The organism is Streptomyces sp. CA-251387, assembly GCF_050936625.1.
Taxonomy (GTDB): Bacteria; Actinomycetota; Actinomycetes; order Streptomycetales; family Streptomycetaceae; genus Streptomyces.
This window is the reverse complement of sequence record NZ_JBNJMJ010000001.1, coordinates 2562654-2619402: the sequence shown is the minus strand read 5'-3', so window position 1 is coordinate 2619402 and position 56749 is coordinate 2562654. Positions and strand designations below refer to the sequence as shown.

At 71.8% G+C, this 56749-nt stretch carries 48 protein-coding genes and 2 pseudogenes (1 of these 50 running past the window's edge); 12 read left to right on the top strand and 38 right to left on the bottom strand.

Annotated features, from left to right (window positions below; translation table 11 throughout):
• From pulA to ACQEV2_RS11660, 3 genes are all read left to right on the top strand, one after another.
• On the top strand, positions 1 to 745 hold the 3' end of the coding sequence (gene pulA / locus ACQEV2_RS11670; RefSeq protein WP_433039269.1) for a pullulanase-type alpha-1,6-glucosidase. The gene continues 4673 nt to the left of window position 1, outside the view; 745 of the gene's 5418 nt are visible here — the last part of the coding sequence; its start codon lies beyond the left edge, outside the window; the stop codon is at positions 743 to 745.
• 76 nt (positions 746 to 821) lie between these two features.
• The gene (locus tag ACQEV2_RS11665) at positions 822 to 2564 is read left to right on the top strand and encodes a SpoIIE family protein phosphatase (RefSeq protein WP_433054376.1); all 1743 of its coding nucleotides are present in this window, start codon (positions 822 to 824) and stop codon (positions 2562 to 2564) included.
• Positions 2565 to 2591: 27 nt separating this feature from the next.
• Positions 2592 to 2948, top strand: a complete 357-nt coding sequence (locus ACQEV2_RS11660) for a 5-carboxymethyl-2-hydroxymuconate Delta-isomerase (protein ID WP_433039268.1) — start codon at positions 2592 to 2594, stop codon at positions 2946 to 2948.
• Positions 2949 to 2951: 3 nt separating this feature from the next.
• On the opposite strand, the gene ACQEV2_RS11655 is transcribed toward ACQEV2_RS11660, so the two are convergent.
• The 5 genes from ACQEV2_RS11655 to ACQEV2_RS11635 form a co-directional block, all read right to left on the bottom strand.
• Positions 2952 to 3641 (bottom strand): TetR/AcrR family transcriptional regulator, encoded by a 690-nt coding sequence (locus ACQEV2_RS11655; protein WP_433039267.1) that lies wholly within the window; start codon positions 3639 to 3641, stop codon positions 2952 to 2954.
• Positions 3642 to 3697: 56 nt separating this feature from the next.
• Positions 3698 to 4720, bottom strand: a complete 1023-nt coding sequence (locus ACQEV2_RS11650; protein WP_433039266.1) for a PDR/VanB family oxidoreductase — start codon at positions 4718 to 4720, stop codon at positions 3698 to 3700.
• Entirely contained in the window at positions 4720 to 5616 is an 897-nt protein-coding gene (locus tag ACQEV2_RS11645) for a metal-dependent hydrolase (RefSeq protein ID WP_433039265.1), read from the bottom strand. The genes ACQEV2_RS11650 and ACQEV2_RS11645 overlap by 1 nt, the downstream gene beginning before the upstream one ends.
• Before the next feature lie 75 nt (positions 5617 to 5691).
• Entirely contained in the window at positions 5692 to 7617 is a 1926-nt protein-coding gene (locus ACQEV2_RS11640; RefSeq protein ID WP_433039264.1) for a hypothetical protein, read from the bottom strand.
• A 71-nt stretch (positions 7618 to 7688) separates the two neighbouring features.
• Positions 7689 to 8189 carry a tetratricopeptide repeat protein gene (locus tag ACQEV2_RS11635; protein ID WP_433039263.1) on the bottom strand — a complete coding sequence of 167 codons (501 nt, stop codon included), beginning with the start codon at positions 8187 to 8189 and terminating at the stop codon, positions 7689 to 7691.
• A gap of 135 nt (positions 8190 to 8324) precedes the next feature.
• Here ACQEV2_RS11635 and ACQEV2_RS11630 point away from each other — a divergent pair, with 135 nt between their 5' ends.
• Positions 8325 to 8756, top strand: a complete 432-nt coding sequence (locus ACQEV2_RS11630) for a hypothetical protein (RefSeq protein WP_433039262.1) — start codon at positions 8325 to 8327, stop codon at positions 8754 to 8756.
• Positions 8757 to 8861: 105 nt separating this feature from the next.
• Here ACQEV2_RS11630 and ACQEV2_RS11625 read toward each other — a convergent pair whose 3' ends face one another.
• The 10 genes and pseudogenes from ACQEV2_RS11625 to ACQEV2_RS11580 form a co-directional block, all read right to left on the bottom strand.
• Positions 8862 to 10439 (bottom strand): DUF1996 domain-containing protein, encoded by a 1578-nt coding sequence (locus ACQEV2_RS11625; RefSeq protein WP_433039261.1) that lies wholly within the window; start codon positions 10437 to 10439, stop codon positions 8862 to 8864.
• A gap of 201 nt (positions 10440 to 10640) precedes the next feature.
• A complete protein-coding gene (locus tag ACQEV2_RS11620; protein ID WP_433039260.1) occupies positions 10641 to 11294 on the bottom strand; it encodes a LuxR C-terminal-related transcriptional regulator in 654 nt (217 codons plus the stop codon).
• Complete coding sequence (locus tag ACQEV2_RS11615; RefSeq protein WP_433039259.1) at positions 11279 to 12559, bottom strand: sensor histidine kinase; 1281 nt, start codon at positions 12557 to 12559, stop codon at positions 11279 to 11281. Before ACQEV2_RS11615 ends, ACQEV2_RS11620 begins: the two co-directional genes overlap by 16 nt.
• Positions 12560 to 12612: 53 nt before the next feature.
• On the bottom strand, positions 12613 to 13641 hold the full coding sequence (locus ACQEV2_RS11610) for an SDR family oxidoreductase (RefSeq protein ID WP_433039258.1): 1029 nt from the start codon (positions 13639 to 13641) through the stop codon (positions 12613 to 12615).
• 84 nt (positions 13642 to 13725) lie between these two features.
• A complete protein-coding gene (locus ACQEV2_RS11605; protein ID WP_433039257.1) occupies positions 13726 to 14283 on the bottom strand; it encodes a winged helix-turn-helix domain-containing protein in 558 nt (185 codons plus the stop codon).
• Positions 14284 to 14547: 264 nt separating this feature from the next.
• A pseudogene (locus tag ACQEV2_RS11600) lies at positions 14548 to 15470 on the bottom strand (DUF6891 domain-containing protein).
• Between the two features lie 100 nt (positions 15471 to 15570).
• A complete protein-coding gene (gene glnII / locus ACQEV2_RS11595) occupies positions 15571 to 16602 on the bottom strand; it encodes a glutamine synthetase (RefSeq protein WP_433039256.1) in 1032 nt (343 codons plus the stop codon).
• A gap of 317 nt (positions 16603 to 16919) precedes the next feature.
• Positions 16920 to 17642 (bottom strand): hypothetical protein, encoded by a 723-nt coding sequence (locus ACQEV2_RS11590; protein WP_433039255.1) that lies wholly within the window; start codon positions 17640 to 17642, stop codon positions 16920 to 16922.
• Positions 17643 to 17738: 96 nt separating this feature from the next.
• Entirely contained in the window at positions 17739 to 18578 is an 840-nt protein-coding gene (locus ACQEV2_RS11585; RefSeq protein ID WP_433039254.1) for a hypothetical protein, read from the bottom strand.
• Positions 18579 to 18636: 58 nt separating this feature from the next.
• Positions 18637 to 18996: an arsenate reductase family protein gene (locus tag ACQEV2_RS11580; RefSeq protein ID WP_433039253.1), complete on the bottom strand. Its 360-nt coding sequence runs from the start codon at positions 18994 to 18996 to the stop codon at positions 18637 to 18639.
• Positions 18997 to 19227: 231 nt separating this feature from the next.
• On the opposite strand from ACQEV2_RS11580, the gene ACQEV2_RS11575 reads away from it, so the two are divergent.
• Complete coding sequence (locus ACQEV2_RS11575) at positions 19228 to 19554, top strand: hypothetical protein (RefSeq protein ID WP_398818265.1); 327 nt, start codon at positions 19228 to 19230, stop codon at positions 19552 to 19554.
• A gap of 95 nt (positions 19555 to 19649) precedes the next feature.
• Here the strand turns inward: ACQEV2_RS11575 and ACQEV2_RS11570 are convergent, their stop codons facing one another.
• On the bottom strand, positions 19650 to 20840 hold the full coding sequence (locus tag ACQEV2_RS11570) for a winged helix DNA-binding domain-containing protein (RefSeq protein WP_433039252.1): 1191 nt from the start codon (positions 20838 to 20840) through the stop codon (positions 19650 to 19652).
• 447 nt (positions 20841 to 21287) lie between these two features.
• Between ACQEV2_RS11570 and ACQEV2_RS11565 the strand changes: the two genes are divergently transcribed.
• Positions 21288 to 22655, top strand: a complete 1368-nt coding sequence (locus tag ACQEV2_RS11565) for a DUF2252 domain-containing protein (RefSeq protein ID WP_433039251.1) — start codon at positions 21288 to 21290, stop codon at positions 22653 to 22655.
• 219 nt (positions 22656 to 22874) lie between these two features.
• Here the strand turns inward: ACQEV2_RS11565 and ACQEV2_RS11560 are convergent.
• Positions 22875 to 24520: pseudogene (locus tag ACQEV2_RS11560) on the bottom strand (alpha/beta fold hydrolase).
• Positions 24521 to 24777: 257 nt separating this feature from the next.
• Between ACQEV2_RS11560 and ACQEV2_RS11555 the strand changes: the two are divergent.
• A complete protein-coding gene (locus ACQEV2_RS11555; protein ID WP_433039250.1) occupies positions 24778 to 25065 on the top strand; it encodes a hypothetical protein in 288 nt (95 codons plus the stop codon).
• 33 nt (positions 25066 to 25098) lie between these two features.
• Here ACQEV2_RS11555 and pspAB read toward each other — a convergent pair whose 3' ends face one another.
• The 4 genes from pspAB to glnA form a co-directional block, all read right to left on the bottom strand.
• On the bottom strand, positions 25099 to 25683 hold the full coding sequence (pspAB, locus tag ACQEV2_RS11550; protein WP_433039249.1) for a PspA-associated protein PspAB: 585 nt from the start codon (positions 25681 to 25683) through the stop codon (positions 25099 to 25101).
• A 2-nt stretch (positions 25684 to 25685) separates the two neighbouring features.
• The gene (gene htpX, locus ACQEV2_RS11545) at positions 25686 to 26603 is read right to left on the bottom strand and encodes a zinc metalloprotease HtpX (protein WP_433039248.1); all 918 of its coding nucleotides are present in this window, start codon (positions 26601 to 26603) and stop codon (positions 25686 to 25688) included.
• 120 nt (positions 26604 to 26723) lie between these two features.
• Positions 26724 to 26990 (bottom strand): hypothetical protein, encoded by a 267-nt coding sequence (locus ACQEV2_RS11540; RefSeq protein WP_433039247.1) that lies wholly within the window; start codon positions 26988 to 26990, stop codon positions 26724 to 26726.
• Positions 26991 to 27113: 123 nt separating this feature from the next.
• Entirely contained in the window at positions 27114 to 28523 is a 1410-nt protein-coding gene (glnA, locus tag ACQEV2_RS11535) for a type I glutamate--ammonia ligase (protein WP_433039246.1), read from the bottom strand.
• A 198-nt stretch (positions 28524 to 28721) separates the two neighbouring features.
• Between glnA and ACQEV2_RS11530 the strand changes: the two genes are divergently transcribed.
• A complete protein-coding gene (locus tag ACQEV2_RS11530; protein WP_433039245.1) occupies positions 28722 to 29189 on the top strand; it encodes an RDD family protein in 468 nt (155 codons plus the stop codon).
• A 117-nt stretch (positions 29190 to 29306) separates the two neighbouring features.
• On the opposite strand, the gene ACQEV2_RS11525 is transcribed toward ACQEV2_RS11530, so the two are convergent.
• The 4 genes from ACQEV2_RS11525 to lipB all read right to left on the bottom strand — a co-directional run bounded on the left by ACQEV2_RS11525 (position 29307) and on the right by lipB (position 32478).
• Complete coding sequence (locus tag ACQEV2_RS11525) at positions 29307 to 30008, bottom strand: DUF4191 domain-containing protein (RefSeq protein WP_433039244.1); 702 nt, start codon at positions 30006 to 30008, stop codon at positions 29307 to 29309.
• A 46-nt stretch (positions 30009 to 30054) separates the two neighbouring features.
• Entirely contained in the window at positions 30055 to 30255 is a 201-nt protein-coding gene (locus ACQEV2_RS11520) for an SCO2195 family GlnR-regulated protein (RefSeq protein ID WP_433039243.1), read from the bottom strand.
• Positions 30256 to 30538: 283 nt separating this feature from the next.
• The gene (gene lipA, locus ACQEV2_RS11515) at positions 30539 to 31504 is read right to left on the bottom strand and encodes a lipoyl synthase (protein WP_433039242.1); all 966 of its coding nucleotides are present in this window, start codon (positions 31502 to 31504) and stop codon (positions 30539 to 30541) included.
• Positions 31505 to 31677: 173 nt separating this feature from the next.
• On the bottom strand, positions 31678 to 32478 hold the full coding sequence (lipB, locus tag ACQEV2_RS11510) for a lipoyl(octanoyl) transferase LipB (protein ID WP_433039241.1): 801 nt from the start codon (positions 32476 to 32478) through the stop codon (positions 31678 to 31680).
• A 279-nt stretch (positions 32479 to 32757) separates the two neighbouring features.
• Here lipB and ACQEV2_RS11505 point away from each other — a divergent pair, with 279 nt between their 5' ends.
• Entirely contained in the window at positions 32758 to 34197 is a 1440-nt protein-coding gene (locus ACQEV2_RS11505; protein ID WP_433039240.1) for a regulator, read from the top strand.
• A gap of 87 nt (positions 34198 to 34284) precedes the next feature.
• Here ACQEV2_RS11505 and ACQEV2_RS11500 read toward each other — a convergent pair whose 3' ends face one another.
• Together ACQEV2_RS11500 and ACQEV2_RS11495 are read right to left on the bottom strand one after the other, a co-directional pair.
• Entirely contained in the window at positions 34285 to 35667 is a 1383-nt protein-coding gene (locus tag ACQEV2_RS11500) for an NAD(P)/FAD-dependent oxidoreductase (protein WP_433039239.1), read from the bottom strand.
• 191 nt (positions 35668 to 35858) lie between these two features.
• Entirely contained in the window at positions 35859 to 36764 is a 906-nt protein-coding gene (locus ACQEV2_RS11495; protein ID WP_433039238.1) for a TIGR01777 family oxidoreductase, read from the bottom strand.
• A 69-nt stretch (positions 36765 to 36833) separates the two neighbouring features.
• On the opposite strand from ACQEV2_RS11495, the gene ACQEV2_RS11490 reads away from it, so the two are divergent.
• The gene (locus ACQEV2_RS11490) at positions 36834 to 37334 is read left to right on the top strand and encodes an N-acetyltransferase family protein (RefSeq protein WP_433039237.1); all 501 of its coding nucleotides are present in this window, start codon (positions 36834 to 36836) and stop codon (positions 37332 to 37334) included.
• Between the two features lie 46 nt (positions 37335 to 37380).
• Here ACQEV2_RS11490 and ACQEV2_RS11485 read toward each other — a convergent pair whose 3' ends face one another.
• The gene (locus tag ACQEV2_RS11485) at positions 37381 to 38565 is read right to left on the bottom strand and encodes a MarP family serine protease (RefSeq protein WP_433039236.1); all 1185 of its coding nucleotides are present in this window, start codon (positions 38563 to 38565) and stop codon (positions 37381 to 37383) included.
• 877 nt (positions 38566 to 39442) lie between these two features.
• Between ACQEV2_RS11485 and ACQEV2_RS11480 the strand changes: the two genes are divergently transcribed.
• Positions 39443 to 40147, top strand: a complete 705-nt coding sequence (locus ACQEV2_RS11480; RefSeq protein ID WP_433054372.1) for a peptidoglycan recognition protein family protein — start codon at positions 39443 to 39445, stop codon at positions 40145 to 40147.
• Positions 40148 to 40187: 40 nt separating this feature from the next.
• Here ACQEV2_RS11480 and ACQEV2_RS11475 read toward each other — a convergent pair whose 3' ends face one another.
• Positions 40188 to 41315: a lipid II:glycine glycyltransferase FemX gene (locus ACQEV2_RS11475; RefSeq protein WP_433039235.1), complete on the bottom strand. Its 1128-nt coding sequence runs from the start codon at positions 41313 to 41315 to the stop codon at positions 40188 to 40190.
• Positions 41316 to 41549: 234 nt separating this feature from the next.
• Here ACQEV2_RS11475 and ACQEV2_RS11470 point away from each other — a divergent pair, with 234 nt between their 5' ends.
• Positions 41550 to 41771 carry a hypothetical protein gene (locus ACQEV2_RS11470; RefSeq protein WP_433039234.1) on the top strand — a complete coding sequence of 74 codons (222 nt, stop codon included), beginning with the start codon at positions 41550 to 41552 and terminating at the stop codon, positions 41769 to 41771.
• Positions 41772 to 41789: 18 nt separating this feature from the next.
• On the opposite strand, the gene ACQEV2_RS11465 is transcribed toward ACQEV2_RS11470, so the two are convergent.
• The 9 genes from ACQEV2_RS11465 to lpdA form a co-directional block, all read right to left on the bottom strand.
• Positions 41790 to 42308 carry a DUF4240 domain-containing protein gene (locus tag ACQEV2_RS11465; protein ID WP_433054369.1) on the bottom strand — a complete coding sequence of 173 codons (519 nt, stop codon included), beginning with the start codon at positions 42306 to 42308 and terminating at the stop codon, positions 41790 to 41792.
• A 227-nt stretch (positions 42309 to 42535) separates the two neighbouring features.
• Positions 42536 to 43522 carry a helix-turn-helix transcriptional regulator gene (locus tag ACQEV2_RS11460; protein WP_433039233.1) on the bottom strand — a complete coding sequence of 329 codons (987 nt, stop codon included), beginning with the start codon at positions 43520 to 43522 and terminating at the stop codon, positions 42536 to 42538.
• A gap of 93 nt (positions 43523 to 43615) precedes the next feature.
• A complete protein-coding gene (gene aceE / locus ACQEV2_RS11455; RefSeq protein WP_433039232.1) occupies positions 43616 to 46318 on the bottom strand; it encodes a pyruvate dehydrogenase (acetyl-transferring), homodimeric type in 2703 nt (900 codons plus the stop codon).
• Between the two features lie 373 nt (positions 46319 to 46691).
• Positions 46692 to 47171: a hypothetical protein gene (locus ACQEV2_RS11450; RefSeq protein ID WP_433039231.1), complete on the bottom strand. Its 480-nt coding sequence runs from the start codon at positions 47169 to 47171 to the stop codon at positions 46692 to 46694.
• Between the two features lie 135 nt (positions 47172 to 47306).
• Positions 47307 to 47438: a hypothetical protein gene (locus ACQEV2_RS11445; RefSeq protein WP_433039230.1), complete on the bottom strand. Its 132-nt coding sequence runs from the start codon at positions 47436 to 47438 to the stop codon at positions 47307 to 47309.
• A 57-nt stretch (positions 47439 to 47495) separates the two neighbouring features.
• The gene (locus tag ACQEV2_RS11440; protein ID WP_433039229.1) at positions 47496 to 52343 is read right to left on the bottom strand and encodes an HAD-IC family P-type ATPase; all 4848 of its coding nucleotides are present in this window, start codon (positions 52341 to 52343) and stop codon (positions 47496 to 47498) included.
• An 80-nt stretch (positions 52344 to 52423) separates the two neighbouring features.
• Positions 52424 to 53056 (bottom strand): GntR family transcriptional regulator, encoded by a 633-nt coding sequence (locus tag ACQEV2_RS11435; RefSeq protein ID WP_433039228.1) that lies wholly within the window; start codon positions 53054 to 53056, stop codon positions 52424 to 52426.
• Between the two features lie 220 nt (positions 53057 to 53276).
• Positions 53277 to 55055: a 2-oxoglutarate dehydrogenase, E2 component, dihydrolipoamide succinyltransferase gene (sucB, locus tag ACQEV2_RS11430; RefSeq protein WP_433039227.1), complete on the bottom strand. Its 1779-nt coding sequence runs from the start codon at positions 55053 to 55055 to the stop codon at positions 53277 to 53279.
• Between the two features lie 59 nt (positions 55056 to 55114).
• Positions 55115 to 56503 carry a dihydrolipoyl dehydrogenase gene (lpdA, locus tag ACQEV2_RS11425; protein ID WP_433039226.1) on the bottom strand — a complete coding sequence of 463 codons (1389 nt, stop codon included), beginning with the start codon at positions 56501 to 56503 and terminating at the stop codon, positions 55115 to 55117.
• Positions 56504 to 56749: the final 246 nt, after the last annotated feature.

The following is a 56749-nucleotide window of genomic DNA, read 5'->3' as shown; positions in this document are numbered from 1 at the left end:
CTACAACGGTCAGCCCGCCGGTTACGCGGACGCACCCGGCGACGCCCTCGCCTACGCCGACGCGCACGACAACGAGTCGCTGTTCGACGCCCTCGCCTTCAAGCTGCCCGCTTCGGTGAGCGCCGCCGACCGCGCCCGTATGCAGGTCCTCGCCATGGCCACGGCCGCCCTCTCGCAGGGCCCGGCCCTCTCCCAGGCCGGGACCGACCTGCTGCGCTCCAAGTCGCTGGACCGCAACTCCTACGACAGCGGCGACTGGTTCAACGCCATCCACTGGAACTGCGCCGACGGCAACGGCTTCGGGCGGGGGGTGCCGATGGCGGCCGACAACGCGTCCAAGTGGCCGTACGCCAAGCCGCTGCTCGGCAGCGTCAAGGTCGGCTGCGAGCAGATCGAGGGCGCCTCGGCGGCGTACCGGGACCTGCTGCGGATCCGTACGGCGGAGGGCGCCTTCTCCCTCGGCACGGCGGACCAGGTGCAGTCGAAGCTCTCCTTCCCGCTGTCCGGGAAGGACGAGACGCCCGGCGTGATCACCATGCGCCTCGGTGACCTCGTCGTCGTCTTCAACGCGACGCCCCAGAAGCAGGAGCAGCGGATCGTTTCGCCGGCCGGCCAGGACTATCGGCTGCATCCGGTGCAGGCCTCGGGTGCGGACCCTATCGTCAAGTCGTCGTCCTATCAGCAGGATTCCGGAACGTTCGCCGTTCCGGGGCGTACTGTCGCCGTCTTCTCACTGATCCGCTGATACGGCTACTACCTTGAGTGGGGCGGACCCGGTCACCGGGCCCGCCCCACTCGTGCATATCCAGGGGCTCCCGACGATGGACGGTTACGGCATGCAGTCCAGCGCGACCGTGATGGTCGTCGACGACGTCTCGGCCAACCGCTTCGCCATGGGCGCCGTGCTGCGCCGCGCGGGGCACGGCGTCGTACCGGTGGCGAGCGCGGGCGAGGCGCTGATCGAGCTCGACGCACGGCTGCGCGCGGGCGCCCTGCCCGACGTGGCCCTCGTCGACGTCGGGCTGCCGGACATGAGCGGCTTCGAACTGTGCCGCCGGGTCAAGGCCCGGCCGTCCACGGCCGCGCTGCCCGTCGTCCACTTCTCCGCCATGTCAGTGGACGCGGGGGACCGGTGCCGGGGGCTCGACGCGGGCGCCGACGCCTATCTGACCGTGCCGGCCGAGCCGGGCGAGATCGAGGCCGTCGTACGGGCCGCCGTCCGCGGGGCACGCCGACGCACCGCCGCCGAGGCACTCGCCCACCGGCTGACGGTGCTGTCCGAGGCGATCGTCAGCGTGCAGGCCGCGCGCTGCCTGGAGGAGCTGGCCGACGCGGCGGCCGTGGGTGCCGCCCGGCTCACCGGCACCCCCGCCGTCGTCTTCGTCGTCGGCCCGGACGGCCAATTGCACCTGGGCAGCTCCCGCAGGCGGCTCCTGCTCCCCGATGCCGTGGCGCACGAGGAGGCGGCCCGGCTGATCGTCCTGCTCGCCGAAGGCCGGGGACCGGGGCGCCTGGGCGTGCACACCTCCGTCGTCCCCGCCTCCCTGTGGCCCACCGGTTTCTTCCGCCCCGGCGTCCAAGAGGACGCCCGCCTGGTCCTGGCGTCGGCCGAGGAGGGCCGGACCCAGGTGTGCATCGCCACGCCGAACCTGAGCACCCCTGGCGAATTCAGCTGCGGATCGGCAGTGCCCCCGAGGGGCGCGGGGCTGTATCAATATGCGGCTCCGCCGGGGGGCGCGACCAGCCACGACGAACCCGCAGACGACCACCAGCACGACGCGGCACTTCCTGTCACGGCACTGCCCGCGGAGCGCCTCGCTCAGGCCACCGCCCTCGCCGCCGAACCCCTGCTCATGTACCAGGCGGAGCGGGACATCGCCCTCACCCTCCAGCACAGCTTCCTGCCCCAGCCGCACCGGCTGCCCGACCTGCCGGGCGTCGACCTCGTCGTGCGGTACGTGCCCGCCTCCCGGCAGACCGAGATCGGCGGCGACTTCTACGCCGCCCTGCGCACGGGCGAGGGGGTGCTCACCGCGGTCGGGGACGTCGTCGGGCACTCGCTGGACGCGGCCACCGTCATGGTCGAGATGCGGCACGCGCTGCGCGCCCACTGCGTCGAGGAGAGCGACCCGCGGGTGCTGGCCGGACGGCTCGACCGGATGCTGCAGCACTATCACCCCGATGTCACCGCCACGGTCTGCCTGGCCCTCGTCGACCCCGGCACCGGGCGGGTGCGGATCGCCAACGCGGGCCACATTCCGCCGCTGATCGTGCGCGAAGGGGGCGCCGCCGAGTACGCCCCCGTGTCCGGTCCGCTGCTCGGGCTGGGCCTCGACCGGCCCGAGCCGAGCGAACTGCTCCTGTCCGGCAAGGACCGGCTCCTCATGGTCACCGACGGTCTCATCGAGACCCGCGGAGTCGACCTCGCCACCTCCATGGAGCAACTGCGCACGGCCGCCGCCGACGCCCCGTCCAGCCTCGACGCGTTCTGCGACACCCTCCTGGGCTGCTTCGGGCGGGGCCGGGAGGACGACATCGCGATGCTGGCGCTGAGGTTAGGGTGAGCGCGTCGCCGTAGAACAGGAGTGCCCATGCCGCAGATCACCGTCGACTACTCCGCGCCGCTCGCCGACGGCTTCGACCGGAACGGCTTCGCGCTGGCCCTGCACGATGCGGTGGTCGAGATCGCGGCCGCGAAGTACGAGGCGTGCAAGACGCAGTTCCGGGCCACCGAGGACACGACCGTGGGCCGGGACGCGGACGGTCACGCGGTCGTCCACGTCACCCTGGGCCTGCTGGCGGGGCGTACCGACGAGACGAAGGTGCAGCTCACGGAAGCCGTACTGGAGCTGCTGCGCGCCTATGTGAAGCCCGCCGAGGGCACCGCGCTGCACGCGTCCGCCGAGGTGCGCGACCTCGATCCGTCGTACCGGAAGTTCGACAGCTGAGCCTCAGGACGTCAGCGAGATCAGCCGGCCGACCAGGTCGCTGAACGGGCCGTCGGCCGGCTCGTCCTTGAACATGCGGCGCAGCAGGTCGCCCATCTCGTCGTCGTAGGCGGCGCTGACGGCGGCCAGCGCGGCGAAGTCGTGCACGAGCTGGACCTCCAGCTCGGCGCGCGGGATGCGCCGGCCGTCCAGCCAGATCAGTGCCGTCGACTCGGCGAGCGAGATCCAGGAGCGGACGACGAGTTCCAGCCGCGCGGGTGGGTTCTCCACCCGCAGATGCGAAAGGATCTGGACATACGCGGCCTGCCGTACGGAGTCGATGAGCGCGTTCGTCGCCGTCGAGCCGACGGCCGGGCCGCCGCGCATCAGCGCCGAGAAACCGGGGCCGTGCTCGTCGACGAAGTCGAAGAACCGGCGCATCACCCGCAGCAGCCGCGCCCCCAGCGGCCCCTCCCGCGGCTCGACGAACCGGCCCGCCAGTTCCTCCGACGCGCGCTTCAACGCCGCCTCGTACAGGCTGAGTTTGCCGGGGAAGTAGTGATAGACCAGCGGACGCGAGATGCCCGCGGCCGACGCTATCTCGTCGATGGAGACCTCGTCGGGCGAGCGCTGACTGAACAGTTCGAGGGCGACGCCGATCAACTGCTGCCGCCGCTCCTCGACTCCCATTCTTCGCCGTACCCCGGTAGTCATGCGAACACCTTACCGATCGAATCCGGCCCCGAACGGACCGGACCGACCACAGGTGTTCACATATCCAGTACGAGTCGATCACTCCGCGCCCGCGACACACAGATCAGCATGGAGTCGGCCCGCTCGGCGTCCGTCAGCAGCTCGTCCCGGTGGTCCACCTCGCCCTCCAGCACCCGCTGTTGGCACGTCCCGCAGAAGCCCTGCTCGCAGGAGTACGCCGTATCGGGCAACTCGGCGCGGACGGCGGCCAGTACGGTCGAGTCGGCGGGGACGGTCAACGTCCGCCCGCTGCGCCGGAGTTCGACCTCGAAGGCATCGCCGCCCGAGGTGCGCGGCGTGAACCGCTCCAGGTGGACCCCCGGGAACCGCTCCTCCAGCGCGGCCATCAGCCCCTCCGGCCCACAGCAGTAGACGGCGGCCTCCTCGGGTACGCCCGCGAGGAGTACGTCGAGTTCGGGAATCCCCTCCACGACGGTCACCCGATCCCCGCCGAGCTTCTCGACCTCCTCCAGGAACGGCATCGAGGCGCGGCTGCGCCCGCAGTACACCAGCCGCCACTCGGCATCCTCGGGCAGCGCCCGCAGCATCGGCAGGATCGGGGTGATGCCGATGCCGCCCGCCACGAACACGTACGACCCGGCCTCGACCAGCGGGAACCGGTTCCGCGGTCCCCGCACCTCCAGCTCCGTCCCCTCCCGCACCTGCTCGTGCACCTCACGCGAGCCGCCCCGCCCGTCCGGGACCAGCCGGGTCGCCACGGTGTACGACGAGCCGTCCTCCGGATCGCCGCACAGCGAGTACTGCCGCACCAGCCCCGAGGGCAGCACGAGGTCGAGATGCGCGCCGGGCTCCCAGCGCGGCAAGTCGTGCCCCTCCAGGCGGAGTTGCACGACCCCTTCGGCGACCTCCTCGCGCGAGGTCACCAGCAGACGCAGCGCCCGTGACCGGGGCCGCCCGGAGACCGGCTCCTCCAGGGCGGGCATCGGCCACAGTGGCGAGGCCTGGATACGGCGCCGCATCGCCCGCCGGGCGAGCAGGGCGGCACCGGCGACGACGGCGACGGTCCGGAGCTTGGGCATCAGGCAGCACCCTTCGCGGACTTCTCGGCCGTCTCGGCGGCCCGGGCGGCGGGGGAGGAGGCCAGGTAGGCGACGGCCTGGGCGGTGGAGCCCTCCTGGGAGGGGTGATACGTCCGGCTCAGATACCGGGGGATCGACTTGACCATGTCACCGGTGGCAGGGAGCAGACCCCGGCGGCCACGGACGTACAGGCCGTTGAAGCTCGCCTTTCCGTTGATGAGCGTCGGATCGTTCTCCATGAAGAAGCGCGCCCCGCGCTGCCACAGGAAGACAATGGCCGTGAACGCGGTCGCCCACGTCCGCACGCGCCGCCGGTAACTTCCGTCGACGTGCATGAACAGGTCGAAGGCGACCGACCGGTGCTCGACCTCCTCGGCCCCGTGCCAGCGCAGCAGGTCCAGCATGGTCGGGTCGGCGCCGCGGCGGTCCAGCTCCTCGGCGTTGAGCACCCAGTCGCCGAGGAAGGCGGTGTAGTGCTCGATCGCCGCGATGAGCGCGACCCGCTCCATCAGCCACCACCGCCGCGCCCGGCCCGGCGGGAGCGTGCGGTCGCCGAGCAGCTTCTCGAAGAACCAGTCGACCTGGGCGGTGTACGGCGTCGGATCGAGCCCCTGCTCCCGCAGATGCGGCAGCACCTCGTCATGGGCCTGCGAGTGCATCGCCTCCTGCCCGATGAACCCGATGACGTCCTCGCGCAGCCGCTCGTCGCGGATGTACGGCAGCACCTGCTTGTAGACGTGCACGAACCACCGCTCGCCGGCCGGCAGGAGCAGATGCAGCACGTTGATGGTGTGCGTGGTGAGGGGATCACCGGGCACCCAGTGCAACGGGGTGTCGTCCCAGGAGAAGGACACCTTGCGGGGCTTGAGGGGCACCCGGTCCTGCGTATTAGACATGGCGTCAATGTACTGACGGGTAGGTCGTCGGTGAACCCCCGTGCACGACCTTGTTTACGCGACTGTCAGCAAGGCTCACTGAAGCCCGTTGATCGACCGACCGCTCTCCAGCGTGCCCTTCAGCTCCGCCTGCGCGCCCTGCTTGGCGCGCTCGGCCAGCAGGCTGCCCTCGGAGGTGCCCTGAACGCCGCCCGTGGCCCGGATCGACTCCGTGTCCCGGGTGCCCGCTGCCAGCAGATACCAGCCGCCCGTCTGCGCCTTCCACAGCACCCCGGCCAGCACATGCGGATCCCGCGCCCCGCACGCCGCCACGTTCTGCGCCTTGGCCACCACCGCCGCGTGCGTCGCGCCCGGCGTCCGGAACTGGGCCAGCACCCGCTCTCCGCCGCCCCGCCAGGTCTCGGCACGCGTGCACACCCACTCCGCCGAGCCGGTCCCGTCGGGCAGCGCCTGCTGGGCATAGGCCCAGGCGTTGACCGTCCGCACACCCGCGGAGCGCATCGCGCCCAGCCAGCAGGAGTACGGCGCCCAGGTGCGCAGCGCCTCCGGACCGGCCGCGTCCTTGACCGACCCGGGACGGCCGGTGGTGAGGCGGGCCGGGACCAGTTCGGCGAGGTCGGTCACCAGACGGGTGCCGGTGCTGTCGGACAGCTGCAGGGCGTTCCACGAGGTGCAGGTGCCGGTCTGCTGGGCCGCGGGGCTCGCCATCGGTGCGGTGACACCGTCGGTCACGGTGAGGTTCATCGGTCCGGTGCGCGGCTTCAGCAGGTCCCGCTCCGCCGCCGACTTCACCCAGGGCGCCAGCAGATAGCGGACGTTGCCGTCGACCCGGCTCACCACCACCGCACCGGCCTCCGCCCTGGTCGCGCCGTCCACCCGGGAGAAGTCCAGGGCGGCGCCGGCCGTGCCGTCCTGCGGTTCGGCGTAGCGGGCGATGCGCAGGCCGTCGTAGAGGATCACCACGCGCGCGTTGTCGATGCTCCCCGCGTACAGCAGCTGCGGCGCGCCGGGCGGGCCGCCCGCCGGGGTGCCGGGCGTCGCCGAGACCTGGACCTTCTCGCCGGGGCGGGCCCATACGGCGAGCGCGCGGCGCAGCAGGGCCGAGTCGTCCGTGAGGTCGCCGCGCGCGGGCCACACGGAGAAGTCGGTGCGGGCGGAGGACTGCCAGGCCAGCGCGGGAACCTTGGTCAGCTGGGCCGGATCGAGGGCGGCCTCGGCCGCCGGGTTCTGCGCGTACGGGGGAGCGGCGGGACCGTCCGGGCTCCAGCCCTCGCCGGGCAGGCCGAGCAGGGCCCCGGACACCAGGAGGGCGGCTGCGGCGGCCAGCGCGGCCTTCGTGTGCTGCCTGCGCCGCATCAGGTCGGTGGGCCGGGCATGGAGGGAGCACGGGTCGAACTCCGCGGAGTCGAGCAGCGCGTACTGCGCCTCGACCGTGTCCGCCTCCTCCAGCGCCTCGTCCACGTCGTCGACACCGGCCGCCGTCAGCACCTCGGCCACGTCGTCGTCGGTGAGCTTCTCCAGGCCGCGCAGGACGTAGGCGGCCCGCGCCGGGCCGGACAGCGCCGACAGCCCTTGGTCCAGGGCGAGTTCATCGGCGCCGCCCGACCTGGGGAAGAGGCGCAGGCCCCACACCTGGGGCAGCAGCGGCGGCAGTTGGGAACGCTTGGGCCAGGCCAGGCGCTTCAGCGGCCGGCCCGCCTCCAGCGCCGTCCGCAGCACGCGCAGGCGGAGCAGCGCGTACCCGGGGTCGCCTTCCCGGCCGGTCGACTGGGCCGGGATCACGGGCGTCGCCGCCGCCCGGCCCCGGGGCAGCGCGCGCTGGGTGAGGGAGTGCGCGGTCACCACGCGCCGGTTGCGGCCGAGGCTCGGCGGCAGCACCAGGTAGGCGAGCCGGACGAGGCGCGGATAGTGCTCGACGAGCGCGGCCTCGGCCCGCTCGACGTCGACGACCGGGTCGTCCGAGGCGGGAGCGGGGCGCGGGGCGACATCCTGTGACTGCACGTTCAGCAGAACGAGCGAATCGGCGGTAGGTCACCGCCGGATGGACCACCCGGACCCGGTCCCGAGCCCAGTCAGCTCTCGTCCTCCAGCAGGAGACGGGCGTAGTTCGCCATCGAGCGCTGGTAGCGCGGGAGATGAGGTGCGAGGGCGCCCAGCACGAGGGACAACCCCTCACGGTCCCGCCCGAGGCTCGACAGGCACAGCGCCAGCGTGGCTCGTACCGCGTCGTCCAGCTCGTCGGAGGGCGCATCCAGTTCGGGCGTCAGGAGCTTGACGCCCTCCTCGGTCTGCCCGATGTTCCGCAGGGAGCTGGACAGCTGGATCTTGGCCCGCCGTCCCTTGTAGCCGGTCAGCCCCCGGGCGAGCGCCTCCCGGTACAGCGGCACCGCCTTGTCCGAGTGCCCCGTGGAGTCCCAGGCGCAGGCCTGCTCGAAGGGGCCCAGGGGGCTGTCGTCGGGCAGTTCGGCGACGAGGGAGTCGATCACCGCCCGGAAGTCGGCCGCCTCGGTCTCGGCGTAGTCGTCGAAGGTGGCCCACGCGGCGGTGACGCGATCTTCCCAGTCCTGGTTCACCGGCTCACCCTCGCACACGCGTATGGGGGACCGCACCGGTATTTTGAGCGCTCCGGGCGCCGGAGCCGTATCGAACATGAGGGCCCCTCGCCGGGGCTCCGTACGGCATGTCGCCGGAAGGGACCGGAGGAACAGATGAGGTTGACCCGACCGAGGCTCGCGCTGGCCGGCGCGGCGGCGATACTGGCGGTGGCGGGCTGCGGATCCGACGGGGGCAGTGAGGCCGCCGTGCCCGAGACCGCCACCGGCAGCCTGGAGCACCTGGCCGCCGAGGTGAAGTGCAAGCCGAACATGCAGACCGACGCCGACGAAATCCGGCAGGCCCTCTGCAAGAACACCGACGGCAAGTTCGTCCTCGCCACCTTCGCCACCGACCGCGGCCAGCGCGAGTGGCTGAACGGCGCGAAGGACTACGGCGGCTACTACCTCGTGGGCCGCAAGTGGGTCGCCGTCGGCCAGGAGAAGACGGTCACGGCGCTGCAGAGCACGCTCGGCGGGACCATGGAAGAGGGGTCGGAGCACATGAACCCCGGCGGCAGTCACAACAGCGGCAGCCACCACGGCTGACCGGCCCGAAAGGCAGCAGAAACCGAAGGGCAGCAGAAAGGGCAGCGGAAAGCCGGCGGTGGGAAATCCCACCGCCGGCTTTCCGCTGTTCCTACCGGCTCACGACTACTGGCAGTCCTGGCCGCTGTTGATGCAGTTGACCACCTCGTTCATCGTGTTCTCGTCGAAGAAGTTGATGAAGTCGTTGTGGTCGGTGATCGGCTTGTGCAGCTGGTCCGGGAAGGAGTCCACCGCGAACGCGTTCTGGACCTGTCCGTTCTCGATGGTCGGGGCCGGAACGTCGTAGACCAGACGCACCTGGAGCTGGGGGATCGCCTGGAAGCCGTTGGCGCAGGTGCCGTCGGCCTGGACGAACGCCACGTGGGTGCGGTGGTTGGCGCTGTCGATGTTCTGGCCGTCCCAGCAGCTCTGGAAGTTGCTCGTCCGGACCACCGAGCTGCCCTCGGGGCAGATCGGGTACTTGTCGTGCAGCTGCACCTTGTCCTCGAAGCCGGTGCAGCTCCAGTTCGCGTTGGCGTTGTTGTTGCCGTTGACGAAGGACTTGGCGTCACCGGTGATGATGCGCAGGGCCTCCGGCATCGCGACGACATCGCTCGTCTTGTTGCCGACGAACTTCAGCTCCGCCTCGCTGGCCTGGATGATCGTGCCGACGTTGCCGTCCTGACCGCCACCGGGGGCGTTGGCGTCGATGTCGTTCTGACCGTCCTGCACGCGCAGCACCGGCCAGAAGTACGACGACCTGTCACCCTGGTTCTGGCATGTGGTGTCGCCGTTGGCCAGGTCCTCGTCGCTCGCGAACGCGTTGTTGGCCTGGTTGCCGACGTAGTCGTGCTGGTGCTGGGCACCGTTGCTGACACCGGGGGCGACGATCACGTTGTCCGAGTTGCGGTTCTCGTTCTCGTTGGTACCGCAGTTCGTGGTGAAGCTGCCCGTCGAACCGGAGTCCCCGTTCGCGGGGAGCCCGTTCGCCCCCACGCCCAGCTGGGCGTTGCCCTGGACCTGGGTGATGTCCACGAAGTCGTCCGCCGACGGGCCGTTGCCGGCCTGGCCGCCGTTGCCCTGGTCCTGACCCTGGTCCTGGCCGTCCTGGCCGTCCTGGTTCTGGTCCTGGCCGTCCTGGTTCTGGTCCTGACCGTCCTGGCCGTCCTGGTTCTGGTCCTGGCCGTCCTGGTTCTGACCGTCGCCGGCGTTGCCGTCGTTGGTCTCCGGCTGGTCGGCCGGGACGCCCTTGCACTCGGCCAGCTGGTCGAGCCCACCCGGCGCGGTTCCGCCCACGCGCCGGATGTTGATGCCGATCCGGTCGAGCGTGGCCGTCCGCTTGGACTTCAGCGGACCGAGGATCGCGTTGTTGACGAAGCCGGCGTCCCCCGCCTGGGCCTGGCGCGTGTCCGCGAGACGCTTGTAGGCCTCCGTGATCTGCTGGTCGAGCAGCGCCAGCTCCTTGGCGACGCCCTTGCGCGCGCTTCGCGGCACGTTCGTCAGCTGCTGGCCGACGTCCGGGCAGTCGATCGTGGCGACCTGGGCGCCCGCGGACTTGGTCCGGTTCCACCCGGACTGGTCCTCGTGTGCCGAAGCATAGAAGTTGGCCCAGACAAGCCCGCCCCCACCGAGCGCTAGGGCCGCCGATGCGGCTATGGCCTTGGTGGCCAGCGGCGTACGGCGTTTTCGTGTGTTGCGTCCCATGGAACTCCTCTGACTTCCTTTTTCGGGGCATCGAGGCGCCCGACAGGAGTGAAGCGGCTCCCTCTCATACGGAGGGCGTCCCAGGGGTGTTCAGCCGTCTCGGAAATTGTTGAGAGATTCGTGAGAACGCTGTGTTCTCAACCGCCTCTGAAATACCTGGAGTTGTTGATCCCGCACGGCGGGTGAAAGGCGGGTCCGGTTTCACCGGCCGTGGTCGAGATACGCGAGAACCGCCAGCACGCGACGGTTGTCGTCGTCCGATACCTCCAGGCCCAGTTTGGCGAAGATATTGGCGGTGTGTTTCGCGATCGCCCGTTCCGTGACGACGAGCCGCTCCGCGATCGCCACATTCGACCGTCCCTGAGCCATCAGCTCCAGCACCTCCCTCTCGCGGGGGGTGAGCCGCGCCAGCGGCTGGTCGTCGGCCGCGCGCCGGCTCAGCAGCTGCTGGATCACCTGCGGGTCCATCGCGGTGCCGCCCGCCGCGACCCGCCGTACGGCGTCCACGAACTGGTCCGCGTCGAACACCCGGTCCTTCAGCAGATACCCCACCCCGCCGCTGCCGTCGGCGAGCAACTCCCGTGCGTACAGCTGCTCCACGTGCTGCGAGAGCACCAGCACCGGCAGACCGGGCTTCTTCCGGCGGGCTTCCAGCGCGCACTGCAGCCCCTCGTCGGTGTGCGTCGGCGGCAGGCGTACGTCGACCACGGCGACGTCCGGCTCCAGCTCGGCCAGCGCGCGGGACAGCTCGGGGCCGGTCTCGACAGCCGCGGCGATCTCGAAGTCGTAGGCCTGAAGGAGCCGGACGAGTCCGTCGCGCAGCAGGAACAGGTCTTCGGCTAGGACAACGCGCAAGGGAGCTCCATGGTGACCATGGTGGGACCGCCCGCGGGGCTGCTGACGGCCAGGACGCCGTCGAATGTACCCAGTCGCCGCTCGACTCCGGCCAGGCCCGAACCGGCTCCGATCACCGCGCCGCCCCTGCCGTTGTCGGTGACGGTGATGCGCAGCATGCCGTGGCCTTCCCCTTCCGCCGTGTGGTGCAGGTCGATCCAGATCCGGTCGGCGTCCGCGTGCTTGACGGCGTTGGTGAGCACCTCGCTGACCGCGAAGTACGCCGCCGACTCCACGGGTGCCTCCGCCCGCCCGGTCAGCTCCACGCTCACCTCGGTCGCGACCGGCAGCCGCAGCGCCAACGCCCGCACGGCGTCGCCCAGTCCGCGCTCGGCGAGCACGGGCGGATGGATGCCGCGCACGAGGTCGCGCAGCTCGGCGAGGGCGTCGGCGGAGGACTTGCGGGCCTGGGCGAGCAGCAGCCTGGCCTGCTCGGGGTCCTTGTCGAGCAGCATCTCGACGGTGCCCAGGTCCATGCCCATCGCGACCAGGCGGGCCTGCGCCCCGTCGTGCAGGTCGCGCTCGATACGGCGCAGTTCGGCGGCGGAGGTGTCGACGGCGTCGCGCCGGGTCTCGGTCAACACCCGTACCCGCTCGGCCAGTTCGCCCTGGTCGGAGGCGAGGACGGCGCGGGTGAGGCGGAAGTGGGCCTGGAGCAGGCGCGGGGTGAAGAAGTGGGCGAAGAAGAGCAGGACGAGGGCCAGGGCGGCGGCACCGAGCGCGGACGCCTGCCCGGTGACCGGCACGAACCCGTACCAGTACCCGTCGGGGAAGACCCGCCACAGTCCGGCCGCGATCGCGAAGCCCTCCAGCGGATAGAAGAGCAGGACCGCCGGCAGCAGCGCGGTGACGAAGCCCGCCGTCATGTCGACGGGCAGCCACAGCACGTCCCGCCAGGTCTGCGGGTCGCGGAGCATCCCGAAGGTGCGCGCCCACGGGTTGGCGTCCGGGGGCATCGGCTGGTAGGCCGACGGGATCCGCACACTGCACCACTCGGCCGCCAGCCTCCGGCGCACATCCGCGAAGTCCCGCACCCCGCCCAGGATCCAGGGAGTCGTGACGATGCCGACGCCGATCGGAATGAGCGCGATGGAGACGAGGGCCAGCGTGAAGCACAGCACCGAGACGGGCAGCATCGCCACGGCCAGCACGAGCCCCCGTACGGCGGCGAGGACGACGCCCTTCGGCCGTGAACTCTTCCTGCCCGTCTTCGTGTTGGTGTCCATGCCGTCAGTCTCGTCGAGGAGACCGACGGCGGTCACGGGGCCGAGCCCCCGGATCAGAGGGTGGTGTCAGGTACACCCCGCTCGGTTGCCGCGAGGACCTTCGCCTCCACCTCCGGGTCGAGCCCCTTCGGCGTCCGGTCCGGCCGCATGGGTGCCGTACCGCCGATGTCCTGGAGCCACCGCCAGGTGTCGGCGACGGTCTCCCCGACCGGCCGGCAGCGCAGCCCGGTCGCGACGGCCCTGGAGACGTCCGCGCTGTGCAGGGCGTCGTGCAGGTCGCTGCCCGGCGGCACCCACACCGGCAGCTGGGTCCATGGCTCGATGCCCGCGTCCAGGATCACCTCGGGTTCGGTCCAGCGCAGCTCGGCGGTTCCGCCGACGGTGGCCACGCAGGCGTCCAGCAACTCGCCCATGGTGGCGTGCCCTTGCGGACTCATCAGGTTGTACGGCCCGCTCAGCTCCCGCTCCACCGCGCCCAGGATCCACTCCGCGAGGTCGCGGATGTCGACGTACTGGAGGGGGAGGTCCCGCGGGCCCGGCGCCAGCACCGGCCCGCCGCGCGCGATCCGGGTCAGCCACCAGGGCAGCCGGCCCACGTTCTCGTACGGACCGAGGAGCAGCCCCGCCCGCACGAGCACCGACTGGTCCGCCCCGAACTCCTCGACCGCGGCCAGCTCGCCGCCCCGCTTGTCGCGCGGGTAATCGGTGTGCTCCGCGCCGGACTCGGCGCCCTCGACCAGCGGCGCGTCCTCGGTGTACCCGGCGGGCGGCGCCCACGCGTACACCGAGCAGCTCGACACATACACATACCGTCCGGCGCGGCCCCGCAGCAGCCGCGCCGTGTCCCGCACCGCGCGGGGCGCCGCCGACCAGGTGTCGACGACGGCGTCCCACGCGCCGGTGTCCTCGGCGAGGGCGGCGAGCCCGTCGGCCGCGGTGCGGTCACCCCGCAGCAACCGCACCCCGGCGGGGGGCTCGTGCCGACCCCGGTTGAAGACGGTCACGTCCCAGCCGCGCCCGAGCGCCGCCTCCACGACGGCCCGCCCCGCGAACTCCGTACCACCCAGCACCAGAAGTCTCATACCGCCGACTCTGCCCGGTGCGGGCGCGGGACGGAACAGGACTCTGCCGTCAGCAGAAGGGTTCCGAGGGGGCGGCCGGGCAGGTCAGCGCCCGCTCGGCGGGGTGTACTTGTACCCCACGCGCCGCACGGTCCGGATCGCGTCCCGGTGCTCTGCGCCCAGCTTGCGGCGCAGCCGGGCGATGTGGACGTCGACGGTACGGCCGTCGCCCACATGCCCGTACCCCCACACCGTGGTGACCAGCTGGTCGCGGGTGTGCACCCGGTGGGGGTTGGCCACCAGATGGGCGAGCAGCTCGAACTCCAGGTAGGTGAGGTTGAGTTCACGCCCGTCGACCGCGGCGGTGCGCCGCACGGCGTCGACGGTGACGAGCGGGTCGCCGTCGGCGTCACGGGCCGCCGGGCCCGGGACCGGCGGCTGCTGGTCGGCGGGGACGAGCACCAGGTAGCCGATCATCGGCGGCTGCCCCGGCAGGGTGGGCAGGGAGTGCGGGGGAGCGGGCAGCCAGGTGGCACCCGGCGGCAGGAGGTCCGCGACGTCGATCACCTCGTCCCGGTCCACGGCACGCAGATGATGCCGTGGAGCGTTCGGGGCAGGGGAGTTGAGCGTGGCGGCGGTGGAGAGAGAACGAGTGGTCGCCATGAGAGGTCAGCTCTTTCGCGCGAGAAGTCCGTCGGACGTGGGACGTTGAGAGACGTACGTCGTTTTCGCGCTGGCCGGAGGCCGGGAGGGTACGGCTTTACAGGGCCCGCGCGTTCACCGCGCGGCAACACACCCGGTCGAAGTCGTGGTGCTGACGGGAAGGCCAGAAGGGCTCGAGGTCATGGCGACCTGTCGCGGAGTACTTCTGGAAGCTGGCCATGCCCCCATTGAAGCAGACGCCCGCCTGCGGCGGGACCCTTCGTCTCATCCTTCCAGCCGTTTCTCCCAGGTCAACGGCGTGACGTTGATCGCTCTGCCGGGGGAGCCGTCCCACTCCGTGGACAGGCCCACCTCGGCGAGCGCGGAGACGACCTCGTGCCCGACGGCGGTGGTGGTCTCCTCGGAGCCGTCGAACCCGCCGTAGTAGAGGCTGAGTCCGTATCCGTCGGCGGCGTGCTCCGTGCCCTGCTGGTGGAAGAAGACGAACCCCCGCGCGTCCTCGCGTTCCGCACCTATCTCCGCCATGCCGCAGCCCCGGCAACAGGTGAAGTTCTCCCGGGCGGTGATGCCACCGGCTTCCAGCACCTCGAAGGCGCTGGTGAGCCGCTCCGGATCGGTGACGCCCTCCCACACCTCCTGCTCGGCGAGCCGCTCCACCCACAGCCGGTCCACCAGGTGCCAGGCCTGGGCGTTGGACACCGGCCGCTCATCACCGTCGACAAGGTGGTCCTCGGCGATCTCGACAAGCTCACTCCGGCTGTCGTACCCGCAGCGCAGCCGCGCCCGCACCCGCTCCTCGACCTTCTCCCGCACCTCGTCCGGCAGCGCGGCCACCTCCTCCCGAGGCCCCGGATCGACCGGCTCCCACACCACGCCCGCGTCCCAGCCGGCCTCCTGCCGTGCCCAGCCGGTCAGCAGGTCCGCCACCCGGCCGACGTCGGTGAGGTTCGTGCCGTGGAAGTCGTCCGGGCCACCGCGGTGCTCCAGCCGGTGTCCCCGCCCTCCTCGTGCCACACCTGCGCGAACACATCGGGCAGGTCCGGTATCCGCTGGACGATCAGGAACCGGTCCCCGGATCCCCCGATCCGCCGGACCAGCTTCCGCAGCCGCCCCGCCGAAATCCGCGCGTGCGTCTGCCAGTTCTCCGTCTCGACCCTGATGGGCAGGCCGTCCCCGTCGATCACCATGTCCCCCACCATGGCACGCACCACTGACAACCGGTCACCGCACGGCGAAGGGGGCGCCCACCTCGACGGTGGACGCCCCCTCAAGGAGCCCTGGGTGGGATCAGACCTGGCCGGCCTTCTCCAGCGCGGAGCAGCAGGTGTCGACGAGCAGACGCGTCACGACGTACGGGTCGACGTTGGCGTTCGGACGGCGGTCCTCGATGTAGCCCTTGCCGTCCTTCTCGACCTGCCACGGGATACGGACCGAGGCGCCACGGTTGGAGACACCGTAGGAGTACTCGTTCCACGGGGCGGTCTCGTGCAGACCGGTCAGACGGTCGTCGATGCCGGCGCCGTAGTTCTTGACGTGGTCGAGCGGCTTGGAGCCCTCACCGAGCGACTCGCACGCGGTGATGATCGCGTCGTAGCCCTCGCGCATCGCCTTGGTGGAGAAGTTGGTGTGCGCGCCCGCGCCGTTCCAGTCGCCCTTGACCGGCTTCGGGTCCAGCGTCGCGGAGACACCGAAGTCCTCGGCGGTGCGGTACAGCAGCCAGCGGGCGATCCACAGCTGGTCCGAGACCTCGAGCGGGGCGAGCGGGCCGACCTGGAACTCCCACTGGCCGGGCATGACCTCGGCGTTGATGCCGGAGATGCCGAGACCGGCGGCCAGGCAGTTCTCCAGGTGGGCCTCGACGACCTCACGGCCGAAGATCTCGTCGGCGCCGACACCGCAGTAGTAGCCGCCCTGCGGGGCCGGGAAGCCGCCCTTGGGGAAGCCGAGCGGGTAGCCGTCCTGGAAGAAGGTGTACTCCTGCTCGATGCCGAAGATCGGCTCCTGGGCGGCGAACTTCTCCTCCACCTCGGCGAGCGCGGCACGGGTGTTGGTCGCGTGCGGGGTGAAGTCGATGTTCAGGACCTCACAGAGCACGAGCACGTCGTCGCCGCCGCGGATCGGGTCCGGGCAGGTGAAGACCGGCTTGAGCACACAGTCCGAGGCGTGGCCCTCGGCCTGGTTGGTGGAGGACCCGTCGAAGCCCCAGATCGGCAGCGCGTCCAGACCCGCGGGCTCACCCGCGATGATCTTCGTCTTGGAACGGAGCTTGGCCGTCGGCTCGGTGCCGTCGATCCAGATGTACTCAGCCTTGAAGGTCACGGGCCACATCCTTCGGGGGTGGGTCTAGGCGCACTTGCGGGTGCTGCGGCGCTGCGGCACTGAGGCGCCGCTCTTGATGCCCGCGAGCCTGTCAACAGGCGATTTCCCGGTCATTGCTCGAATGTGAACCCCGTGTTACCTGGTGGTGGTGTGGCGCGACTCACGCTGTGAGCGGCCGTACAAAGTCGATACGGCGACATCCGGCGCTGTGGGGGCGTGCCGTCCTGCGGCTCGTATGCGATGGGAATGCGTAGGTCCTGCCGCCCGTGGCCGCGGGCGGCAGGACCAGTGACACGTACGGCGTGGTTACCCGGCCATCACCCCACCTTCTCGATCACCGCGCGGCGGATCAGGAACTTGCCGGGCTCCCGCACCTGCTCGAAGGCGGCGTTGTTGAGCAGCACACAGCTGCCGGAGACGGACGTGACCTCCACCGTCGTGGACTTGTTGTTGTCCAGGTTGGTGACCTTCAGCTTCGTGCCGGCCGGGAACTGGTTGCTGGACGCGGCAGGAGCCCCGCCCTCACCGGACAGCGTCACGGTGGACCCGTTGCAGACCTGCTGGCCGGACGCCGCGGCACCGCCGCCGGTCCCGTTTCCCGCGGATGCGCTCTGCGACGGCGCGGCACCCCCGGCCTGCTCGCCCGCCTGCTCACCGGCTTGCTCACCGGCCTGCTGTCCCGCCTGCTGACCGCCCTGCGCCGGCTGCGAAGCCTGGGAGCCCTGAGCCGACTCCCCAACCGCGCACCCGGACGCTTCCTGCTGGACCTTGATCTGCTTGATGACGGCCTCGCGGTTGGCGATCCGCGCCTCCGACTGTGCGTCGGGATTGGCCCGTTGACCGTCGATGAACTTCTGGTTGTTGCCGAGAGCGGTGGCGAGCCCCTGGCAGACGTTCGAGTCCGCGGCCGACAGAGTCTTGGGACTCTGCGAGGCGTTCGAGGTGCTCGCCATGGCGAAGGCACCACCTCCTGCCACCGCCGCCGCGCTCACGAACAGCGCGATCTTCTTCTTCGTGCCGAGAGTTCTCCTGCGCGACATGCGCGCCTCCTGAGAGGTAGGGGAGCGTACGTCGCTATGTACGAGATACCGAACGAAGTTACTCAGCGGTTACAGGAGTCACTGAAGTAACCTGCGTCACACATTCTTTCCCTCCTCGTACGCCGCCACCGTGTCGTTGACGTACGACAGAAGGCCCTCCGTCTGCTGGGTGATCGCGGCCTCCTCGGTCTCCGCGCCATCGCCCCACTGTCCGCTGGCGAACACCACCGAGCGGACGGTCATCACCCGGCGGAAGACCCCCGCCGAGCCGGGCGGCACGGTCGGCAGCCCCGCCTCCGGCGGTGGATCGAGCGCGACCACCTGATACGTCACCGGGTCCATCGAGGCCATCATGAACACCCGGGAGGCGTCCTCGACGCGCGCAAAGCTCAGCACGGTGACCGTCACCTGCGAACGCCGGTCGGCGTCCGTGAAGAGGGCGGCGGTCAGCCTGGAGCAGGGCTCGCCCTGTTCGATCAGCTCGGCCAGCTGTGGCGACATTCCGCGGGCGCAGTCGGTGGTCGTCGCCAGGTCCACGCGCGTGTAACGGGAGCCGTCCTTCAGCCGCACGCTCTTCTCCGGAAACGCCTGCCCCGGGCGGATCACGGGCCGTGCCAGCAGGGAGGGCAGAGCGGTCGGCGCGTCGGAGGGCAGGGTGGCGTCGACGGTGGGAACGGGCGTATCCGATACGGCCGTCGGGGCCGGTGAGCCCGCCTCGGGGTCGCCGTCCCCGCCCCGGTACATGGCCACACCGGCGGCGATGGCCGCGACGAGAACGACGCTCGTCCCGGCGGCCACCGCGCGCCGGGTCCGCCGTCGCCGGCGTATCCGCTCCTGCTCGGCCGCCCACTGGGCGTACGGGTCGGGCTGCTGCCCATAGGGCGCGTACGGCGGGGGCTGCTGCCCGTACGGCATTCCTTGATCACCGAAGCTCATGGCGGCGGAGGGTAACACCGCGCACCGCCCCGGCACCCGCCGCCCGACAAACCCTCAACTACCGGGACAGAGCGTCCCGTACGGCCTCTTCGGTGCGGGCGACGACGGCCGTGCCGTCGTCGGCGGTGATGATGGGTCGCTGGATGAGCTTCGGATGCTCGGCGAGCGCCTTGATCCAACGGTCGCGTTCCGAGGCGTCCCGCGCCCACTCCTTGAGCCCCAGCTCCTTGGCGGCGGCCTCCTGGGTGCGCGTGATGTCCCAGGGCTCGAGTCCGAGCCGTTCGAGTACGTCCCGGATCTCGTCCTCGGTGGGTACTTCCTCCAGGTAGCGGCGGACGGTGTAGTCGGCGCCCTCGGCGTCGAGGAGCGTGAGCGCGCTGCGGCACTTGGAGCAGGCCGGGTTGATCCAGATTTCCATGTCGCACACGGTAGCCCGTGGGAGCGCTGTTCGATTTTGACACCGCCTCACGCGCACCTGGGGAAGCTGGTGTGACAGGGCGCCAAATACCTTCCTCACCTGGAGATTTACTGGGCTGCTCGGGCTCCCTGATTGTCAGTGGGGGCCGGTAAACTGGGAGCAGTGTTCGAGGGAATCGCCGAGGACGCCGAAGTCTCCGGCGAGCGCCCTGACCGCGACAGGAGGATGCCTGTGCCCGCTGCCGCACTGAAGCCGAAGCCGACCCGTAAGCCGCTGCCCACCCAGTCCACCGCGAAGCACCCGGTCCTGCTGGACCTGCCGTACGCGCCCGTGGAGAAGCGGCCGCTGCCGCCGGGCCGTCCGCGCGAGTGGTACGTCACCCACAACCGCCGCCTCAAGGCCATGCGCCTAGCGATCGCCCTGCTCGACTCGGGCGTCTACATGCCGAACCAGGCGCGCAACGAGACGATACGGAGCACCGCCGAGATGATCGGGGTTCATCCGCCGTCGGAGACGACGTGCCACATGGTGCGGGCGCTGATGCGGTACGCGCGATAACCGTGGCGCCGGGTGCCGTCCGTTGTCGGCGGCGCCCGGCGTTGTCGTTGCCGTCTACCTGGGCCGGCGTTGACATGGGCTCCCGGAGGTGCCGCCTACTCCGCCAACTCCCGCTCCAGCGGCGTCCGGAACCGAGGCGTCACCCGAGCCGCCCCCACCCACTCCAGCAACCGCTCCGCCTCCACCGCGACCGCCGCCTCCGCCGCGTGCCGCTCCGCGCGGCCCAAGTCCTCCAGCAACCGCCAGACGATCTCCCCGTCCCTGCGCTGGGCCCAGCCGCCCACCACACGCCCGTTCCACCACACCGTCGGCCCCACATTGCCGCTCTGGTCGAACAGCGACGGCCACAGTTCCGGCCCCAGATACCACTCCCGCCGCTGCCACCCCATCGCCGTGGGGTCGAGGGCGGGCAGCAGCGCCGCCCACGGCTCCGGGGGCCCGGCCACGGGGTCGACATCGCCGTCGACGACGTACCCCGTCCCCTCGTCGAGGGACACGGCCTGCGCCCCGATCGCCGCCAGGGCCCGGCGCACCTCCGTCACGCGCCACCCCGTCCACCATTTCAGGTCCGCTTCCGTCGCCGGTCCGCACACCGCGAGCCAGCGCAGCAGCAGCTCCGCCTGCGCCTCGGCCACGTCGAGCTCGGGGTGCTCGGGTGCCGGTGCCCACCGGAACTGCGAGGACGTCCAGGAGCCCAGCGGCCGCCCCCGCACCACCTTCCCCTCGACGCCCAGCACCCGCAGCAGCCGCGTCGAGACGGTGTGCACCCCCTCGTAGCTCTTCCCGGCCGCGTACACGAACTGCTCGCGCAACCGCGGCTCCTCCTCGGCGAGTTCGGCCGCCGTGGCCTGCCCGCGGCGCGCCAGCGCGGCCAGCGCCGACTCCTCGACCTCCGCCAGCCATGCCGCGTCCGGCGCCCCCGCCTTCGCCATGTCCTTGACCAGCGAGACCCGCTCCCGGGCGGCGACCGCGAGGCCGGTCGAGGCGTGTACGACGGCCGTCAGCGCGGTGGGGAACACGAACACCGTGTGCCGCATGCCGTGCATCCGGACCAGCGCCCGGTCCTCGTACAGTGCCCGCTCGGTCCGGGCGACGGTCTTCGCGGGCTCCGCCAGCCGTGCGCCCACGGCCAGGTACACGGTCGCCGGATCGGTTCCGTGCAACGCCACCAGGGACTCGGCGACCTCCACCGGCCCGGCGGCCCGCGCCACCCCGGCCAGCCGATGCCGCAACCCCAAGCGAGCCCGCCGCTCCGCCACCCCGATGTACCGCACCCCGTCACCCATCCCGACCTCCACCCGTCGCGCCGTCCCGCGTCCTCATCCCTGACCGCATCCTCCCCGACACCACTGACAGTGGCTCCCCGCCGGGCGGCTACCGGCCCCGTCAGCTGACAGCCGGGCCGGGGGACGGGTACGTCGCTGATCGCATCCTCCCGGATGCCCCTGACAGTGGTCCGCGACCGTGGCGGTCACGGGTCCCGTCATTGCTCAGCGCATCTCACCGGACGCCACTGCCCGTGACCCGCCGCCGTGGCGGCCGCCGCCCCGTCACCCGAGTGCCGTATACGGCATGCGTACGCCCCTCGTCCGGCCGTTCACTGCGAGCAGGAGGTGGCGCCCGCTCGAGCGGGCGTGGCGGTGCGTGGCAGTGGGAGGCGCGATGGGCAGTGAGGGCACGTACGGCATACGACAGTCACCGCACGGGCCGGACGGATGCGGAGCCGGTCTCTCATGACCGCCCCGGCCACCCCCGCCCACCCCGCCACCCCCGCCGACCGAGCACTCCGCGGGAAGGCGGTCCGCAAGCACGTCTCCCGTTCCGCGCACGCCGCCCGGGTGCCCTCCGCGGACCGCCCCGACCCCGTCGCCGTACTGGAACGCCAGGGCCATGACCGGCTGCCGGAGCTGCTGCCGATCCGGTACGGCCGGATGGCGGCCTCCCCGTTCGCCTTCCTGCGCGGCGCCGCCGCCGTGATGGCCGCCGACCTCGCCGCCGCCCCGCACACCGGCCTCACCGTGCAGCTGTGCGGCGACGCGCACCTGCTCAACTTCGGTCTCTACGCCTCCCCGGAACGCGCCCTCCTGTTCGACCTGAACGACTTCGACGAGACGTTCCCCGGCCCGTTCGAGTGGGACGTCAAACGGCTCGCCGCCTCCGTCGCCGTGGCCGCCCGCGAGAACGGCCACCCGGAGGCCAAGGCCGGCCGCGCCGCTCTGGCCGCCGTGGCCGCATACCGCACCACCATCCGCCGACTGGCCCGGCTCGGCGAGCTCGACGTCTGGTACACCCGCGTCGACGCCGAGCAGCTCCTGCCCCTGGCCCGCTCCACCCGCAGCCGCCGCCGCGCCGAGTCCAGCCTCGGCCGGGCCCGCCGCCGCACCAGCCTGCAGGCCTACGGCAAGCTCACCGACGTCGTCGACGGGCGCCGGCGCATCATCCACGACCCGCCGCTGCTGGAACCCGCGGGCACCTCCGACATGGCCTCCCTGCGCAAGATCTTCAGCGACTACCGCTCGACCCTCTCCGAGGAGCGCCGCCTGCTCCTCGACCGCTACCGCTTCGTCGACGCGGCCCGCAAGGTCGTCGGCGTCGGCAGCGTCGGCCTGCGCTGCTTCATCGTGCTGCTCGCCGGACGGGACGCCGACGACCCGCTGTTCCTGCAGATCAAGGAGGCCCGGCAGTCCGTCCTGGAGGAGCATCTGCCGAGCGGGCCCTACACCCACCCCGGCCACCGCGTCGTCGCGGGTCAGCGTCTGCTGCAGGCCGCGAGCGACATCTTCCTCGGCTGGATGTCCGGCCCGCAGGGCCGCGCCTTCTACTGGCGTCAGCTCCGCGACATGAAGGCCACCGCGGACGTCGCCGGGATGAGGCCGGACGACCTCCTGGCCTACGCCCGGCTGTGCGGCACCGCCCTCGCCCGGGCCCACGCCCGCTCCGGCGACCGGATCGCCATCGCCGGGTACCTCGGCGGCGCCGACACCTTCGACCGCGCGATCACCGACTTCGCCCTGGCCTACGCCGACCAGACCACCGCCGAACCCGCGGCCCTGGGCGCGGCCGTCGCGGCCGGGGTGGTCAGGGCCGCGCCCGGGGTGTGACGCCGTCAGCCGTACCGCTCCGAACCTCGTCAGCCATACAGTTCCCGGGAGAACCCGTCAGCCGCCCGGTTCCCGGGAGACCCCGTGAGCCGCCCGGTTCCTGGGACCTCGTCAGCCGCCCAGCCCCAGCTCCCGGGCCTCGTCGGCCGTACGACTCCGGCGGCGGCGTCGACCGTACGGCTCCGACGGCGGCCTCAGGCATACGGCTCCGGCGCCCTGTCAGCCGTACCGCTCCAGCAGCCCGCCCACATACGCCGTCAGCCGCTCGCCCAGTACCTGAGGCGTCAGGTCCGTCCGCCCCAGCTCACGCCATGGCCCCGCGAGCTTCGCCGCATCGGGGGAGTACGCGAGGGCGTCGAGCAGCCGCCAGTACAGGTGGTCGCCGGCGTCGGCGAGGCGGCGTCCGCCGTGTGCCTCGTACCGGTCCCGGAAGCCGAGCCCGTGCTCGGGGCCGTGCAGCAGGGCCAGCGCCGTGGAGCAGTGGGCGACGTCGAGGTCGGCCGGGCCCCACGACGTCTCCACCCAGTCGACGACACCGCTGATCCGCAGCTCCGCGCCCGCGCCGCTGAACAGCACGTTCCCGGGTGGTAGTCCCGGTGCAGGAAGCAGCCGTCGTAGGCGGGGGGCTCGGCGCGGATCACGTCCACGGCCCGTTCCCAGAGTGCTCCGCCCGGATGCCGTACTCGCTCCGGGGACGTCCACGCCTGGTACGTACGCGGGCGCTCCTCCGGTACGACCCGGTGGATCCAGGCGAGTTGGGCGGCCAGGAGGTCCAGGCGACGTTCCAGATCCTCCTCGTCGACCCGCACCCGGCCCGGCAGCAGGGACATCAGCAGCGACGGGTGGTCGCAGTGCTCGGCGGTGGCGTCCACGGCGATCAACCGGGGTGCGGGGATGTGGTCGTGGGCGGCGAGCAGGGTGTGGATCGACGCCTCGCGGCTCAGCAGGCCGGGTGCGTGTGCGCGGAAGAAGGGCTTCACGAACGTGCGCAGCGCGAGCTCCGTGCCGTCGTCGAGGGTGAGCCGCCGCATCTGCGAGCTCCACCCGCCCTTCGCGAAGGCGGCGCGGGCGACGGTCCGCCCGTCGGGCAGCTGCTTGTCCAGCCATGACCGGGTGGCCGTCCACCCCCGGTCGCCCAGGCCGGTCAGCACCGCGGTCACGAACTCCCGCCGGTCCTCGGCGTGTTCCTCGAACCACAGCCCCAGCATGTGCTCCGCGTCCGGTACGTCGAAACGGCTGAACTGCGCACGGGCGGCCAGCGCGTCCTGTACCGCCTCCGTCACGTCCGGCGGGATGACCGCTTCCGTCCCCGGCACCGCGAGCACCGCCCGCCCCTCGTACGCGCGCAGTACGTCCAGTGCGGGCGCCCCGCGCCAGCCCTCCGGTCTGCGGATGATCTCGCTGAACCGCCCGTCCCCCTCACCGAAGGGAACGTCCCACGCCTCCTCCGCGTACACCGCCGGCGCGCACAGGCCCACCGCCGCCACCCGTTCCCCGTAGTGCCCGACGAGGTCCGCCACGGTCTGCCCGCTCATGCTGAAGCCGACCAGAATCAGTGGACCGCCGTCCGGCACCTGCGCGTCGATGACGGCGACCGCCTGCTCGAAGCGCCGCCGCAGGCTCAACTCCCTCAGCACGCCGGTGCTTTCACCGTGGCCCGAGAAGTCGAAGGCCAGCCCGCGGCAGCCGCGCGCCACGAACTCCGTCAGCAGCGGCACCAACCGCTCCTTGCTGCCGTTGCCCGCCCCGTGCAGCAGCACGACGGTGGCCGATTCCGGGCCGCCGCCGTCATCGCCGTACACCCCACTGAGCCGTTCACCGTCGCAGGCGTATGTGAAAGAGGAGAGCTCGGTCATGCGCCCCATTCACGCACACAACTCGGGCCCCGGGAAAAGGAGATGCACGCCGAGTGACCGGCTCCCTACCCTGGACATGCGTAACGGAGCTGTTCACGCCGCTTCTCGCAGGGCAGGCGTCACCCTGCGGACTCGGGGCTACTCTCTACGCACCGACGGACGGCCGCCTTCCCCCAGCGCCCCGTCGAGACATCGATCACCGCTCCAGATCCAGGTTCAGACCCAGATCCAGATCCAGAAACAACCCACGCTCACGGAGGCCCGTGATGGGCACCATCGTCATGTCCGGGACTGTCGTCCTGGTGATCCTAGGATTCGGAAACCACCTCTACTGGCTGGCCGCCGTCGCCGTGCTGTTCCTGTACCTGCAGTACGGCCGGGACTCCTCCGCGTCGCGCGGCGGAGCCGGGGGAGGGTCCTCGTCGGGAGGGCCCATGCCCGCGGACTACCGCGCCTACCGCGACCGCCGCGACATGCAGGCCAAGTGGGAGCGCCGCTACCGCCGCGAGCGTCCCCTCGAGGCCCGTCGTCAGGAGCGCGAGAAGAGCAAGTGAGACCAGCCCCGCTGGTAGCCCCGGTGCCTCCGGTCACAGGCCGGGGGCACCCCAGACCGGGAACCAGCGGTTCAGGTCCTGCTCGATCCGCAGGTCGTTCGCGAGGGCGGCCTTCACCCGCAGTTCCAGCGGGTTGTCGCGCCGTTCCGCCCTGCCGGGCAGCGGCGCGAAGGGAAAGAAGGTGCCGCGTTTGTAGAGGTAGACGAGGGCGAGCCGCCTGCCCTCGTCGTCCTCGAAGCCGGCCAGGGAGCAGAGCAGTTGCGGGCCGAAGCCGTTGACCTCCATCGCGCTGTTCACCGCGTGCAGGTCGTTGACCAGCTCCGGCAGCTGCTCGGGTGTGCGCCGGGAGACCAGCCACGAGTAGCCGTAGCCGTCCCGGGTCAGCTCCACCGGCCGGCCCTCGCGCTCGGCGTCCGCGTCGAGCAGCGCCTGCACCTCGCGGTGCGTCTGCTCGAAAGCCGCGCCCTCGACCGCGGCGAAGCACACCGCCCCGCTCCCGGTCGGCCGGAACCCGGCCGCCGCCTCCAGCGTCACCGCCGCCGACGGCAGCGCGAAGAGCTGGTCGAGATCGGGCGCGACCGGTTTCGTACGACCGAGCAGAATGTCCAGCAGCCCCATGCTCACGCCCCTCCGGGAGCCGCCGCCTCGCCCAGCTCGACCGAGATCCGCCCCAGTTGGTCGAGTCGCTGCTCCAGACTCGGGTGGGTCGAGAAGAGCCGCGCGACCGACGGCTCACGGCCGAGCGCCGGCGTGAAGTAGAAGGCGTTGAAGGCCTGCGCCGTCCGCAGATCCTTGGTGGGGATCCGGGCGATGTCCCCTGTCACCTTGGTGAGCGCGGAGGCCAGCACCGAGGGCCGCCCCGTGAGCAGCGCCGCGGCCCGGTCGGCGGCCAGCTCCCGGTACCGGGACAGGGCCCGGATCAGCAGGAAGCTGAGCGCGTACACGGCAGCCGACACCCCCATGACGACGGCGAAGACGACGGCGGTGTTCTGGTCCCGGCGCCCGCCGCCGAACAGCTGCGAGTAGAAGGCGAACCGCACGATCAGCCCCGCGATCACACCGAGGAACGAGGCGACCGTGATCACGGCGACATCCTTGTGCGCCACATGCGACAGCTCGTGCGCGAGCACTCCCTCCAGCTCGTCCGGCTCCAGCCGGCGCAGCAGCCCCGTGGTCACACAGACGACGGCGTGATCGGGATTCCGCCCGGTCGCGAACGCGTTCGGCATATCCATGTCCGACACGGCGACCACGGGCTTCGGCATGTCGGCTAGGGCGCACAGCCGGTCGACGACCCCGTGCAGCTCGGGATACTCCTCCCGCTCCACGACCCGCCCCCGCATCGCGAACAGCGCGACCCGGTCGGAGAACCAGTACTGGGCCCCCAGCAGCCCGGCCGCCACGACCACGACCAGCACCCAGGACTTCAGCAGCACGATCAACGCGGCGACGAACCCCACGTACAACAACCCGAGGAGAAACAGCGTGACGCCCATGCGGGCGGTCAACCGCCGATCACTCCTGAAGCGGCTCTGCATCTCGCATCACCCCGCGCACTCAGGCACTCGTCCCACTGCCCAGTGTGCACCCGGCAACGCCCATGAACGGGTCGTGATCGGCCCTAGGACCAGCAAAGGCCCCGGCCTCGGTACGTGGCCTCAGTACGTACGGAAGTTGATGTAGCCCAGCAGCACGATCACCGCGGCGACGCAGCCCAGGACGATCGCCGTCGACACCCAGCCCGAGCGCCGGTGGCGCCGTGCCACATGCTCGGGGTCGGCCCGGAACGGTACCGGACCGGGCGGGTTCTCCTTCCAGCGCGCGGCGAGCATCCGGGCCCGGGCCGAGGGCTCCTTGTGCTCGGCCTGCTCCGCCCACCTCAGATCGAACTCGCGCTCCTGGTCGTCGTGTTCGCGCTCGGGCATGTCCCGTCCACCCCCGTGTGGTCTCATCGGCAGCAGAATAGAACATACGCCCGCGCCCCCGCTGTCGGTACGGACAGCGGGGGCGCGGGCGTATGCCTCGGTGCGGGACCGGTCAGGTGCCGATCACACGTCGAAGTAGAGCTCGAACTCGTGCGGGTGCGGACGCAGCTGCAGCGGCGCGATCTCGTTCGCGCGCTTGTAGTCGATCCACGTCTCGATCAGGTCCGGCGTGAAGACGTCGCCCTGGAGGAGGAACTCGTGGTCGGCCTCGAGGGAGTCGAGGACGGCCGGGAGGGAGGTCGGAACCTGCGCGACGCCCGCGTGCTCCTCGGGAGCCAGCTCGTACAGGTCCTTGTCGATCGGCTCGGCCGGCTCGATCTTGTTCTTGATGCCGTCCAGACCCGCCAGCAGCAGGGCCGAGAAGGCCAGGTACGGGTTGCCGGAGGAGTCGGGCGCGCGGAACTCGACGCGCTTGGCCTTCGGGTTGGAACCCGTGATCGGGATACGCATCGCGGCGGAGCGGTTGCGCTGCGAGTACACCAGGTTGATCGGCGCCTCGAAGCCCGGCACCAGCCGGTGGTACGAGTTCACCGTCGGGTTGGTGAACGCGAGCAGTGACGGGGCGTGCTTGAGGATGCCGCCGATGTAGTAGCGGGCGGTGTCCGAGAGACCCGCGTAGCCGGCCTCGTCGTAGAACAGCGGCTGGCCGCCGGCCCACAGCGACTGGTGCACGTGCATGCCCGAGCCGTTGTCACCGAAGATCGGCTTCGGCATGAAGGTCGCCGTCTTGCCGTTGCGCCAGGCGACGTTCTTCACGATGTACTTGAAGAGCTGGAGGTCGTCGGCGGCCGCGAGCAGCGTGTTGAACTTGTAGTTGATCTCGGCCTGGCCGGCGGTGCCCACCTCGTGGTGCTGGCGCTCGACCTTCAGGCCGGCCCGGTCCAGCTCCAGGGAGATCTCGGCACGCAGGTCGGCGAAGTGGTCGACCGGCGGGACCGGGAAGTAACCGCCCTTGTAGCGGACCTTGTAACCGCGGTTGTCCTCGAGGGCACCGGTGTTCCAGGCGCCCGCCTCGGAGTCGATGTGGTAGAAGGACTCGTTCGACGACGTGGCGAAACGCACGCTGTCGAAGACGTAGAACTCCGCCTCCGGACCGAAGTAAGCGGTGTCCGCGATCCCGGTGGAGGCGAGGTAGGCCTCGGCCTTCTTCGCCACGTTGCGCGGGTCACGGGAGTACTGCTCGCCGGTGATCGGGTCGTGGATGAAGAAGTTGACGTTGAGGGTCTTGTCACGGCGGAACGGGTCGACACGGGCGGTCGACAGGTCCGCGCGCAGCGCCATGTCGGACTCGTGAATGGCCTGGAAGCCACGGATCGACGATCCGTCGAAGGCGAGCTCCTCGTCCGGGTCGAACGCCTCGACGGGCACCGTGAAGTGCTGCATGACGCCCGGCAGGTCGCAGAACCGGACGTCGACGAACTTGACGTCCTCGTCCGCGATGAACTTCTTGGCCTCGTCGGCGTTCTGGAACATCCAGCTCCTCCTACTCCCGACCGTCCTCGCCGGGGTGGTAGTTCGTTCGTGCGGCCAGTGCGGTGGCACACGCTGACCTCGACCCTAGGGACGGGTGATTTCTCAGGCGTGACCCATTTGTTTCGCACACGTTAACCGGACATCCCGTACCTCACCCCACCTGTCCACATCGCAAAACGGGCACAGTACCGTGGGCACGTGGACAAGAGGCAAGCAATCGGATCCTGGCTCTCGGGGCCCCGCGCGGCGGCCGAGGAAGCCGGTGTCGACTTTGGATACCGGGGCGAACAGCTCGGTCTGCCGGAGGAGGGGCCGGGGTCGATCGCCCGCCCGGGACGACGGCTGGGTGCCATCGCCGTCGACTGGGGGATCAGCCTCTTGATCGCATACGGTCTGATCACCGACGGCTACGGCCAGGCGACCAGCAACTGGGCCCTGCTCGTGTTCTTCCTGATGAGCGCCCTGACCGTCGGCACCGTCGGCTTCACTCCCGGTAAGCGGCTCTTCGGACTGCGCGTGGTCGTCCTGCAGACCGGCACCGTGAACCCGCTGCGCGCCCTGCTGCGCACGGCCCTGCTGTGCCTCGCCGTCCCGGCCCTGGTCTGGGACCGCGACGGCCGCGGCCTGCACGACCGGCTGGCCGGCACGGTCGAGGTCCGGATCTGACACCGGCTTCTTCGCCTACGACGTCGGCTTCCTCGCATACGACGCCGGCTTCTTCGCATACGACGAAGGGGGCGCCCGGAGATGACTCCGGGCGCCCCCTTTCTCGTACGAGGGAGATCAACGGGCCTTCGGCCCGCCCTTCGGCAGCTTCATGCCCTTGGGCATCGGACCCTTGGGCAACGGCATGTTGCTCATCAGGTCGCCCAGGGCCCGCAGCCGGTCGTTGGTGGCGGTCACCTGGGGGCCGGTCAGCACGCGCGGCAGCTTCAGCATGGTGGTCCGCAGCTTCTTCAGCTCGACCTGCCCCTCGCCCGTGCCGACGATCAGATCGTGCACCGGCACGTCCGCGACGATGCGGTTCATCTTCTTCTTCTCGGCGGCCAGCAGGCCCTTCACCCGATTCGGGTTGCCCTCGGCGACCAGCACGATGCCGGCCTTGCCGACGGCCCGGTGGACCACGTCCTGGCTGCGGTTCATCGCCACCGCGGGGGTCGTCGTCCACCCCCGGCCGACATTGTCGAGCACGGCCGCGGCAGCGCCCGGCTGGCCCTCCATCTGCCCGAAGGCGGCCCGCTCGGCCCGGCGCCCGAACACGATCGCCGTCGCGAGGAAGGCGAGCAGGAGGCCCAGGATGCCGAGATAGATGGGGTGACCGATCAAGAAACCGATCGCGAGGAAGACACCGAAGGTGACGATTCCGACTGCCGCGAGTACAAGACCGATCTTCTTGTCGGCCCTGCGGGTCATCTTGTAGGTCAGAGCGATCTGCTTCAGTCGCCCGGGGTTCGCAGCGTCCGCTGCCGTGTCCTTCCTCGCCATGCCACGAAGTCTACGTGGCCCCGGAGGCGCCGACGACGGCAGTGCCTCAGGGACGGACGGAGGTGACCTGCTCCAGGACGCGCTGTGCCTCGACCCGGTCCTTGGCGCGGCGGCGGTCCTCCAGGACGGAGGTCCAGGCGTTGCGGCGGGCGGTGCGCTGGCCGCTGCTCATGAGCAGGGACTCGACGGCACGGAGTGCAGTGGTGAACGACGGGATGGCGGTGGCGCGAACCGGCGCGGCCTGCATGGTGGAGGTCCCCCTCGGGATCGGCGGCTCGGGTGTGAGCGGTACACGGGGTGTAAAACCAGTGTCACTGATTGGTGTTACCAGGGCGTGACCGACCGGTCAAACACCAATGAAGCCTTGATTCGTGGCGGGAAAACCTTGACGCGGCCCTGACGGCCTCCCCAGCTGCGGGGACACCCCAGGACCGCGTCGATCGGAGGTTACTGCGCGGTAAGCGCTTGTGCGCAGATTCACACGGGCCGACTGGCACTGGGTGCCATAGGAGGCGGGTACGTGGGAAGGCTCAGACGGCCTGCGAAGCGACGTATGTGCCTCGCTTCTCAACGGCCATCTGGTACAGCCGGCCCGCACGGTAGGACGACCGGACGAGCGGCCCGGACATCACCCCGGAGAAGCCGATCTGCTCGGCCTCCTCCTTCAGCTCCACGAACTCGTGCGGCTTGACCCAGCGCTCCACGGGGTGGTGGCGGACGCTGGGGCGCAGGTACTGCGTGATGGTGACCAGCTCGCAGCCCGCGTCGTGCAGCTGCCGCAGCGCCTCGCTGACCTCCTCGCGGGTCTCGCCCATGCCGAGGATCAGGTTGGACTTGGTCACCAGGCCGAAGTCACGGGCCTCGGTGATGACCTTCAGGGAGCGCTCGTAGCGGAAGCCGGGGCGGATGCGCTTGAAGATCCGGGGCACGGTCTCGACGTTGTGCGCGAAGACCTCGGGGCGGGACTCGAAGACCTCCCGCAGCAGCTCCGGTACGGCGTTGAAGTCCGGGGCGAGCAGCTCGACCTTGGTGTGGCCGCCCTCGCGCCGCGCGGTCTGCTGGTGGATCTGGCGGACCGTCTCGGCGTACAGCCAGGCGCCGCCGTCCGGGAGGTCGTCGCGGGCGACGCCGGTGATGGTGGCGTAGTTCAGGTCCATCGTGACCACGGACTCGCCGACGCGGCGCGGCTCGTCGCGGTCGAGCGCCTCGGGCTTGCCGGTGTCGATCTGGCAGAAGTCACAGCGCCGGGTGCACTGGTCGCCGCCGATGAGGAAGGTCGCCTCGCGGTCCTCCCAGCACTCGTAGATGTTGGGGCAGCCGGCTTCCTGGCAGACCGTGTGCAGGCCCTCGCTCTTCACGAGGTTCTGCATCTTCGTGTACTCGGGACCCATTTTCGCCCGGGTCTTGATCCACTCGGGCTTGCGCTCGATGGGGGTCTGGCTGTTGCGGACCTCCAGGCGCAGCATCTTGCGTCCGTCGGGTGAGACTGCGGACACGTCGGCTCCCTGTAGCTTCGATTCTTCGGCGTACACCAGGGTACGCCCGTGCGTTGTGCGCCCCCGGGCTGGGCAACCTTGCGGAACGCCGGTGCATTCCTGCGCGGGCCGCTTGCGCGGGCCTCGTCCTCAAACGCCGGACGGGCTGACTTGCACCCCAGGGACGGGCCGAGTCAGGCAGCCCGGGTCTTCTCGATCTCGCGCGGCTTCAGGTCCGCGTTCTCCAGTACGTCCCTCAAGTGCCGCTCGACGACCGGCAGCACCTCGGCGATCGTGACGTCCCGGCCGAGCTCGGCCGCGAGGGAGGCGACCCCCGCGTCGCGGATGCCGCACGGGATGATCTTGTCGAACCACTTGTTGTCCGGGTTCACGTTCAGCGCGAAGCCGTGCATCGTCACGCCCTTCGCGACCCGGATCCCGATCGCCGCGATCTTGCGGTCCTCGCGCCGCTGGCCGGCGTTGGAGGGCGCGTACTCGGGGCCGTTCAGGCGGGGGTCGAACTCCTCGTCGGTGAGGCGCGGGTCGAAGTCCAGGGAGAGGCCGCCGAGGGCGGGACGCTGCTCGACCGGGTCGCCCAGGACCCACACCCCGCTCCGGCCCTCCACGCGCGTGGTCTCCAGCCCGAACTCCGCGCAGGTGCGGATCAGGGCCTCCTCCAGGCGCCGTACGTGCGCCACGACGTCCACCGGGCGCGGCAGCTTCTGGATCGGGTAGCCCACCAGCTGGCCCGGGCCGTGCCAGGTGATCTTGCCGCCGCGGTCCACGTCGATGACCGGCGTGCCGTCCAGGGGCCGCTCGTTGTCCGCCGTGCGCCGGCCCGCCGTGTACACCGGAGGGTGTTCGAGCAGCAGGACCGTGTCGGGGATCTCGTCCTCGAACCGCGCCGCGTGCACCCGGCGCTGCTCGTCCCACGCCTCCTGGTACTCGACGGCGTCCGCGCCGAATCCCATGCGGACGAACCGCAATTCACTCACGGCCAGCCTCCTTGGAAGCCCTGGAAGGTCGTAAGGCACAAAGCGTGCCCACGCCACTGTACGACCGGCTCGTTCGGGTGATGCCTCCCGGCCCCGCGTCAGCCCGGTACGGCAATCCTCACACGATCGGATGAATGGGTGGGGAAATGTGCGATCGGCTGCTTACTCTCCGCTACATTCGCGCCGTTCGAGAGGCCAAAAGGGCAGCTCACCGGCAATCCGGGCACTCGGCGGCCGAACTCGCCCGCGAGGCCCGAAAGGCAGGAGACCGCACCGCAGATGACGGAACGACCCGCGCAGCGCACTCCCAACCGCCAGCTCGCCGCGCTCATCGCAGAAGCGGGATTCTCCAACGCGGGTCTCGCCCGCCGAGTGGACCAGCTCGGCCTCGAACACGGGCTTGATCTCAGATACGACAAGACATCGGTCACCCGCTGGCTGCGTGGGCAGCAGCCGCGGGGCACGACCCCCGCCCTCATCGCCGAGGTCTTCACCCGTCGCCTCGGCCGCCGGCTCACCGCCCAGGACCTCGGCCTGGACGCCTGCGCGCCCGTGTACGCGGGCCTGGAGTTCGCCGCGACGCCCGAGGAGGCCGTCGACATCGTCAGCGGCCTGTGGCGCAAGGACTCCGGCAGCCACGCCGAGCTGCGCAAGATCGCCTTCACCCCGGCCGGCCTCGTCGTGCCCAGCCGGGACTGGCTGATCGGCCGCGCCGACGAGAAGGTCGCCCGCGGCGAGCCGGTCACCCGCATCCCGGCGCAGGGCCGCCCGGCGGCCGTACCCCGCCAGCGCGGCCAGGCCGAGCGCGGCCCCGGGCAGAAGGTCACCGGCGGCGACATCGCCGCACTGCGCTCGGTCGGCGAGCTGTTCCGCTCCCTCGACGACATGTACGGCGGCGGCCACGCCCGGCAGGCCCTCGTGCGGTACCTGGAGCACGAGTGCGAGCCGATGCTGCGCGGCACCTACGGCGAGCAGACCGGCCGCAAGCTGTTCGCGGCCGCCGCGGACCTGACGAGGCTCGCGGGCTGGACGTCGTACGACATCGCGGCGCACGGTCTCGCCCAGCGCTACTTCGTGCAGTCGCTGCGGCTCGCGCAGGCGGCGGGGGACCGGGCGTACGGCTCCTACGTCCTCGTCACGATGAGCCGTCAGGCCGTCTACCTCGGGCACGGCCGCGAGGCCGTCCAGCTCGCGCGCGTGGCCCAGCAGGGGGTCGGGACCAGCGCACCGCCGGTCGTCCAAGCCCTGCTGCACGCGTGCGAGGCGCGCGGGCACGGCGTGCTGGGCGAGGTGCGCGCCTGTACGGCGTCCCTGGTGCGGGCCGAGCGCGCCCTGGAGGCCGCCCGGCCCGGTGATGACGTTCCGTACTGGGCGCGGTTCTTCGACGAGGCGCAGCTCGCCGACGAGTTCGGGCACTGCCATCGGGATCTGCAGCAGTTCCGGGCGGCGGCGCAGCATGCGGAGCGGGCGCTGCAGTTGCGCTCCGCTGCGTATGCCCGTAGTCGACTGTTCTGCCGGGTTGTCCTCGCCTCCGCACGTCTTGGCCTCGGCGAGCTCGACCAGGCCTGTGCGCTCGGGGCGGAGGCCGCCGGGCAGGCTGCGGAGATGCGGTCTGTGCGGGCGGTCGAGTACGTCAAGGACTTCGAGCGGAGGTTGGAGCCGTATCGGGATGCGGCGCCGGTGAGGGGGTATCGGGACAAGGTCGCTGCGCTGGGGTAGGGGGCTCGCCGTAGCTCCGGCCGACGTATGCCTTGTGCGGGTTCGTTGTGGCTGATCGCGCAGTTCCCCGCGCCCCTTCAGGGCGCTTCACGCTGCGGCGCGTAATGGTTCAGCCCTGTGCAGCGAGCCCGCCGTCCCCAGATCCGTCAGGATCGCCGTCGCCGCCCGGTGGGCCGAGTGGAGGGCGCCCTGGACCGTGCTGGTGTCCCGGTGGTCGCCGCAGACGTACAGGCCCGCCAGCAGGCGCACCGGGCGGCGCAGGTCGTGCGGTGGGCGCATCGCGGGGACGGCCTCGGGGGTGTGGTGGACGGCGAGGGTCTCCCAGCGCGCCGTGGACGTGCCGTAGAGGCGGGACAGGTGCATGCGTACGGCCGTGTCGATGTCGGGCGGCGGTGTGCCCAGGACCGTCGAGGAGATGAGGGCCCTGCCCGCGGGCGCGCGGCTCGGGTCGACCTGGCTGGTCACCGCCGTGTGGGCGACCGGGCCGCCGCGGTCGGCGTCGAGCAGCAGGGCGGCGCCGGTCGTCGGCGGTTCGTCCGTCGTGTGGTGGACGACCGTCACCGGGTGGAAGTCCGGTACCCGCAGGCCCGGCAGCAGCTCGGCGGCGGTCCGTGCGTCCGTCGCCAGCAGGACGGCCCGGCACTGTATCTCGCCGTGCTCCGCGGTGGTCACCGACGTCGTCGCGACCGACGTGACCCGCACGCCGGTGTGCACGGTGCCCGGCGGCAACGCCCCCGCCAGCAGCTCCGGCAGCGCCTCGGCGCCGCCCTCCGGCACGCACAGCCGCCCGCTCGCGAAGGCGCGCAGCGCGAGATCCGCGCACCGGCTGGAGGTCGTCAGCTCCGGGTCGCACAGCAGGGCGGCGAGCAGCGGCCGCAGGAAGCCGTCGACCGTGCGGGCCGGAACGCCTCGCGCCGCGAGGGCCTGCGCGGCCGGCAACTCGGGGCGGGCCAGCAGCCGTTCGACGGGTGCGGAGGCGAGGCGGGCGAGCGCCGCGCCGAGCCGGGCCTGGTCGACGGCGGTGCCGAGCGGAGCGCTCGCGCGCACCCTCGGTATGGGCGTCTGGCCCGGAACCGCCCGCACGGACGCCGCCCGAGGGGCGCTCGCCAGGGCGCGTACGGCGTGCAGTGCGCCCCGTGCGCGCCGCGCGCTCGCCGGGTTCGCCACCGCGCCCGCGCGATGCCGGCGTCCGTCGCTGTGCAGCAGTACGCCTGGCGCGAAGGGGCTCAGCGCCAGTGCGCCGAGACCTGGAGTCAGGCGTAGTTCCGGATACGACGTCGACAGAAGTTGCCCTATCCGGTCGAGCCGGAACCCGTCGACCTTCTCGGTCGACATGCGGCCGCCCACGTAGGGGGCGGCCTCCAGTACCGCGGTCCTAACTCCTGCGCTGGTCAGCCGATGCGCCGCGGAGAGTCCGGCGACCCCGGCTCCCACGATGACGACGTCCGCCTGGTACGCGGGCTCAAGCACGTGCCCCTCCTCGAGGTTGCGCGGCCGGTGGAGACGTCATGCCCCCAACAGGCTCCGGGGATACCCGAGTTCGGCACGAGGTTAGGGCCGTGATCGGTCAGGAACAGTCGCGCATCGACAGAGCACGGTCGCACAGCGGTCGCATACGGACACCGTGCGGGGCGTTCCTTTACTTCGCTCCGGGCCGCCCTTTACCCGGCAGCCGCCCGGATCGCCCCCTCGATCTCCGGGAACGCGAAGGTGAACCCCGACTCCAGCAGCCGCGTGGGCAGCACCCGTTGGCTGCCGAGCACGTCCCCGGCCATCTCGCCGAGCACCGCACGCAGCACCGGCGCGGGAACCGTGAAGAGTGTCGGCCGGTGCAGCACGCGTCCCATGGCCTCGGTGATCTCACGGTTCGTCAGCGGCTGGGGCGCGGTCACGTTGAACGGCCCCGAGAGACCGTCGGTGTCGATCAGATGCCGGATCGCCGCCACCTCGTCGTGCAGCGAGACGAACGACCAGTACTGCCGCCCGTCCCCCATCCGCCCGCCGAGCCCGGCCTTGAACAGGGGGAACAGCCGTCCCCAGGCCCCGCCGTTCCGGGCCACCACCAGCCCCGTACGCGGGAACACCGTCCGGACGCCCGCCTCCTGCGCGGGCGCCGCGGCTCCCTCCCACTCCACCACCAGCGAGGGCAGAAAGCCCTCCCCGGGCGGCGCGCTCTCGTCGACGGCACGCTCGCCCGTCTCGCCGTAGTAGCCGATCGCGCTGCCGTTGACGAAGACCCGCGGCCGCTGCTCCGGCTCCAGCGAGGCGATCGCCTCCGCGAGCGCGGCCGTGCCGAGCACCCGGCCGCTCCGCAGCTTCGCCTTGTACGCCTCCGTCCAGCGGCGCGACCCCACGTTCGCCCCGGCCAGATTGACCACCGCGTCGCACCCGGCGAGCCCCGCCGCGTCCACGGACCCGCTTTCCGGGTCCCACCGCACTTCGTCCTTGGACCTGGGCGCACGGCGCACCAGCCGCACCACCTCATGACCCTCGGTGAGCAGGGACCGCACCAGGGCGCTGCCGATGAGACCGGTGGAGCCGGCGACGGCGATTCTTGAATGTTCCATAACTGCCATCCTGCCTCTGACCACATAAATTCCCGGTCGGTTTCGCGCCCGCGTCTTAGGGTGGCGCCCATGCCCCTGCCCCACCAGTCGCCATACATACGCATCGCCCTGCCGGACGACGAGGAGGAGCTGTCCCTTCTCGATCGCGGCACGTGGTCACACCTGCACGCCGTCACGCCCGAGCCGCAGCCGCCGTACCGCCCGTTCTTCGACGAGCGCCACGCCCCCGACGACCACCTTGTCGCCGAACTGGACCGCCGTATCGTCGGCTACATCCGCCTCGGCTTCCCCACCCCGCTCGCGGCCAACGCGCACGTACGGCAGATCCAGGGCCTCGCCGTCTCCGACGAGGCGCGTGGCCGGGGCGTCGGGCGGGCACTGATCCGCGCGGCCGTCGAGGAGGCCCGCCGCAGGGGCGCCCGCCGGCTCACCCTGCGCGTCCTCGGCCACAACACACCGGCCCGCAAGCTGTACGAGTCCGAGGGGTTCGTCGTGGAGGGAGTGCAGCCCGAGGAGTTCTTCCTGGGCGGGGAGTACGTGGACGACGTGCTCATGGGGCGCAGCCTCTGACGTCCCGTCAACGGTCGGTCGCCTTTGCGGCCTGACCCGTTGGCCTTTACGAGGTGACGAGATCCCCCGTGTCCACCGATGCCGTCGCGTTCGCCGCGCGCTTGGCGTCGGAGGCGACCTCGGCCGCGGTCAGGACGTAGCCGGTCTCGTCGTCGGAGGTGGAGCGGGCGAAGACGACGCCGAACACCTTGCCGTCGGTGGTCAGCAGCGGGCCGCCGGAGTTGCCGGGGCGGACGGTGGAGCGGATCGAGTAGATCTCGCGGGTGACGGTCTCGTCGTTGTAGATGTTCTGGCCCGTCGCCTGCACCCGGTTCGCGACCGTCGCCGCCTGGAGGTTCAGGTCGCCGTCCTCCGGATAGCCCGCCACGACCGCCGAGTCGCCGCGCGTGGCGGCGTCGTCGAACCGCAGGACGGGGGCGCGCAGCTCGGGCACATACAGCACGGCCACGTCCCGTTGCGGGTCGAAGAGCACGACCCGCGACTCGTACGACCGCCCGACGCCGCCGACCCGCACGCCGGGCTCGTCGATGCCGGCCACCACATGGGCGTTGGTCATCACGTGCTGCGGGGCGTAGACGAAGCCGCTGCCCTCGCGGCCCTGGGTGCCCGAGACGCCCTCGATCTTGACGGTGCTGAGCTTGGCGGCGTTGGTCGCGGCCGCGGTGACGCTGTCGCCGGTGGGCTTGGCGACCTCGGCCGTCGACTCGTTCTCGAACGGGTTGAAGACCTGTGGGAAGCCGGCCTGGGTGAGCGCGGAGGTGGCCCGCGAGAACCAGGCGGGTGTGGTGTCCGGCATGGCGTCCTGAACAGTCCCGAGCAGGCGCGAGTCCCGGATCGCGGACGAGAGCAGCGGGGAGGAGGAGGCGGCCAGGACACTCGCCGCCACCCACGCCACGATCAGCACGGCCACGGAGTTCGCCACGGCCCCGCCGACTCCGTCGGCCACCCTGAGCGGCCCCCGGTCCAGCTCCCTGCGCAGCCGCAGCGCCAGCCGCCCCGCCAGTTCGTGCACGACCACCGCCGGGGCCAGCACCGTCAGCACCGCGGTCACGGTCGCCTGCGTCGTACCCGGTGTGACCAGGTCCATCATCCACGGCAGGATCCATACGCCGATCACCGCGCCGCCCACGAAACCGGCGAGCGAGACGCAGCCGGCCACCAGTCCACGCCGGTAGCCGGACGCCGCGTAGGCCAGGATCACCAGCAACAGCAGGATGTCGAGCAGGTCCACGGAGCCGCCTTTCTCTCGGACCCCTTAGTACGCGCGGAAGGCGCCCGTTGATCAGCACCCGCACGCGCGCCGCCGGGAACCGGCCACGCTGCGTACACCTGGGGAAACGCCCCGGACCCGGACGATGGTTCCACCGGGTGGCCCACCACACATCGCGGGCGGAGCGGATCGGTCGGACGGTAGAACCATGCGTGTCTTCCGACGGGTCACCCGACGGGTCTTCCGGAGAACACGGGGGAGACGAAGACCACGTGCCGTACACATACCGTGGGCTGCGCGAATACCGGGGGTGGCGCGGGCAGGGGGTGAGGCTGCGCGTGCGCCGGGCGTGGGGTGGGTGGGGGAGGCTGCCCCTGGGTCTGGCGGGGGGTGGGCGGACGGGGCTGCCCCCAGGGCTCGCGGGGGTCGGGTGGCTGCGCGTGGGTCCGGCGGGGAGGGGGCGGGAGGCGCTGCGCTTGGGTCCGGCGGGGAGGAAGGCGCTGCGCGTGAGCCCGGCCGCGAGGCTGGGAATGCGGGGGCTCCGGGTCGACCGGGGCGCGAGGCTCTGGGGGCGTGGGCGGCCGGTGCGTCGGGAGCGGAGGGGGCGGTTTCCCGTGATTCCGGTGCGGAGGCTGCGTGTGCGCCTGCCGGGCGGGATGAGCCCGTTGTGCAGCTGGGGCCAGGTGGGCACTCCGCCACCGGACCACATTCCCGCACCGCTCGTCCCTTCCGGCTCCGCCCGCGGCTCCGAACCCGCCCCCAGCCCGCCGCCGGACGCCCCCTCCCGCCCGCCGGACCCCCCATTGCGCGCGCCGGACGCCCCGCCCCACACGCCGGACGCCCTCTCCCGCCCGCCGTCCTCCCGCTTCTCGCCTGTCTCCCCGGTCTCGCCGCAGTCATCGCGTTGGTGCTGTGCGCGAGCGGGGTGGAGCATACGGTTGCGGCCGGTGGGCGGCCTGTCGAGGCGCGGCCTGCTGCCGGGCATCAGGCGCCGCGGCCGTACATCGTGCCGAGGGCTGTCTGGCTGGACGGCGGCACGCGGCACGGTCAGCCGCCCCCGCGATACGACGACCGGGTCGTCGCCGTCTTCGTGCACCACACCGACTCGCCCAACGGGTACGACTGCGCCGACGCGCCCCGCATCATCCGCTACCTGTACGCGGGCCAGACCGGCTCCCGGGACTGGGACGACATCGGCTACAACTTCCTCGTCGACCGGTGCGGCACGATCTACGAGGGCCGCGCGGGCGGTGTCGACCGTGCCGTCACGGGCGCCCACACCCAGGGCTTCAACCACCGCACGACCGGCATCGCCGCCCTCGGCACCTTCACGGCAGGCGTCGCCGTGCCGAAGGCGATGAGCGAGGCGATCGCCGCGCTGGCCGCCTGGAAGCTGGGGCTCTCCGACACGGACCCGCGCGCGAAGGTCCGTCTGACCTCCAGCAACAGCCGCAGCCGCTACGCCTCCGGCACCACGGCCCTGCTCCCCGCCCTCGCCGGCCACAACGACGGCTACATGACCAGCTGCCCCGGCGCCGCCCTCACCGCCCGCCTGCCCGAGATCCGGCAGCTGGCGGCACGCCTGCAGGGCAGAAGTGCGTAGCCGAGTAGCCGAGCGCACGGCCGTTGTCGGCCCGGGTCCGTCACCTGCGGCCGAGGTAGACCCCCAACGCCCGCTGCAGCACCTTGCCCTGGGCGCCCACCGGCAGTTCCCACTCCCCGAGGTACTCCACGGCCCGGCCGCCCGTCCCGGTCTTGAAGCTGAGCCGTCCGAGCAGCCGGTCCTGAGTGAGGGAAGGGGTGATGGAGCGCAGGTCGTACGTCTCGGCGCCCGCCGCCCGCGCATCGCACAGCATGCGCCAGAGCAGCGCGCTGCTGGGCCGCAGCCCGCGCCCCCGGCGGCCGGACGCGGCGTACGAGTGCCAGACGCGGGAGCCGACGTTGATCATGAGGGCCGCGGAGAGCACCTCGCCGTCGTACTCGGCGAGATAGAGGCGCAGCCGGTCGTCGTCCTCGGCGTTGAGGGCCTGCCACATGCGCCGGAAGTAGTCGAGCGGGCGTGCCTTGAAGCCGTCGTGGGCGGCGGTCGCGGTGTACAGGCGGTAGAACTCGGGCAGGTCGGCGGCCGAGCCCCAGGCGACACGGACGCCCGCGGCCTCGGCCGTACGCAAGGCCTGTTCCCAGTGCGGGGCGAGGGCGCCGCGCAGCTCGTCCACCGAGCGCCCCGCCAACGGGATCTCACAGCCGTAGCGCGGCTGGCCGAGTCCGAAACCGCTCCCGTCGTCCTCCGCGCACGGCCGCCACCCCAGCCGCCGCAGCCGCTCCGCGACATCGAGGGCGTATCCGTCGATACCGGACGGGGGCAGATCCTGCAGATGCCGTACGTCGGGGTCGGCGATGCCCGCCGCCACGGTGGCCGCGTCCCAGTGCCGTACGACGAGGGGCGGGCCGATCCGGACCGAGAACGCCCCGATCCGCTTCAGGTGGGCGACGAGCGGGTCCAGCCACCGCTCCAGACGCGGCGTGCGCCAGTCGATCGCGGGCCCGTCGGGGACGTAGGCGAGATAGCGCCGGGTCCCGGGCAGCGGCCGGTACAGGACCAGCGCCGTCGTGATCATCGCCTCGCCGTCGAACCAGCCGACGCTCTCCGGCAGCCAGTCGGGCTTCACATCGCCCCACTCGGGGATCTGGAGATGGCTCGCGTCGGGATTCCGCCGCAAGTGGGCGAGGTGTTCCGTGCGCGGTATCTCCCGCACGAACAGGCTGGTCATGGGCAGGTTGCTCCGGGTCGGGGGCGCCACCGTAAGCCGGGGATCACCCGGCCGGTCAAGAGTTCACGGGCGAACGGTCGTCGACGCACACCCCAACAGTCCGTGCAGACACGAACAGTCCGCACAGACATGAACAGTCCGCGCACCCTCACAGGTTTCTCGTAGCCGACTCACCGATCACCCCGAGACAGCCTTCCTATCGTCATGCACACGCACTGACCGGAGGTGGGGATCATGAGCAGCGACTACAGCGGCAGCGGCAACCGCGGCGGCAACGGCAGCAAGCGCGTCTGGACGGTGGTCTGCGCGGTCGCGACCGTCGTCCTGGGGCCGGCCGCCGTCACGGCGTCCGCGCTCGACCAGGCGAACAAGGCCCCGATGCCCCACGCGGTGAAGGCCGACCAGACGCAGGCGTACCTCCCGTCGGAACCGAACCGCAGGCGGGCCGTGGCCTGAGGCCCAGTACTGAGGTTCTCAGTCCTTGAACCGCTCCCACAGCCTGGGCATCCGCTCCGCCAGCGCCCGTTCGTTCTCGAGGTCGACCGGTGTGCCCGCCGGTTCCGGGGGCGCGGGCGGGATGCCGAGGTCGGGGGCGACGGTGCCGGTGAGCTGTTCGTAGGCCTCGTCGGCCGCGTAGCCGAGCTCCTCGGCGTCGCCGTCGAACTCCTCGTCGAAGTCGTCCAGCAGGTCGGCGAGCGAGTCGGGGTCGTGCACGCCGCCCTCGTACACCTCGCGGCCCTGGCCGATCAGCCAGCACCGGAAGAAGTCGAACGCGTCGTCGCTGGCCCCGTCCAGCAGGATCCAGGCCGCGGCCCACAGGTCCCAGGTGTACGCGCGGTTGTAGCGGGCCTCGAAGTGACGGGCGAAGTCCAGGACCATGTCCGGGTCCAGTGCCAGGAGCCGCTCCACCAGCAGGTCGGCCTGCTCCTCCGGGTCGCCCTCGGCGGCCTCCCGGGTCGCGTCGATCAGCTCCCAGAACTCCGTCTCGTCCATCACGGGTCAAGCATCGGCCCTGGAGGGGTGGGGCGCACGTGGAGTGGAGCGGATTGTTATAGGGGGCTCATGGTGTCGTACGCCGTGGGCGGCGCAGCCGGCGCGATCGAGCTCATCGCGTACGGCCCCTGGAGACGGCCCGGCGCTGCGTGGCACGACGTGGCTCATCGCGTCGTAACGACCGTGGGCGACGGGACCCTACCCGCCTCATGGCGTACGCGTACCTCTCACGAGCCGTACAACCCCGCCAGCCGTATCGCATCGCTCGCGAAACGAGCCCTCAGCTCCTCCGGCGCCAGCACCTCGACCTCCGGCCCGAGCGCCGCGAGCTGGCTGTGGGCGACCTCCTCGGACTCCACCGGGAGGGTCAGTGTCACCCACCCGGCCCCGTCCGGGGCGCCGGCCGCCTCCAGCGCCTCCCGCGCGGACTGCGGATCGACGGTGTACGGCAGCCGGCGAACCCCGTCCGGGGACACCCGCACCACGACCTCGGCCCGCAGGATGGACCGCGCGAACTGCTCCGCCCGCTCGTCCCAGAAGGCCGGCAGATCGAACTCCTCGTCCCGCTCGAACCGCTCGTCACCGGGGTCCACGGCGGTGAACCGGTCGATCCGGTACACCCGGTACGTCCCGTGCCCCGCCACGCGGGCGCACAGATACCAGACCCCCGCCTTCAGCACGAGCCCGTACGGCTCCAGCTCCCGCACCACTTCCTGCTGACCCTCCCCCTCCCCGCGCCGGTACCGCGCGACGATCCGCCGGTCGTCCCACACCGCGTCGGCCACGGCCGGCAGCAGCTCGGGTGTCTTCGGCTCCTTGAACCAGTTCGGGGCGTCGAGATGGAACCGCTGAGCGGCGGTGCGGGAGGCGTCGCGCAGGGAGGGCATAAGGGCCGCCGACACCTTGAGCCGGGCGGCGGATGCGGCGTCCTCCAGCCCCATCTCCCGCAGCGCTCCCGGCACGCCGGACAGGAACAACGCCTCGGCCTCGCTGCGGCCCAGCCCCGTCAGCCGGGTGCGGTACCCCCCGATGAGCCGGTACCCGCCGGCCCGCCCCCGATCGGCGTACACGGGAACCCCGGCCTCGGACAGCGCCTGCGCGTCCCGGGTGACGGTCCGCTCGGACACCTCCAGCTCGCGCGCGAGTTCGGCGGCGGTCATGGCGGACCGGGACTGGAGGAGCAGCACCATCTTGATGAGCCGGGCAGCACGCATACGGCCATGATGCCGGGGCCCACTGACAACGAAGGGGTACGGCAGCCGCCGTACCCCTTCACTGACCGTCAGCTTTTACAGCACCGTCCGCTGTTACAGCCCGTACTTCTCGCGCGCTTCCTTGACCGCCGTCGCCTTGACCTCGCCCTGCTTCGCGAGCTGGGCCAGGGCCGCGACGACGATCGACTGTGCGTCGACGCCGAAGTGGCGGCGGGCGGCCTCGCGGGTGTCGGAGAGGCCGAAGCCGTCGGCGCCGAGGGAGGAGTAGTCCTGCTCGACCCACTGCGCGATCTGGTCGGGGACCTGGCGCATGTAGTCGGAGACCGCCAGCACCGGGCCCTCGGCACCCTGGAGCGCCTGGCGGACGTACGGCGTCCGCTCCTCGCCGCGCAGCAGCGCCGCGTCGGCCTCCAGCGCGTCCCGCCGCAGCTCGGTCCACGAGGTGGCCGACCAGACGTCCGCCGCCACGCCCCACTCCTCGGCGAGCAGCTTCTGGGCCTGAAGCACCCAGTGGATCGCCGTACCGGAGCCGAGCAGCTGGATCCGCGGGGCGTTGGCTACCGGGGACAGCCCCGCCGACTCGGCCGTGTTGAAGCGGTACAGGCCCTTGACGATGCCCTCGTCGATGCCGAGGCCGGCCGGCTTGGCCGGCTGCGGCAGCGGCTCGTTGTAGACGGTGAGGTAGTAGAAGACGTTCGGGTCCTCGCCCGGCGCCGCCTCGCCGTACATGCGGCGCAGACCGTCCTTGACGATCGTCGCGACCTCGTACGCGAACGCCGGGTCGTACGTCAGCGCCGCCGGGTTCGTCGCCGCGATGACGGGGGAGTGGCCGTCGGCGTGCTGCAGGCCCTCGCCCGTCAGCGTCGTACGGCCCGCCGTCGCGCCGACCAGGAAGCCGCGGCCGAGCTGGTCGCCGAGCTGCCACATCTGGTCGGCCGTGCGCTGCCAGCCGAACATCGAGTAGAAGATGTAGAACGGGATCATCGCTTCGCCGTGCGTGGAGTACGCGGTCGACGCGGCGATGAAGTCGGCCATCGAACCGGCCTCGGTGATCCCCTCGTTGAGGATCTGGCCGTTCTCGGCCTCCTTGTAGTACATCAGCTGGTCGCGGTCGACCGGCTCGTACGTCTGGCCCTTGGGCGAGTAGATGCCCAGGGACGGGAAGAGGCTCTCCATGCCGAAGGTGCGCGCCTCGTCGGGGACGATCGGCACCCAGCGCTTGCCCGTCTCCTTGTCGCGGACCAGGTCCTTGATCAGGCGGACGAAGGCCATGGTGGTGGCCACGTTCTGGGAGCCGGAGCCCTTGTCGAAGCTGGCGAACGCCTTCTCGGCGGGAGCGGGCAACGGCGCCACCGGGTGGACGCGGCGGGCCGGGGCCGGGCCGCCGAGGGCCGCGCGGCGCTCCTGGAGGTAGCGGACCTCGGGGGAGTCGGCGCCGGGGTGGCCGTAGGGGACGACCCCGTCGACGAAGTCGCTGTCCTTGATCGGCAGGTCGAGCAGGTCGCGCATCGCCTTGAACTCGTCCACCGAAAGCTTCTTCATCTGGTGGTTGGCGTTCTTCGACGCGAAGCCCTCGCCGAGGGTGTGGCCCTTGACGGTCTGGGCCAGGATGACGGTCGGCGCGCCCTTGAACTCGACGGCGGCCTTGTAGGCGGCGTAGACCTTGCGCGCCTCGTGGCCACCGCGGGAGAGGTGGAAGCACTCCAGGATCTTGTCGTCGCTCAGCAGCTTCGCCATCTCGACGAGCGCCGGGTCCTTGCCGAAGAAGTCCTGGCGGATGTAGGCCGCGTCGCGGGTCTGGTACGTCTGCACCTGCGCGTCCGGTACCTCGCGCAGACGGCGTACGAGCGCACCCGTGGTGTCGAGCTGGAACAGCTCGTCCCAGGCCGTGCCCCACAGCGTCTTGACGACGTTCCAGCCGGCGCCGCGGAACTGGGCCTCCAGCTCCTGCACGATCTTGAAGTTGGCGCGGACCGGGCCGTCGAGGCGCTGCAGGTTGCAGTTGATGACGAAGGTCAGGTTGTCCAGGCCCTCGCGGGAGGCCAGCGCGAGTGCGGCGGTCGACTCCGGCTCGTCCATCTCGCCGTCGCCGAGGAAGGCCCAGACGTGGGACGCGGAGACGTCCTTGATGCCGCGGTTGGTGAGGTAGCGGTTGAAGCGGGCCTGGTAGATGGCCGACAGCGGGCCGAGGCCCATCGACACCGTCGGGAACTCCCACAGCCAGGGCAGACGGCGCGGGTGCGGGTAGGACGGAAGGCCGTTGCCACCGGCTTCCTGGCGGAAGTTGTCGAGGTGGGCCTCGTTCAGGCGGCCGTCGAGGAAGGCGCGGGCGTAGATGCCGGGGGAGGCGTGGCCCTGGATGTAGAGCTGGTCGCCCGAGCCGTCGGCCTCCTTGCCCTTGAAGAAGTGGTTGAAGCCGGTCTCGTACAGCCAGGCCGCGGAGGCGAAGGTGGCGATGTGGCCGCCGACGCCGTATTTGGAGCCGCGGGTCACCATCGCGGCCGCGTTCCAGCGGTTCCACGCGGTGATACGGCGCTCCATCTCCTCGTCACCGGGCACGCTCGGCTCGGCGGCGGTGGGGATGGTGTTGACGTAGTCGGTCTCGAGGAGCTTGGGCAGCGCGATGCCGGTGCCCTCGGCGCGCTCCAGCGTGCGGCGCATCAGGTATGCGGCACGGTGCGGGCCGGCCGCCTTGGCGACCGCGTCCAGCGAGGCCTGCCATTCGGCGGTCTCCTCGGGGTCGCGGTCCGGGAGCTGGTCGAGCTCGCTCGGCTGGATGGCCTGGGGGTCGGTCATGTCGCCGCCTTCCTCAGTCGAAGGGGGTTCCCTCATCGGTAAGGGTTCGGGTGTGCCCTTGGTCTTGGCAGGACAGGGCGGAGGGCCTCGGTGCTGTGACACCTTGCGGCTGCCGCCGCGTGGCCCGTCGGCGACTGTAACTCCCTGATCGATGATCGATCAAAGGGCAGAAGGGGAAAAAGTCCCCGGAGCGAGAAATTGGCATCCGGTGCCGGGTCATCAGGCACGCGGTGCCGCGTTTTGCCTGCTCACCTGAGTTGTGACCGGCTAGCTTGGGCGGCTCGCGGGGGTCGGGAAGCACTGAAACACCGATGAGGCCCGGACGCTGTCCCCTGCGTCCGGGCCCCATCGGCGTTCGCGACGCCGGGTGTGTTCAGCCCATCGCCGTCTGCCGGGGCGCCCCGGTCTCCGACCGGCCCGCGGTGTCCTCTCGGTCCTGCTCACGCTCGGCGCGTTCCCGCTCCATGCGCGCGTGTTCCTGCTGGTGCCGTGCGGACTGCTCGCGGGTGATCACCTCGGTGGCGGCGCCGACGGCGACCGCGACCGGCCAGGCCATGGCTCCGGCTACGGTCATGCCGCCGAGGAGGCCGTAGAAGGCCAGCCTGCGGGGCGAGGGGAGCAGGGACGTGGCCGTCGCCGTGGCGGTGCGGGCGCCGGAGAACATGTCGCCCGGTGTCACGTAGGGGATCGGAACCCGGGGGTGCGCGGTGTGCAGGTGGACGACCCTGCCGCCGTGGTGCTCCTCCGTCGGTGCCTGCTGGGTCTCGGGGCCCATGGCCTCCTCGGCCTGGGGCGTGGCCTGAGGTGGGGTTGTGTGCTGTACGTGCTGGGTCTGCGGTTCTGGGGAAGTCATCTCCGTCATCCCCTGCTGGAAAGCGTCGGTGAGGGGTCCTTCCAGCCGCCTTCCATCGCTACGCGCGGCTAAACCCGACCCGAACGGACAATTCGCTCAGGTTGGTTGGGTGTCCGCGTCAGTTCGGTGTCCGCCTCAGGCGTGGGCGGCTGCCGGGCCCCCGCTCACGGCGAACGCCTTCCAGAGCTGGATGGCCAGGCGCACCAGGAGGGCCTCGAGCAGGGCGATCGCCACATTGGCCAGGACCGTGGTGAGGATGTGCGGCATGATCGGCCGCCTTTCGTGTGCGTTGTGCTGCGTACGACTCCTTTGTCCGCGCCGATGTCATCCGGCAGGCTGCACCCGGGTGTCCTGCGGGTGAACTTTCCCCAGCGCATCGGCGGCGCCCCGGGCCACCGCGGGCATCAGCACCGACCCCGCCGCCGACGCCAGCGCGATCGTCCAGCCCACCGGCCCGAGCGGCCGGCTGCCGAAGAAGTGGCTGAGCCCCGGCACGGTCACGACCACGCCCAGGACCACCAGCGACCCGACCACGGCCGCGGCCACCACCGGATCGCGGCCCGCGTCCTGGAGCGTCTGGAACAACTGGGAGGTCACCAGGGCGACCAGCGCGACGGTGTCGGCGTGCGCCCGGGTGCCGGTCGCCCGGGCCGCGATCCAGGCCGCTGTGGCCGCCACCGTCGTGAGGGCCGCGCGCAGCCGGATGTGCCGGGTCAGGGCCTCACCGAGCGAGGCCTCCGGGCCCTCCGCGAGCAGCTGGTCCCGGTGGGCGGCGGGCGGCCGGGCGGCGATGGCCATCGCCGGCAGCATGTCGGTGAGCAGGTTGACCAGGAGCAGCTGGCGGGCGCCCAGCGCACTGCGCCCGGTGAGCAGCGTGGTCCCGAGGGTGAAGGCGATCTCGCCCAGGTTGCCGCCGAGCAGGACGCCCAGCGCCCTGCGCACCGAGGCCCACATGGCGCGGCCCTCCACGAAGGCGTCGACGATCGTCTCGATGCGGTCGTCCGTGACGACCACGTCGGCCGCGGCCCGGGCCGCCGGGGTGGCCCGCGAGCCCAGGGCGATGCCGACGTCGGCGATCCGGATGGCGGGTGCGTCGTTGGCGCCGTCGCCGGTGACGGCGACGATCCGCCCGGCCGAGCGCAGCGCGGTGACGATACGGACCTTGTGCGCCGGGGTGGTGCGGGCGAACACCGTGATGTCCGGCAGTGTCCTCGCGAGCTCCGCGTCCTCGAGGGCGTCCAGCTCAGCCCCCGTCATCAGGCGCGGCTCCTCCTCGGGGCGCAGTTCCCGGGCGATCGCGGCGGCGGTGCTCGGGTGGTCTCCGGTGACCATGACGATGCGCACCCCGGCCCGCGTCAGCCGGTCCACGCTCTCGGCGGCGGTGGCCCGCACCGGGTCCGCGAGACCCAGCAGGCCCAGCAGACTCAGCCCGTGGACGGCGTCGTCGCCGAGGCCGGGTCCGAGGCCGGGCTCACCCTGGGGCGCGTCCGCGGGCAGGACGCGCTCGGCGACCGCGAGCACCCTGAGGCCGCGCCGGGCCAGCCGGTCGATCTCCGCCTCCGTCTCCGCGCGCAGTCCCTCGGCGAACGCCTCCGTGGCATCCCCCCGGCGGACGCGGTCGCAGCGGGCCAGTACGACTTCCGGTGCCCCCTTGACGACGATCCGCGCCTCGCTGTCGGACCGCCCCAGCACGGCGTGGTAGCCGCGCCCCGGCTCGAACGGCAGCTCCGCCAGCCGCTCCCAGGCGTCCGTGCCGAGTCCGGCGGCCCGGGCCGGGGCCGCGCCGAGCAGCTCGGCGCCGGTCGCGATGGCCCGGTCGGTGGGATGGGTGAGGTCCGCGGCCGTGCCCGGCGGACCGGCGAGGGCGGCCGTGGCGACGATCCGGCGCAGTGCCGGGGTGAGCCGGGCGGGCGCCCCGCGCTCCCGGCCGTCGGAGACCTGCTGGAGACTGATCCGGCCCTCGGTGAGCGTGCCGGTCTTGTCGAAGCACAGCACGTCGGTGCGGCCCAGCGCCTCGATGGTGGAGGCGCTGCGGACCAGGGTGTCCCGCTTGGACAGCCGACGGGCCGCCGCCAGCTCCGCGACCGTCGCGACGAACGGCAGCCCCTCCGGTACGGCCGCCACGCACAGGCTGACCGCGGACCCCAGGGCGGCGCCCAGCGGCCGTCTGCGCAGCAGGTCCACGGCGAAGAGCGCGACGCCCGCGGCCACGGACAGCGGCAGGAACCACCGCCCCAGCGCCTTCAGCCGCCGCTCCACCCCGCTCTCCGGCGGCGCGCCCTCGGGGCCCGCCTCGCCCGCGCTGCCCGCCTCGGTGGCGGTTCCGGTGGCGACGACCACGCCGAGCGCGTGACCGGCCGCCACGGTCGTGCCCTCGTAGAGCATCGAGGAGCGTTCGGCGACCACCCGGGCCGAGGTCGGCGCGGCGCTCTTCACGACGGGCAGCGACTCGCCGGTGAGGCTGGACTCGTCCACCTCCAGGCCGTGCGCACGCACCACCCGGCAGTCCGCGGGCAGCGAGTCCCCGGCCCGCAGCTCGATCACGTCGCCGCGCACCAGATGCTCGCCGGCCGTCTCCACCGGCTCCGTCCGGCCCGGCCTGAGCACTCGCACCCGTACCGACGTGGCCTCCACGAGCCGTTCCGCCGCCTCGTCGGCCCGCTGCCGCTGCACCCCGCCGACCAGCGCGTCCACACCGAGCACCCCGCCGATCAGCACCGCGTCCAGGACCGAACCCAGCGCCGCCGAGATACCGCCGCCGACCGCCAGGATCGGCGTGAGCGGATTGGCCAGCTCCTCCGCGACCCGGCCGATCAGGGTGACGGCGCCTTCGGGCCGGTCGCCTCCCTCGAACTGCCGCCGCCGCGCGGCCTCGGCCTCGTCCAGTCCCCGGGACGAGGTGGCGAGCCGGGCCATCACCTGACGTACCGCCATCGCGTGCCAGGGCGTGCGCTCGGTGGCGGCCGGGGCCGGACGGCCGTGCAGCCGCCACCCCGCCCAGAAGCCCGCCGCCATGCCGGCGACGGTCACCCCGTCGGCCACCAGACGCGCCCGCACCCAGGCACGCGGGCGGGGCACGAGCAGCGCGAGCGCAGAGCCCGCCACCGCCCCCGCGCCCCCCATCCGGGCGCACAGCCGGCTGATGCGCCGGGCCTCCGGCAGGGCCGTCAGCAGCAGGTGGACGACATCGGGCGGGGCGGCGACATCGGCGTCCCACGGCACATGTCGCGGGTCCGAGATCGACCCGATGCCCAGATCGGCTCGGACGAGCGCACGCCGGGTCCGCGCCGAGACCACCGCTACCCCATGTCCCTCCGCCTGGAGCGAGCGCACCAGGGCGGCCGTCCGCCGGTGCCCGGTCGGCACGGCCTCGTCGAGCCCGAACCGCAGATGCAGTCCGGGCGGTCCGCCGACCAGCCGTACCCGGCCGCACTCCTGTGCCGCGCGCACCAAGTGGTGGGCCAGCGGGTGCAGTTGCGGAACGAGGGCGGCCACGGCCACGGGCGTGCCGGTGCGCAGGACGAGCATCACCCGCGCCCCCTCCTCGGCCCACCGCCGGGCCTGCGCGACCGTGTCCGGCGGCACGACGCCGTCGCCCTCGGTGCCGTCGGGGAACGGCCGCAGCTCCCAGCCGTCCCGCCGACTCGGTGTCAGAGCCTTACGGCCGTGCCGGAGGCGCTTCCCGGCCGGACCGTCCGCCGCGATCAACTCGTGGATGCGTACGTGGATCTCGTCGTCGCCCGGACCGCCGCCCACCGCACCGCCGCCCGCCGCACCGCCGTCCGTGAGGCCGTGGTCCGGAGCACCGGGTGACGGCAGGCGCAGCACCCCCTCCACCGTCCAGTCGCCGTCGGCCAGGACGCGGGCGTCCAGGACCACGGTGTCGATCCGGTCCAGGCGGCGCAGCACCTCCGGCCGCAGCACCAGCGCGCCCCGGTCGGAGAGGACCCGGCCCATCGAGCAGGCGAACGCCTCCCGGCCGAAGTGAGGGCCGCGCGGCGTTCCCGCGATCAGCAGGGCCAGCCCCCGGTCATGGCTGAGCGTGCCGACCGAGGTCAGCCCGTACGCCGCCAGGGACACCGGCGCCGCCACGTTCGCGTACCGGTCACCCGGGCCCGGCGGCAGCGGCGCGGGACGTTCGTAGGCGGGGACCGCGTCGTGGCGGTACGTCCCCTCGTGCACGGCCAGCCTGGACGCCCACTGCGCCCACGCCCCGCGCCGGGCCCGCACCTCCGTGTACCGGGCGGCCGCCAGCACGGCTTGCACCGTGGCGCCCAGCGGCCGGAAGGTCAGCGTCGTCACCAGCAGGTTCGCCACGGCGAAGCCGCGCTCCGTCGCCGTCTCGCCGACCCGGCGGGCGATGCCTTCGCGCAGTGGCGGGGTGGTCTCAGTGAACTGGATCGCCGACATCACCAGCGGGTGCAGGCCGCGCAGCCCGATCGCGTCGCCCACCGACGCCACGCCCACCGCCAGCAGCCCCGCCCCGAGCCGCACGGCCGCCCCGACCTGCGCCCCCCGCGCACCGGGGTAGCCGACAGCGGGCCGCCCACGATCCGTGGCCCCCTCGCGGTGACGGGCTGTGCCGTTTGCCGTCTCGTGCTGGGGGGCTGTGCCGTTCGCCGCGTCGTGCGGAGGGGCCGTGCTGTTCGCCGCCTCGTGCGGAGGCGCCGCACCCTTCCCCGCCTCGGGCTGCGGGCCCTCACCCCGAGACGGGGCCCTCTCGCACTGACGATCCGCGCCCTCAGCCCCCTCGCGCTGCCTGCCCCCACGCCCCGCTCCCTCCGCGGCGGAGGCGTCGGCGGCCGTGACGGCGGTGGTGACGAGGTCGAGGTCGGTCTCCGGCCCGCAGCCGACGTACACGCAGCCCAGCGTGCCGTTCACCTCGGCGCGGCCCACCCCCGGCAGGCGGCGCAGCGTCGCCTCGAGTTCGCGGGCCGCGGCGGTCGTGCCGGGCCGCCCCAGCCGCCGCACCTCGATCTGGACGCCTTCGGGGGTCCGCCAGAGACCGGGCGTACGGGGCCGCAGCATCGGCCCGATCACCGGCAGCGCCGCCGGTACGGCCGTCAGACCCTGCGCGAAGGAACGGACCGCCGACGCCGTCGAGGCCACGGCGGTCAGGGTCGCGGGCAGGAGGGACGAGGGCAGCACGGAGGACAGCTGTGGCCAGGTCACGCGGCCAGTATCGGCAGGTCACAGCGGCCTCGCCTGCCACAGCAGCGCGGGGTGGGCCAGGTGGACGAGTCCGGCTCGGGCTATTCGCCTTCGTGCCGCGGCGCGCACCCGAGCACATGGGCCTTGACGATCTCGGCGATCCGGGGATCCCGGCGCTGGAACGCGGCCACCAGCTCGTCGTGCTCCTCCGCGTACGACTGCTGCACCGTCCCCAGCCACCGGATCGACAGGGCCGTGAAGACCTCGATGCCGAGGCCCTCCCAGGTGTGCAGCAGCACCGAGTTGCCCGCGGCGCGGACCAGTTCACGGTGGAAGGCGACCGTGTGCCGTACCTGGGCGGTGCCGTCGGCGTTGCGGTCGGCCTCGTACAGGGCGGTGACGTGCGGCTCCAGGGCGGAGCAGTCCTCGGCGAGACGGTCGGCGGCGAGTTCCGCGGCGATGGCCTCCAGGCCGGCCCGGACCGGGTAGCTCTCCTCCAGGTCGGCCGCCGTCAGACTCCGTACGCGTACGCCCTTGTTGGGCGCGGACTCGATCAGCCGCAGCGACTCCAGTTCGCGCAGGGCCTCGCGTACGGGTGTCTGGCTGACCTCCAGCTCGGTGGCGATGCGCCGCTCCACGATTCGCTCGCCCGGCTGCCAGCGACCGCTGATGATCCCCTCCAGGATGTGCTCGCGGATCTGTTCGCGCAGCGAGTGGATGACGGGGGCGGTCATGAGGGCTCCTTAGGGCGCGTTGACGTTTAGACAATAAGGCCGTTGCGCTCCGTAGGGAGGGCGCGTGGGGGCGCTTTCGTGCAGGTGAGACGAGACTTACACGTCGGGGGTCGGTTGGGGAGCCCAGGAGCTCGGTCCGGTCCGGCTTCGGGCGGCGCCGAAAGCCGACGCCCCGCCCGGAGAAGCTCCGGGCGGGGCGCCGTAGTCCCGATCAGGGAGATCAGAGGCCGAGCTCGACCTCGAACTCGCCCGCCTCCAGGATCGCCTTGACCGCCGTCAGGTAACGGGCCGCGTCGGCGCCGTCCACCAGGCGGTGGTCGTAGGACAGGGTCAGGTATGTCATGTCGCGGACGCCGATGACCGTGCCCTCCTCCGTCTCGATGACGGCCGGGCGCTTGACCGTGGCGCCGATGCCGAGGATCGCGACCTGGCCCGGCGGCACGATGATCGTGTCGAACAGGGCGCCACGCGAACCGGTGTTGGAGATGGTGAAGGTCGCGCCGGACAGCTCGTCCGGGGTGATCTTGTTGGCGCGGACCTTGCCCGCCAGCTCCGCCGTGGCCTTCGCGATGCCGGCGATGTTGAGGTCGCCCGCGTGCTTGATGACCGGGGTCATCAGGCCCTTCTCGGAGTCCACCGCGATACCGATGCTCTCGGAGTCGAAGTAGGTGATCGTGCCCTCGGCCTCGTTGATCTTGGCGTTGATGACCGGGTGGGCCTTCAGCGCCTGGGCCGCCGCCTTCACGAAGAACGGCATCGGGGAGAGCTTGACGCCCTCGCGCGCGGCGAAGGAGTCCTTGGCCTGGGCGCGCAGGCGCATCAGGCGGGTGACGTCGACCTCGACGACCGAGGACAGCTGCGCCTGCTCGTGCAGCGCCTTGACCATGTTGTCGCCGATGACCTTGCGGATGCGCGGCATCTTGACGGTCTGGCCACGCAGGGGCGAGACCTCCAGCGCCGGGGCCTTCTTGGCGGCGGCCGGAGCCGCGGCGGCGGGGGCCGGGGCAGCGGCGGTGGCCTTCGCGGCCTCGGCGGCGGCGACGACGTCCTGCTTGCGGATACGGCCGCCGACGCCGGTGCCCTTGACGGCGGCCAGGTCGACGCCGTGCTCGGCGGCGAGCTTGCGCACCAGCGGGGTGACGTAGGCGCCCTCGTCGGTCGGCTTGGCGGCGGCCGGGGCAGCCGGAGCCGGGGTGACCGGAGCGGGGGCGGGCGTCGGCGCGGGGGCCGGAGCCGCGGGCTGGGCCGGAGCCGGGGCGGCAGCGGCGGGCGCGGCCGGAGCGGGAGCCGGAGCGGCCGGAGCCGCGGGGGCGGCCGGGGCAGCGGCGGCGGGAGCCGGAGCCGCCGGGGCCGGGGCGGCCGCCGGAGCGGCACCCGCGACGCCGATGACGGCCAGCTTGGCGCCGACCTCGGCCGTCTCGTCCTCGCCGACCACGATCTCCAGCAGCGTGCCGGAGGTGGGGGCGGGGATCTCGGTGTCGACCTTGTCGGTGGAGACCTCGAGCAGCGGCTCGTCGGCCTCGACGCTGTCACCGACCGACTTCAGCCAGCGGGTGACGGTGCCCTCGGTGACGGACTCGCCGAGCGCGGGCAGGACCACGTCCGTGCCCTCGGCCGTACCGGCGCCTGCGGCGGCCTCGGCGGTCGGGGCGGGAGCGGGGGCGGCCTGCTCGGTGGAGGGCTGGGCGGCCGGAGCCGGCTCGGGAGCCGGCGGGGCGACCTCCTCGGCGGCGGGGGCCGGGGCGGCAGCGGGGGCACCGGTGCCGTCGTCGATCACGGCCAGCTCGGCGCCGACCTCGACCGTCTCGTCCTCGGCGACCTTGATGGAGGCCAGGACGCCGGCGGCGGGGGAGGGGATCTCGGTGTCGACCTTGTCGGTGGAGACCTCGAGCAGCGGCTCGTCGGCCTCGACGCGCTCACCCTCGGCCTTCAGCCAGCGGGTGACAGTGCCCTCGGTGACGCTCTCGCCGAGCGCCGGAAGGGTTACGGAAACCGCCATGGTTTCGGTTGCTCCTTACGAATTGCGGAAGTCTGAGTCGTCGCTTCGTCGACCGAGGGTCAGTCGTGCGAGTGCAGCGGCTTGCCCGCCAGGGCCAGGTGGGCCTCGCCGAGCGCCTCGTTCTGCGTCGGGTGGGCGTGGATGAGCTGGGCGACCTCGGCCGGCAGGGCCTCCCAGTTGTAGATCAGCTGGGCCTCGCCGACCTGCTCGCCCATGCGGTCGCCGACCATGTGGACGCCGACCACCGCACCGTCCTTGACCTGGACGAGCTTGATCTCGCCCGCGGTGTTCAGGATCTTGCTCTTGCCGTTGCCCGCCAGGTTGTACTTCAGAGCGACGACCTTGTCCGCACCGTAGATCTCCTTGGCCTTGGCCTCGGTGATGCCGACGGAGGCGACCTCCGGGTGGCAGTAGGTCACGCGGGGGACACCGTCGTAGTCGATCGGGACGACCTTCAGACCGGCCAGACGCTCCGCAACCAGGATGCCCTCGGCGAAGCCGACGTGCGCGAGCTGCAGGGTCGGGACGAGGTCACCGACGGCGGAGATGGTCGGGACGTTGGTGCGCATGTACTCGTCGACCAGGACGTAGCCGCGGTCCATCGCGACGCCCTGCTCCTCGTAGCCGAGACCGGCGGAGACGGGCCCGCGGCCCACCGCCACCAGCAGCACCTCGGCCTCGAACTCCTTGCCGTCGGCGAGGGTGACCTTGACGCCGTCGGCGGTGTACTCGGCCTTCTGGAAGAAGGTGCCGAGGTTGAACTTGATGCCGCGCTTGCGGAAGGCGCGCTCAAGAAGCTTCGAGCTGTTCTCGTCCTCGACCGGGACGAGGTGCTTCAGGCCCTCGATCACGGTGACGTCCGAGCCGAAGGACTTCCACGCGGAGGCGAACTCGACGCCGATGACGCCGCCGCCCAGGATGATCGCGGACTTCGGCACGCGGTCCAGGACGAGGGCGTGGTCGGAGGAGATGATCCGGTTGCCGTCGATCTCCAGGCCCGGCAGCGACTTCGGCACGGAGCCGGTCGCGAGGAGCACGTGGCGCCCCTGGATGCGCTGGCCGTTGACATCCACCGACGTCGGGGAGGACAGCCGTCCCTCACCCTCGATGTACGTCACCTTGCGGGAGGCGACGAGACCCTGCAGGCCCTTGTACAGGCCGGCGATCACGCCGTCCTTGTACTTGTGGACCCCGGCGATGTCGATGCCCTCGAAGGTGGCCTTCACACCGAACTGCTCGCTCTCGCGGGCCTGGTCGGCGATCTCGCCCGCGTGCAGCAGGGCCTTGGTGGGGATGCAACCCCGGTGCAGGCAGGTGCCGCCGACCTTGTCCTTCTCGATCAGGGCGACGTCCAGGCCCAGCTGCGCCCCGCGCAGGGCCGCGGCGTAACCACCGCTACCACCGCCGAGGATCACTAGGTCGAAAACGGTGCTGGCGTCGTTCGCCACGTCACGTCCTCCATGCATGTGCGCCGTACGCCGGTCTTCACTGACCGGCTGGCGGCTGGTGTCCGGCCGCTCGTTCTTCGGCCCTTAGGTGGGGCCCTGTCCTGCCGACGCCCATCTTCGCACTTGTCCACACCGAACGAGACGCCGGGCCGGTGTGTGAGACGCCCCACGTTCAGTTGAGCGGGCACGGCAGAGTCGGTTGAGCGGACATGGAAGAGGGGGCTCCGCTCTACCCGCGCGCGGAGT

What these genes read in the sequence shown, in the direction of transcription:
- ACQEV2_RS11665 (WP_433054376.1), top strand. Translation starts at nt 822, where the DNA reads ATGGACGGTTACGGCATGCAGTCCAGCGCGACCGTGATGGTCGTCGAC.
- ACQEV2_RS11660 (WP_433039268.1), top strand. Translation starts at nt 2,592, where the DNA reads ATGCCGCAGATCACCGTCGACTACTCCGCGCCGCTCGCCGACGGCTTC.
- ACQEV2_RS11655 (WP_433039267.1), bottom strand. Translation starts at nt 3,641, where the DNA reads ATGACTACCGGGGTACGGCGAAGAATGGGAGTCGAGGAGCGGCGGCAG.
- ACQEV2_RS11650 (WP_433039266.1), bottom strand. Translation starts at nt 4,720, where the DNA reads ATGCCCAAGCTCCGGACCGTCGCCGTCGTCGCCGGTGCCGCCCTGCTC.
- ACQEV2_RS11645 (WP_433039265.1), bottom strand. Translation starts at nt 5,616, where the DNA reads ATGTCTAATACGCAGGACCGGGTGCCCCTCAAGCCCCGCAAGGTGTCC.
- ACQEV2_RS11630 (WP_433039262.1), top strand. Translation starts at nt 8,325, where the DNA reads ATGAGGTTGACCCGACCGAGGCTCGCGCTGGCCGGCGCGGCGGCGATA.
- ACQEV2_RS11625 (WP_433039261.1), bottom strand. Translation starts at nt 10,439, where the DNA reads ATGGGACGCAACACACGAAAACGCCGTACGCCGCTGGCCACCAAGGCC.
- ACQEV2_RS11615 (WP_433039259.1), bottom strand. Translation starts at nt 12,559, where the DNA reads ATGGACACCAACACGAAGACGGGCAGGAAGAGTTCACGGCCGAAGGGC.
- ACQEV2_RS11610 (WP_433039258.1), bottom strand. Translation starts at nt 13,641, where the DNA reads ATGAGACTTCTGGTGCTGGGTGGTACGGAGTTCGCGGGGCGGGCCGTC.
- ACQEV2_RS11605 (WP_433039257.1), bottom strand. Translation starts at nt 14,283, where the DNA reads ATGGCGACCACTCGTTCTCTCTCCACCGCCGCCACGCTCAACTCCCCT.
- ACQEV2_RS11590 (WP_433039255.1), bottom strand. Translation starts at nt 17,642, where the DNA reads ATGTCGCGCAGGAGAACTCTCGGCACGAAGAAGAAGATCGCGCTGTTC.
- ACQEV2_RS11585 (WP_433039254.1), bottom strand. Translation starts at nt 18,578, where the DNA reads ATGAGCTTCGGTGATCAAGGAATGCCGTACGGGCAGCAGCCCCCGCCG.
- ACQEV2_RS11580 (WP_433039253.1), bottom strand. Translation starts at nt 18,996, where the DNA reads ATGGAAATCTGGATCAACCCGGCCTGCTCCAAGTGCCGCAGCGCGCTC.
- ACQEV2_RS11570 (WP_433039252.1), bottom strand. Translation starts at nt 20,840, where the DNA reads ATGGGTGACGGGGTGCGGTACATCGGGGTGGCGGAGCGGCGGGCTCGC.
- ACQEV2_RS11565 (WP_433039251.1), top strand. Translation starts at nt 21,288, where the DNA reads ATGACCGCCCCGGCCACCCCCGCCCACCCCGCCACCCCCGCCGACCGA.
- ACQEV2_RS11555 (WP_433039250.1), top strand. Translation starts at nt 24,778, where the DNA reads ATGGGCACCATCGTCATGTCCGGGACTGTCGTCCTGGTGATCCTAGGA.
- pspAB (WP_433039249.1), bottom strand. Translation starts at nt 25,683, where the DNA reads ATGGGGCTGCTGGACATTCTGCTCGGTCGTACGAAACCGGTCGCGCCC.
- htpX (WP_433039248.1), bottom strand. Translation starts at nt 26,603, where the DNA reads ATGCAGAGCCGCTTCAGGAGTGATCGGCGGTTGACCGCCCGCATGGGC.
- ACQEV2_RS11540 (WP_433039247.1), bottom strand. Translation starts at nt 26,990, where the DNA reads ATGCCCGAGCGCGAACACGACGACCAGGAGCGCGAGTTCGATCTGAGG.
- glnA (WP_433039246.1), bottom strand. Translation starts at nt 28,523, where the DNA reads ATGTTCCAGAACGCCGACGAGGCCAAGAAGTTCATCGCGGACGAGGAC.
- ACQEV2_RS11525 (WP_433039244.1), bottom strand. Translation starts at nt 30,008, where the DNA reads ATGGCGAGGAAGGACACGGCAGCGGACGCTGCGAACCCCGGGCGACTG.
- ACQEV2_RS11520 (WP_433039243.1), bottom strand. Translation starts at nt 30,255, where the DNA reads ATGCAGGCCGCGCCGGTTCGCGCCACCGCCATCCCGTCGTTCACCACT.
- ACQEV2_RS11505 (WP_433039240.1), top strand. Translation starts at nt 32,758, where the DNA reads ATGACGGAACGACCCGCGCAGCGCACTCCCAACCGCCAGCTCGCCGCG.
- ACQEV2_RS11495 (WP_433039238.1), bottom strand. Translation starts at nt 36,764, where the DNA reads ATGGAACATTCAAGAATCGCCGTCGCCGGCTCCACCGGTCTCATCGGC.
- ACQEV2_RS11490 (WP_433039237.1), top strand. Translation starts at nt 36,834, where the DNA reads ATGCCCCTGCCCCACCAGTCGCCATACATACGCATCGCCCTGCCGGAC.
- ACQEV2_RS11475 (WP_433039235.1), bottom strand. Translation starts at nt 41,315, where the DNA reads ATGACCAGCCTGTTCGTGCGGGAGATACCGCGCACGGAACACCTCGCC.
- ACQEV2_RS11470 (WP_433039234.1), top strand. Translation starts at nt 41,550, where the DNA reads ATGAGCAGCGACTACAGCGGCAGCGGCAACCGCGGCGGCAACGGCAGC.
- ACQEV2_RS11465 (WP_433054369.1), bottom strand. Translation starts at nt 42,308, where the DNA reads ATGGACGAGACGGAGTTCTGGGAGCTGATCGACGCGACCCGGGAGGCC.
- ACQEV2_RS11460 (WP_433039233.1), bottom strand. Translation starts at nt 43,522, where the DNA reads ATGCGTGCTGCCCGGCTCATCAAGATGGTGCTGCTCCTCCAGTCCCGG.
- aceE (WP_433039232.1), bottom strand. Translation starts at nt 46,318, where the DNA reads ATGACCGACCCCCAGGCCATCCAGCCGAGCGAGCTCGACCAGCTCCCG.
- ACQEV2_RS11450 (WP_433039231.1), bottom strand. Translation starts at nt 47,171, where the DNA reads ATGACTTCCCCAGAACCGCAGACCCAGCACGTACAGCACACAACCCCA.
- ACQEV2_RS11445 (WP_433039230.1), bottom strand. Translation starts at nt 47,438, where the DNA reads ATGCCGCACATCCTCACCACGGTCCTGGCCAATGTGGCGATCGCCCTG.
- ACQEV2_RS11435 (WP_433039228.1), bottom strand. Translation starts at nt 53,056, where the DNA reads ATGACCGCCCCCGTCATCCACTCGCTGCGCGAACAGATCCGCGAGCAC.
- sucB (WP_433039227.1), bottom strand. Translation starts at nt 55,055, where the DNA reads ATGGCGGTTTCCGTAACCCTTCCGGCGCTCGGCGAGAGCGTCACCGAG.